Here is a 57,671-nt window from a genome sequence, read left to right as displayed (position 1 = left end):
GGGGCGGCGCGATCGCCGACGCCCTCGACCGGCGCAAGGTCATCCTGCTCAGCGAGCTGGGGCTGGCCTTCACCTCGGCGATGCTCACGGTCAACGCGCTGCTGCCCGACCCGCAGGTGTGGGTGCTGTACGTGGTGGGCGCGCTCTCGACGGCCATCGGCTCGCTGCAGCGGCCCAGCGCGGAGTCGCTGACGCCGCAGGTCGTGCGGCACGACCAGCTCGGCGCCGCCGCCGTCCTGCAGAGCCTGCGCTGGAACGTCGGCGCGATCGTCGCCCCGGCCCTCGGCGGGCTGCTCGTGACCTCGTTCGGCACGGCCACGGCATACGCGGCCGACACCCTGAGCTTCGTCGTGTCGCTGCTGCTGCTGTGGCGGATCGCCGCGCGCCCGCCCGCCGAGGAGGCCGCCCCGGCGTCGCTGCGCTCGCTGGTCGAGGGCGTCCGCTACGCCGTCGGCCGGCGCGACCTCATGGGCACCTATCTCGTGGACATCGCGGCGATGGTGTTCGCCATGTCCACGGCGCTGTTCCCGTTCCTGGCCGACCAGCTCGGCGCGTCGAAGGCGCTCGGCCTGCTCTACTCGGCGGGAGCCGTGGGCGGCCTGGTGGCCACGCTCACCGGCGGCTGGACCTCCCGGGTCCACCGGCAGGGCCTCGGCGTGATCCTCGCGGCGGCCGTGTGGGGCACGGCGGTGGCGCTCGCCGCGGTCGCTCCGAGCGTGTGGCTGGTGTTCGCCTGCCTGGCACTGGCCGGCGCGGCCGACATGATCAGCGGCATCTTCCGGATGACGATCTGGAACCAGACCATCCCGGACGAGCTGCGCGGGCGCCTGGCGGGCATCGAGCTGCTCTCGTACGCCAGCGGCCCGATGCTGGGCAACGCGCGCGCCGGGCTGATGGCCGGCTGGGGCGGGGCCCGGTTCTCGCTCGGGGCGGGCGGGCTGCTGTGCGTGGCGGCGGTGGCGGCCCTCGCCGCGGCGCTGCCGGGGTTTCGGAGGTACGACGCCCGTACGGACGAGCACGCGCTGGCCGAGAAGGCGCGCCGCGAGGAGCGGCAGGTCACCGAGGCCGGCACGGCCTGAGCGGCGTCACCCGCTCTCGCGCCACCCGTCGTACTCCTCCACCAGGGCGTCGACCCGCTCCCATTGCGCTTTGTCCAGCCCTTCGGCCACGACGAGCCACTGCGCGTCCTCGGCGTCGTCCTCCCCGGCCAGGGTCTCGCGCACCACGCGGGGCGTGCCGAGCTCCGGGAACCACTCGCCCAGCGTCTCCGCGACCTCCTCGGCGTCGTCCCGCTCGGCGAACACCAGCAACTCCCTCATGACATGGCATTGTGCCGCAGATTCATCAAACGCCGCGTGTTGCGAGGTTTACTGACCGTGAACACGGTAGCTTGTTACCGTAGGACCATGACGGCAGAAGCGGTGAGCCTGGAGATGGAACGACGTTCCCTACCCGACTGGGCCTTCCCGCCACCGGGAGGCTTCAAGGCCGAGGACCTCGATCACATTCCGGATCTGCCTGCGCACACAGAGTTGATTGATGGAAGCTTGGTCTTCGTGAGCCCCCAAGCTTCCTTCCACATGCTCGTGGTGGATCTCCTCGTCACCGCATTGCGGCGCTGCGCCCCGGACGACGTGCTCGTTCGGCGAGAGATGAGCGTCATCCTCGACGAGGATCTGCGGCCGGAACCGGACGTCTGTGTCATCCGGGCGGACGCTGAGAAGAGCCTGCGCCAGACGTTCTACCGGGGCTCCCAGGTCCTCCTCGCCATAGAGGTCGTATCCCCCGAGTCCCGCAGACGTGACCGGCAGCGTAAGCCCGTGCTCTACGCGGAGGCGGGAATCCCGCACTTCTGGCTGGTGGAGGACCACGACGAGAAGCCCGTCGTCCACGTCTTCGAACTGCAGCCGGCCACGCGCACGTACGCACCGAGCGGTGTCTTCCACGACCGCCTCAAGCTGACCGTCCCGTTCGACATCGACATCGACCTCACCGAGATCGAACGGATCTGACGCGCACGACGAAGGGCCCGGTACCGCAGTACCGGGCCCTTCGCACGTGGATCGTCAGACGCCGCGGAGCTGGGCCCCCACGCGGTCGGCCGCCAGCGCGACCGCCGCGTCACGCGCCGCCGTCGTCTCCTCGACCGTCAGCGTGCGGTCGGCGGCGCGGAAGCGCAGCGTGTACGCCAGCGACTTGTGGCCCTCGCCCACCTGCTCGCCGGTGTAGACGTCGAACAGCCGGATCGACTCCAGCAGCTCGCCCGCCCCGTCGCGCAGCGCCGCGGCCACGTCGGCCTCTGGCGTGAAGTCGGGCACGATGAGCGCGACGTCCTGCGTCGCCACCGGGTAGGCCGACACCCGCGGCGCGTCCACCGGACCCGGCAGGACCGCCTCCAGGCGCGACAGCTCCAGCTCCATGGCCGAGGAGCGCGGCGGCAGGCCGTAGGCCTCGATCACGCGCGGGTGCAGCTCACCGGCGTGGCCGACGAGCGTGTCGCCCACGTAGAGGGCGGCGCAACGGCCCGGGTGCCACGGCTCGTGCTGGTCGGCGACCACCGACAGCTCGATCCCGGCCTCCGCGGCGACGAGCCGCGCGGCCTGCACGGCGTCGGCCCAGCACTCCTGCCGGCCGCGACCCCACCATCCGGACCGGTCGAACTCCCCGGCCAGCACGACCGCGACGCGGCGCGGCTGCTCGGGCAGCGCGGCCTCGATGGCCGCCAGCTCCTCCTCCGCCGGCCGGCGGTCCACGCCGGGCGTCGGGGCGACGGCGGGGGCGTCCTCGCGCGGCCGGTACACCGCGCCGGACTCGAACAGGGCCACATCGGTGAAGCCGCGCCCGACGTTGCGGGCCAGCGTCTTGAGCAGGCCCGGCAGCAGCGTGGTGCGCAGCAGCGGCTCGTCGTCGGCCAGCGGGTTGACCAGCCGGGCCGCCCGGCGGCGGGCGTCGTCGGCGGGCAGCTGGAGGCGGTCGAGGTCGGCCTCGCCGATGAACGGGTAGGCCAGCACCTCGACGTACCCGGCGGCGGCCAGGGCCCGGCCGACGCGCCTGCGCAGCCGCTGCTCCTCGGTCAGCCCGGCCCCGGCCGGGGCCTTGGGCAGGACCGACGGCAGGTGCTCGTAGCCCTCCAGCCGGATGACCTCTTCGGCCAGGTCGTTGGGGTCGGTCAGGTCGGGCCGCCAGGACGGCGGCGTCACCGTGATCATGTCGGGGCCGGTCACGGCCAGCCTGGCCGCCAGCTCGCCGCCGGTGACCACGCCGGTCGGGTCGACGGCGCCCCTGCGCACGGCCGGGTCGTCGCCGTCGGCCACGACGCAGCCGATCTGCTCCAGCCGGCGGACGACGGTCTCCTTGGTGTACGGGACACCGGCGACCGTGCCGGGGTAGCCGGCCGGGATCGCGATGCGGGGCGGCTCGGCCTCGGCCTCCGCGTGCGTGACGCCGCGCCCGGGGGTGCCGCCGCCCAGCTCGGCCAGGAGCTGCACGGCCCGCCACGACGCGGGCAGCGGCAGCTCGCGGTCGACGCCGCGCTCGAAGCGCTTGGACGCCTCCGACACCAGCTTGTGCCGGCGCGACTCGCGGGAGATGCCGGTGGCCGAGAAGTGGGCCGCCTCGATGACGATGTCGGTCGTGGACTCGGAGATCTCGCTGTCGAGACCGCCCATCGTGCCCGCCATCGACAGCGGGCCCGCCTGGTCGGTGATGAGGATGTCGTCGGCGTCGAGGTCGCGGACCACGTGGTCGAGCGTCTCCAGCCGCTCGCCGGGCCGCGCCCTGCGCACGACGATCTCACCGGTCAGCTTGGCCCGGTCGAAGGCGTGCAGCGGCTGGCCGAGCTCCAGCATGACGTAGTTGGTGACGTCGACGGCCAGCGAGACCGGCCGCATGCCGGCGCGCGCCAGGCGCACCCGCATCCACAGCGGGCTCGGCGCGGCCGGGTCGAACCCGGTGATCTCGCGCAGCACGAACCGGTCGCAGGCGGTCGGGTCGCCGATGGAGGCGGGCCAGGCCGTGCCCTCGGCCTCGGGCAGCTCGACGTCGGCGGGGTCGCGGAACGGCACGCCGAAGGCGGTGGCCGCCTCACGGGCCACGCCCCGGATCGACAGCGCGTAGCCGATGTCGGGAGTGATCTCCAGCTCGATGACGTCGTCGCGCAGGCCGAGCAGCTCGACCACGTCGGCGCCGACCGGGGTGTCGGCGGGCAGCACCATGATGCCGCCGTGCTCCTCGCTCAGGCCCAGCTCACGCTCGGAGCAGATCATGCCCTCGGACATGCGGCCGTAGGTCTTGCGGGCGCCGACCTCGAACCCGCCGGGCAGCACGCCGCCCGGCAGCACGACCGGGACCCGGTCGCCGGCGGAGAAGTTGGTGGCGCCGCAGACGATCTCGCGGGGCGTCGCCTCGCCCGTCTCGACCTTGCAGTGCCGGATCGGCTTCTTGAACCCGGTCAGCTCCTCGATCTCCAGGACCTCGCCGACGACGACGTTCTTGACGTCGTGGCCGTAGGAGGCGATGGACTCGAGCTTGAGACCGGCGGCGGTGAGCCGGTCGGCCACCTCGTGCGCGGTGACGGCGGGAAGATCGACATACTCCCGCAGCCAGGAGAGCGGGACCCTCATCAGATCTCCATTCCGAACGGGAGCGTGAAGCGCACGTCTCCCTCGACCATGTCGCGCATGTCCTCGGCGTTGTGGCGGAACATCAGCGTCCGCTCGATGCCCATGCCGAACGCGAATCCCGAGTACCGCGCCGGGTCCACCCCGCAGGAGACCAGCACGCGCGGGTTGACCATGCCGCAGCCGCCCCACTCGATCCAGCCCTCGGACTTGCAGGTGCGGCAGGGCGGGTTGCCGGGCACCGCCGAGGCGCCGCGGCAGACGAAGCACTTGAGGTCCATCTCGGCCGACGGCTCGGTGAAGGGGAAGTAGTTGGGCCGGAACCGGGTCGTGATGCCCTCGCCGAACATGATCTCGGCGAAGCGGTCGAGCGTGCCCTTGAGGTGGGCCATCGTCAGGCCCTCGTCGATCGCCAGCCCCTCGACCTGGTGGAAGACCGGGGTGTGGGTGGCGTCGAGCTCGTCGGTGCGGAACACCTTGCCCGGGGAGATCACGTACACGGGCAGCTCACGCTGGAGCAGCGCGCGGATCTGCACCGGGGAGGTCTGGGTGCGCAGCACCATGCCGGAGTCGGCGGAGCCGACGAAGAAGGTGTCGTGCTCGGAGCGGGCCGGGTGGTCCTGGGCGATGTTGAGGGCGTCGAAGTTGAACCACTCGCCCTCCAGCTCGGGCCCCTCGGCCACCTCGTAGCCCATCGCGACGAAGGTGTCGGCGATGCGCTCCTGCATCGTGGTCAGCGGGTGGCGGGCGCCGCGCGGCTGTCGGTCCCAGGGAAGGGTGACGTCGACGGCCTCCTCGACGAGGACGCGCGCGTCACGCTCGGCCTCCAGCTCGGCCTGGCGGGCGGCCAGGGCCTGGCCGATCGCCTTGCGGGCGGTGCCGACGCGCTTGCCCGCCTCGGCGCGGGCGGCCGGCGGCAGGGCGCCGATCTCGCGGTTGGCCAGGGCGATGGGCGAGCGGTCGCCCGCGTGCGCGAGGCGGGCCTGCTTGAGGTCGTCGAGGCTGCCGGCCGACGCGATGGCGTCGAGGGCCTCCGCCTCCATGCGGGACACCTCGTCGGCATGCAGCGGTGTCACCTCGACGGGGTCGTAGTCAGACAAGAGTGAGCTCCGTATCCAGGGCTTGAGCGGTCAAGAGTCTAACGGTGGAAGCCCACCGGCCGACTCGCGCATTCGGGCGAAGCGCTTCAGGCGAAGTCGGGCGTGCCGGTGGGCACGGTAAATCGGAACTCCGCGCCGCCCTCGGGCGCCCGCTGCACGGTGATCGTGCCGCCGTGCGCCTCGACCAGGCCCTTGACGATGAACAGGCCGAGCCCGGTGCCGCCGCGGCGGCGGCTGTTGCCGCGCCAGAACTGCCGGAAGACGCGCGGAGCCAGCTCGGGCTCGATGCCCTCGCCCTGGTCGCGCACCGACACGGCCACTCCCCATCCGACGGACTCGATGACGATGGTCACGGTGCCCCGGCCGTGGCGCACCGCGTTCTCCACCAGGTTACCGAGAATCTGGTCGATCTTGTCCTGGTCGAGCCACATCTCGGGCAGGTCGTCGCCGACGACGAGGCGGAAGCGGTCCTCGGGCTCGCCCGCCGCCACGCGCCCGGCGACGACGCGGCGCGCCCGCGCGGGCACGTCGACGACCTGGCGGCGCACCTCCAGACGCCCGGACTCGATGCGGGACACGTCGAGCAGCTCGGTGATGAGCCGGGTCACGCGATCGGCGTCGTTGTTGACGGTCTCCAGCATGACGCGCTTCTGCTCGTCGGTGAAGCGGGTCCACTTGGCCAGCAGCGTCGCGGTGAAACCCTTGACGCTGGTCAGCGGCGAGCGCAGCTCGTGGGCGACCGTGGAGACCAGGTCGGCGCGGCTGCGCTCCAGCCGGGCGCGGGCACCGCCGTCCCGTAACGTGATCGTCACCCGCGCGACGTCGCCGCCGCGGGCGGGCTCGCGCACCAGCCGCGCCGCGACGTGCAGCTCCTGCCCGCCCGGCAGGTGCAGCGGGCGCTCGGGCACGCGGGTGCGGGTGCGCAGGCCGCCCTGCGGGTCGAGGGCCTTCCACCACTCGCGGCCGTCGTGGTCGCGGAACGGGAAGACCTCGTCGATGTCCTTGCCCACGGCCCGCGCGGCGGGCACTCCGGTGAGCCGGACGGCGGCCCGGTTGACGGCGAGGACGCGACCGAACCTGTCGGTCACGATGAGGCCGTCGGGGAGGTCGTCGACGGCGATCGAGCACGCGGCGACGATCTCCTGACCGCCGGTGTCCGCTCCGTGCACGACCTCGCCTCCTCCGCCTACAAGGCCGACAATAGCGGGTTTCCCGTCGCCTAGGGGACTCGCCGCGAGGCTGCCTATGGCAGCGGGGTGGCCGGTTCATGCCATCGCCCACGACAGGTCGGCCTTCCGTCCCCGCCCCGTCACGCGAGGGACAGGTGTGGCCTCCCGGGACCAGCTCCCATGATCATCGCTAAGGGCCTCAGGTCGTGCTGAGGGCGGGCCTCAGGGGGCGCACGGGTACGGGCCTCAGGTCGCGCGCTGGGCGCGGGCCTCAGGTCGCGCGCTGGGCGCGGGCCTCAGGTCGCGCGCTGGGCGCGGGCCTCAGGTCGCGCGCTGGGCGCGGGCGGAGGCGTACAGGCAGACGGCGGCGGCGGTCGCCAGGTTGAGGCTCTCGGCCCGCCCGTAGATGGGCACCCGGACCACGTCGTCGGCCTCGGCGAGGATCTCCTCGGGCAGCCCCCACGCCTCGTTGCCGAAGATCCACGCCGTGGGGCCGGACAGGTCCACGTCGTCGAGGGTGTGCTTGCCCGCGCCGTCGGCCGCGAGGACCCGCAGGCCGCGCTCCTTGAGCCGGCGCACGGCGGCGGACACGGGCGCGCCGGTCACGACCGGCAGGTGGAAGAGGCTGCCGGCGCTCGCGCGCACGCACTTGCCGTTGTACGGGTCGACGGAGGCGTCGGTGAGGATCACGGAGTCGGCGCCGGCGGCGTCGGCGGCCCGCATGACGGTGCCGGCGTTGCCGGGGTCGCGCACGTGCGCGAGCATCGCCACCAGCCTGGGCTCCCCGGTCAGCGCCTCCTCCAGCGGCACGTGCACCAGCCGGCAGACCGCCAGCAGCCCCTGCGGGGTGACGGTCTGGGACAGCTCGGCCATGACCTCGCCGCTGGCCCGGTGGATCGGGACGTCCTGCGCGACGGCCTCGGCGACGATCTCGGGGTGGCGCGACTCGGCCTCGGCCGTGGCGAACAGCTCCACCGTCACGCCGTCGAGCCTGAGCGCCTCACGCACCGCCTGGGGGCCCTCGGCCAGGAACTTGCGGTCCTGCTCGCGGAAGGCCCGCTTGGTCAGCCGCCGGGCCGCCTTCACGCGCGGCGACTTGACGTTGGTCAGCTCGGATCCCGCCATGCTCTTCCTGCTCCCCCTGACTGTGCTGCTCGCACTGGCCGCACATACGGCAAAGGGCCCACCGTGAGGTGGGCCCTCGGCTGGAGCCCAAGGTGGGGCTCCCTCACATGTCTCAGCTCGCGGCCGGAGCGTTCACGTTCGCCGGCAGCGCCTTCTTGGCGGCCTCGACGAGCGTGGCGAAAGTCTGGCTGTCGTTGACCGCGAGGTCAGCCAGGATCTTGCGGTCGACCTCGACGCCCGCCAGGCGCAGCCCCTGGATCAGGCGGTTGTAGGTCATGCCGTTCTGACGGGCAGCGGCATTGATGCGCTGGATCCACAGACGACGGAAGTTGCCCTTGCGGTCCTTACGGTCGCGGTAGGCATAGGTCATCGAGTGGAGCATCTGCTCCTTGGCCTTGCGGTACAGCCTGGACCGCTGGCCTCGGTAACCTGCCGCCCGCTCGAGGACGACCTTGCGCTTCTTCTTGGCGTTGAGCGCCCGCTTCACGCGTGCCATGTTTCTTCTCCCCGGGGGTTCGCGCTACTTGGCGAGCAGCTTCTTGATCTTCTTGGAATCGGCGTCGGAAAGGACGACCTCGTTCTTGAGACGGCGCGTCAGCGTGGACGACTTCCACTCGTTGTAGTGCGCGCGGTTGGCACGGCGACGCTTGATCTTGCCCGTGCCGGTGAGCCGGAACCGCTTCTTCGCACCACTGTGCGTCTTCATCTTCGGCATGTCGCCGTCTCTCCTCAATTCGGTCGTGCCGGTGGCCGGGCCGGTGCTGGCCGACCCGGTCGCGGCGTCTTCGTCGTGCTGGTGGCTGCTCGGGGTGCTTGTAAGGCTAACCCCTACCGCGGGTCACGCTTCCTGTTCGGAAGGAACCTCTGCGGAAGCATCGTCGCCACGCTGAGCCTTGGCCGCCGCCTTCTCGGCCTTGGCCTCGGCCTTCTTCTTGTGCGGACCGATCACCATGATCATGTTACGGCCGTCCTGCTTGGGCTGGGACTCCACGAAGCCGAGCTCCTGGACGTCCTCGGCCAGCCGCTGCAGCAGCCGGAAGCCGAGCTCCGGACGGGACTGCTCGCGACCACGGAACATGATCGTCACCTTGACCTTGTCCCCCGCCTTGAGGAACCGCACCACGTGACCCTTCTTGGTCTCGTAGTCGTGCGGGTCGATCTTCGGCCGGAGCTTGATCTCCTTGATGATCGTGTGCGCCTGGTTCTTGCGCGCCTCGCGCGCCTTCATCGCGGACTCGTACTTGAACTTGCCGTAGTCCATGAGCTTGCACACGGGCGGTCGAGCCGTGGCCGCGACCTCGACGAGGTCAAGGTCGGCTTCCTGGGCGAGCTTCAGGGCATCGTGAATGGAGACGATGCCGACCTGCTCGCCGTTCGGGCCCACGAGGCGGACCTCGGGAACTCGGATACGCTCGTTGATGCGGGGCTCAGTGCTGATGGGGCCTCCTAGGTTTGCGATCCCTACGTGCTCGTCGTGCCGGGGAGCTTCCGCGAAACGCGAAAAGCCCCGCACGTCGCGCATGCGGGGCCACTGAGCTCTTCGGCGTCGTGGCCTTCAAGCTCCCCGGAGTAGTCCGGCGTGATCCTTTACCCGGACGCCTCGCGGCGACTCGGGTGGGAGGGAGACCTCCGCTTGCGCGTCCAGCAAGTCATGCCGGACCGATCAGAGAGCTACATTACCACAACCGTGTGGCTAGCTCGAATGTTCCCTCCCGGCAGCCTGCGCCTCCGCTAGAGTCGGCAGCGTGAGCACCCCCTGTCCAGTCTGTCCAGATTGGAGGCAATGATGAGCGTCTGGCAGTTGCAGGAAGCGAAGCAGCGCTTCAGCGAGGTCGTGCGCCGGGCGCACGACGAGGGCCCGCAGATCGTGACCCGTCACGGGGAGGACGTGGCGGTCATCATCGACATGGCGGAGTACCGCCGGCTCAAGGGCGACGAGCCCGACTTCAAGGAGTTCCTGCTCAGCGCGCCGGATCTGAGCGAACTGGATCTCACGCGTTCCAAGGACCTTCCTCGCGAGGTCGACCTCGGGGATGTCTGGTGAGCTACCTGCTCGACACCAACGTCGTCTCCGAGATGACCAAGCGCACCAGGAACCCGAACCTGCAGGCCTGGCTGGACGCGGTCAACGGCCCGACGCTGTACCTGAGCGTCCTCGTCCTCGGCGAGATCCGGAAGGGCGTCGAACTGCTGCGTCGTCGCGACGTGACACAGGCGGGCGCGTACGAATCGTGGCTCGACCGGCTGCAACGGGAGTTCAGAACACGCATCCTCCCGGTGACGCTGGACGTGGCCGAGGAATGGGGACGGATGAACGCCAAGCGCCCCCTTCCCGTCGTCGACGGTCTCATCGCGGCCACGGCCAGCGCGCACGGATGGATTCTCGTCACGCGGAACGTCAAGGACTTCGCCGACCTCGACGTCAAGATGGTCGATCCGTTCGCGTGGTCCGCCTGAGGATCTCGGCCTCGCCGGCCGCGCGCATGGCCTCCACCGGGACGTCCGTGCGGCCGGTCATCAGCTCCACCTGCCGCACCGCCTGGTGCAGCAGCATCGCGAAGCCCCCCACGACCGTGCCGCCCGCCGCGCGCACCGCCGAGGCCGCGCGGGTCGGCCAGGGCGAGTAGACCACGTCGAACAGCGCCGGCACCCCGGCCAGGGCGTCGGCGTAGGCGTCGGCCGCGCCGCCCGGCAGCGTGGAGACGACCAGGTCCACCCCCAGCGCCGCGTCGAGCTTGTCGAACGTCTCCACCGCCAGCGCCACGCCGAGCCGTTCGGCCGCCTCCGTCGTCTCCGTCGCCCGGGCCGGGTCGCGGACGAGCAGCGTGGCGGAGCGCAGGCCGAGGCCGCGCAGCGCCGCGAGCGCCGAGGCGGCCGTGGCGCCGCCGCCGAGCACGGTCGCCGAGCCGGGAGCGGGCACCCCCGCCTCCGCGAGCGCCTGCCGGACGCCGTGAACGTCGGTGTTGTAGCCGTGCGCGCCGCCGTCGCGGAACACCACGGTGTTGGCGCCGCCGACCTCGGTGACCGGTTCGGTCACGGTGTCGAGCAGGGGCAGCACCGCGCGCTTGAGCGGCATCGTGAGCGACAGGCCCGCCCAGGCGTCGCCTCCGTCGGCCCCGTCGGAGGGAGCTCCGCCTGAAGGGGAGCCGCCTGAAGGGACTCCGTCGGCACGGGCTCCGCCGGCGGGGTTCTCGCCGCGCACCGGCCGTAGCCGCCGGAGGGTCTCCGGCAGCGCCGCCTCGTCGCACTCGATCGCCTCGAAGCTCCACCCGGCCAGCCCCATCGCCGCGTACGCGGCCCGGTGCAGGCAGGGCGAGAGCGAGTGCGCGATCGGTGAGCCCATCACCGCGGCCCGCATGATCACCTGCCCCTTCACGCCTTTCCGAACTGCGAGCACCCTATCGCCCCGCGAGGAGGCGCCCCGCGTCCCAGGGCCCCGTCCCCCACGCGCCGGACGGAGCGGCGTACCGCGGGTCTCCGCACACGACGAGACGGCGCACCGTACCCGGCGAGGCGGCGCACCGCGGTCTCCGTACCCGGCGCGGACGCCTCCGGACACGGCGAGGGCCGCCCGCGTGCGTGCGGGCGGCCTTCGTGACGACCGTCCTCCCCCGGCGGCCCCTCGTGCGCGCGGACGGATCCCGCGCCCGAAGGGCCCTGGTCGTTCAGCCGCCGTTGCGGTGGTACTCGTCCAGCAGCTTCTTGAACTCGGCGTCCGTGGTGGCGAACTTGGTGACGTTGCTGTCCGGGTCCGTGGCCACGAAGTACAGCCAGTCGCCCTTCTCCGGGCTGAGCGCCGCCTCGATCGCGTGCTCGCCCGGGTTGGCGATGGGACCCGCCGGCAGCCCTTCGTGCATGTACGTGTTGTACTTCGTGTCGATGCGCGTCTCGGCGAGCGTGGCGGCCGTGCGGTACTTGCCGAGCCCGTACATGACCGTGCTGTCCATCTTGAGCTTCATCGGCGGCTGGTGCTGGAGCCGGTTGTAGATCACCCGGGCGATCTTGGGCATGTCCTCGTACCGGCCGGCCTCGGCCTGGATGATGCTCGCGATCGTGATGATCTCGCCCGGCGTGCGGCCCAGGCTCTTGGCGCCGTTCTCCAGGCCCGTCTTGTCGGCCTCCTGCTCGAAGCGCTCGACCATCTTGCCGAGGATGTCCGCCGGGGTGTCCTTCGGCTGGAACTCGTACGTGGCCGGGAAGATGTAGCCCTCCGGCTTGCCCTTGGCGTACCGGGGCAGGTCCAGCGCGCGGGCGCTGCGGGCCGCGGCGAGGAACTCCTTCTGCGGCTTGCCGGTCTGCTTGGCGAGCTGGGCGAGCGTGTCGGACAGGCGCAGGCCCTCCCTGATCTGCACCCGGACCAGCAGGCGGTTGCCCGAGTCCAGGAGCTTGACCGCGAGGGCGGCGGACATGCCCTTGCGCATCGTGTACGAGCCGGGCTGGAGCGAGGCGCTCTTGCCGGCGGTGGCGATGGCGTTGGTGAACGCCTGGGCGCTGGCCACGACCCCCTGCCGCTCCAGCTCCAGGGCGACGTCGGAGGCGCTCTGGCCCTCCTTGATCTCGATCACCACGTCGCCCTTGCCCTGCCCCGTGTAGTCGTCGGGGACGAGGGCGCCTCTGAGCCACTGGTAGCCGAAGTAGCCGCCGCCGCCGATGATGCCGGCGAGGACGATGAACGCGAGAAGCGGGGCGATGAAGCGGCCGCGGTTGCGGCGCCTGCGCCGCCTCCGGTTGCCGCTTCTGCCGGAACCACGGGACCGGCGCCGGTCACGACCTTCGTCGTCGTCCTCGGCGCCCAGCAGGAAATCCATATCGAGCTCGCTCATAGGTGCGCTGGCCAATCTCCCGGTTCGGCACGCCCGCCGTCAAGCGGCCGGACCGAACGATGGGGGGTCACCGTACGGAACGGGGGGATCCGCCGGTCGTGCGCCGATGCCCCGGGGCCGTGACTCTCCGTAGCCGTGCGGGGCGACGGAAGGAGCGGCGGCGTCCCGGCTCCGTGACTCCGCCCGCGGATCTCGCCGATCCTCCGGGGGGTGAGGGGCGTCGCGGGGAGCATCAGTTCGTCCCGAGGTTTTCGTTCAACTCTTCCCGGTATCTCACGAACTCGCTCTCTTTGTCGGTGAATTTGGTGATTCTATGCGTCGGATTGGTGGTCACGAACCAGTACCAACCTCCCTTGGCCGGGTGGAGCGCCGCGCGCAGCGCCCGCACCCCGGGGTTGGAGATCGGCCCAGGTGGCAGCCCTCTGCGCGTGTACGTGTTGTACGGAGAGCCGACCTTGGTCTCGCCGGGCGACAGGCGGGTCGCCCGCTTCCCCAGCGCGTACAGGGCGGTGGAGTCGATCCGGAGCGGCAGGTCGCGTCCCAGCCGGTTGTAGATCACCCTGGCGATCTTCGGATAGTCCGCGGCGCGGCCCGGCTCGGCCTGCACGATGCTCGCCACCGTGACGGCCTCCAGCGGGGTCAGGTCCATCCGGGCCGCCCGCTCCTCCAGGTCGAGCCGGTCGGCGACGGTCGCGAAGCGCTGCACCATCGCCGCGAGCAGCCCTCTGGCGGTCGTGCCGTTCCCCGCCTCGTACGTGGCGGGGAACAGGAAGCCCTCCAGGCCCCGGGCGTAGTCGGGCAGTCCGACCTGGCGCGAGTCGACCGCCCGCAGGTCGGCCAGCGGCACGCCGGCCTGCTTGGAGATGCGCCGCAGGGCCTCGTCGAGCCGCAGCCCCTCGGGCAGCGTGATCCGCCGCACGGGCTGCGCGCCGGACGCGACGGCTCCGCCGTCCTCGGGCTGCTCGTCCGGGCTCAGGTACGGCTTGAGCAGCCCGTACGCGGCCGCGGCGAGGACCAGCGCGAAGAGCGTGAGGCCGCCGATGACGACGGCGGCCCGGCGCACGCCTTCGCGCCGCCCCACGGGCAGCGGCAGGGTGTCGGCCTCGTCGTCGCCTTCGCCCCCGCGATCCCCCTTGGCGCTGCGGTTCTCTTCGCCGCTGCTCTTCTCGGCCGCTTCGTCGCCTCGCCGCTGGGGCACCTCGCGACTCGGCCTGTCCTCCCCTCGCGCCCGGGTCGTGTCGCGCCCCAGCCCTTCCGCGGCGTCGTGCCCTGGGGCGTGGGCCGCGGCGTGCTCCTCGCTTGGCGTGGAGGAGGGGGTCGGTAGGTGGGGGTCGTCGGCGCGGGGCTCCTCGTCGTGCCCCCGCGCCGCTCCCCCGCTCACCGAGTCGCTCCGCGCCAGCCCGGGCGGGGTCCGCTCAAGGCGCCGGCCCCGGTCGAGCGACAAGGCCCGGTCAAGCGACAGAGCCCGGCCAAGCGACAGAGCTCGGTCGAGCGAAGGGACCAGGCAGCCGATGAGCGGCCCGAGAGGCCAGTGCGGCGCGCCCTGCTCACAGGGCGGCTCGTCAGTTCGACGCGGCCGGCCCCCGTCGTAGGACGACTCGTCAGCTCAGTGCGACCGACCCCCGTCGTAGGGCGACTCATGGGACGAGAGCGACCCGGTCCCGTCAAGGGACAGCTCACCCGATCAGAGGGACCGCCCCCCTTCGCGGAGGGGCTCATCCGATCACAGCGCCCCTCCCCCCTCGAAGGACGGCTCATGAGACCGGGGTGACCGGCCCCCCTCGGAGGGCGGCTCATGAGGCCGGCCCGGCGTCCGCCGTGGACGGCGGATCGACGGGCCTGCCCGGCGGCGCGCCGGTGGCTCTCTCGGAGTCCAGGGCGTCCTGCAGCAGCACCACGGCCGCCGCCTGGTCCACCACGTCGCGCTGCTTCTTGGCGCGCACCCCGCTGGCCCTCAGCCCCTGCTGGGCGGCCACGGTGGTGAGGCGCTCGTCGAACAGCCGGACCGGGGTGGGCGCTAGCCGCCCGGCCAGCGCGACCGCGAACGCGCGGGCCAGCTCGGCGGCCTGCCCCTCGCGGCCGGACAGGGAGGTGGGCAGGCCGACCACGACCTCGATCGCCTCGTGCTCCGCCACGATGACGGCGATGCGGTCGAGGTCGCCCTTGCCGCGCCTGACGGTCTCGACCGGCGTGGCCAGCATGCCCGACGGGTCGCTGCGGGCCACGCCGATCCGGACGGATCCGACGTCCACGCCGATCCGTGAACCGAACCGCATGTCAGCCGAGCTGTCCCTCGATGGCCTGCTCGACCAGTCGCAGGGCGTCGCCGATCGCCTCCGGGCGCGTGCCGCCGCCCTGCGCGACGTCGTCCTTGCCTCCACCGCCACCCCCAAGAGCCTTGGCGGCGACGCCGACCAGTTTCCCGGCCTTGAGCCCTCGCTCGCGTCCCGCCTCGTTGACCGCGGAGACCACCACGGGTCGGTCGGAGGGGACGCCGGCGATCACGACGACCGCAGGCCTGTCGGCCGGGAATCTGCCACGCACATCAAGCGCGAGCTTACGCAAATCATCACCGGTCGTGCCATCAGGCGCGCGGTGTGTCACCACAGAGACGCCCTGCTGGTCACGGGCCTGCCCGGCCAGCTCGCCGGCCACCTGGAGGACCTGGGCGGAACGAACCCGCTCCAGCTCCTTCTCGGCGGTGCGCAGCCGGGTGACGATGCCCTCGATGCGCTCGGGCAGCTCCTCGCGGCGCGCCTTGAGCTGCTCGGTGAGCTGGGCGACCAGCACGCTCTCACGGGCCAGGAAGCGGAAGGCGTCGATGCCGACGAGCGCCTCGACGCGGCGCACGCCCGCGCCGACCGACTGCTCGCCGAGCACCTTGACCAGGCCGAGCTGGCCGGAGCTGTGGACGTGGGTGCCGCCGCACAGCTCGCGCGAGTAGTCGCCGATCTCGACCACGCGGACCTCGTCGCCGTACTTCTCGCCGAACATCGCCAGCGCGCCCATCGCCCGGGCCTCGGCCTGGGAGGTGTAGAAGGCGTTGACCTTGAGGTCGTTGATCAGGACGGCGTTGACCTCGTCCTCGACGTCGCGCAGCACGCTCGGCGGGACGGCGCCGGCCGCGGTGAAGTCGAAGCGGAAGCGGCCCGGGGAGTTCTCGGAGCCGGCCTGGGCCGCCGACTCGCCCAGCGCGTTCTTGAAGCCGCGGTGGACGAGGTGGGTGGCGCTGTGGCTGCGCGAGATCGCGCGGCGCCGCTCGAGGTCGATCTCCGCCTGCGCCTCGTCGCCGGTGCGCAGCTCGCCGGAGCGGACCTTGCCGCGGTGGACGACCAGGCCCGCGAGCGGCGACTGCACGTCGACGATCTCGACCTCGGCGCCGGCCGTGCGGATGACGCCCTGGTCGGCGAGCTGGCCGCCGCCCTCGGCGTAGAACGGGGTGCGGCCGAGCACGACCTCGACGGTCGAGCCGGCGCCCGCCGCCGGGACGGGCACGCCGTCGACGAGGACGCCGACGACGGTGGTCTCGGCCTCGGTCTGGTCGTAGCCCAGGAACTCGACCCGGCCCGCCTTCTCCAGGAGCTGCCCGAAGACGGAGATGTCGGCGTTGCCGGTCTTCTTCGCCGCGGCGTCGGCCTTGGCCCGCTCCCGCTGCTCCTTCATGAGGCGGCGGAAGCCCTCCTCGTCGACCTCGAGACCGTGCTCGGAGGCCATCTCCAGGGTCAGGTCGATCGGGAAGCCGTAGGTGTCGTGAAGCTGGAACGCCTGGTCGCCGGAGATCGTGCTGCCGGACTTGCGCTTGGTCTCCTCGACGGCCACGTCGAAGATCGCGGTGCCGGTGCGCAGCGTGCCGAGGAAGGACGCCTCCTCGGCGTCGATGACCGCGTGGATCTGCGGCGCGTCGGCCTTGAGCTGCTCGTACTGCTGGCCCATGACGTCGATGGCGACCGAGGTGAGGTCGTGCATGTAGCGCTCGTCGCCGGAGCCGAGCAGGCGCAGGTTGCGCACGGTGCGGCGCAGGATGCGGCGCAGGACGTAGCCGCGGCCCTCGTTGGCGGGCATGACGCCGTCGGCCACGAGCATGGTGCCGGTGCGCACGTGGTCGGCGATGACGCGCAGGTTGACGTCGGCGCGCGGGTCGCGGCCGTAGCGGGTCTTGGTCAGCTCGGCCGCGCGGTCGAGGATCTTGTAGGTGGTGTCGATCTCGTAGATGTTGTCGACGCCCTGCAGTATCGCCGCCATGCGCTCCAGGCCCATGCCGGTGTCGATGTTCTTGCTGGGCAGCTCGCCGCTGATGTCGAAGTCGATCTTGCTGCGGACCTGGCTGAGCTGGTACTGCATGAACACGAGGTTCCAGACCTCGAGGTAGCGGTCCTCGTCGGCGACGGGGCCGCCGTCCTTGCCGTACTCGGGACCGCGGTCGTAGTAGATCTCCGAGCAGGGGCCGCCGGGGCCGGGCACGCCCATGTGCCAGTAGTTGTCCTCCAGGCCGCGGCGCTGGATGCGGTCGGCGGGCAGCCCGACCTTGTTGTGCCAGATGTCGAACGCCTCGTCGTCCTCGTGGTAGACGGTCGCCCACAGCCGGCTCTCGGGGAAGCCGAAGCCGCCGTCGGACTCACTGCGGGTGAGCAGCTCCCAGGCGAACGGGATCACCTCGGCCTTGAAGTAGTCGCCGAAGGAGAAGTTGCCGAGCATCTGGAAGAACGTGGCGTGACGGGTGGTCTTGCCGACCTCTTCGATGTCGGGCGTGCGGACGCACTTCTGGGCGGTGGCCAGCCGTGACCCCGGAGGCTTGCGCTGCCCCAGGAAGTACGGCTTGAACGGCACCATACCCGCGTTGACCAGGAGAAGCGTCGGGTCCTCTGCGATCAGGCTGGCCGAGGGCACTATCGTGTGCCCACGCTCCTCGAAGAAGCGCAGGAAGCGGCGCGCGATCTCTGCCGACTCCATGGTGGCCATCCTTTGCGTTAGTCGTGTGTGATCGATCTGCGGCGTCAGTCGCCTTGACCAGCCTGGTCAAGGCCGAACCTGGCGCGCAACTCGGTTTCGCGCTCGGCAGCCTCGCCGAGGGCGTCGGAAGTAAAGTCTCTCACCCGCGCGAGCATGCCCGCCGCGCCGGCGGCCGTGCGGCGGGCCACGTGGTCGGGTTGGAGCGCCTGGAGCCGGCGCATCACCCACAGGGCGATGAACGCGCCCAGGGACAGGTAGAACAGCCGCCGGATCACGGGCGCCGCCCCGCCTGGCCCACGGACCGGCGCCCGGCCTGGCCGGCGGGGCGGGCCCCGCGCGGACGGCGGGCCTCGATCGCCCGGCGGACGCCGTGGACGAGCGAGGACACCTTGATCAGGGGGCCGGTGAAGATGGTCTGCGTCACGGCGCTGAGCTTGGCGGCGTGCCCGCTGACCTGCTTGAGGTCCTGGGCGATGGCCTCGACGGCGACGAGCTGCCGGTTGGTCTCGTTGACCGTGACGCTGACGTCGTCGAGCAGCGGCGCGACGCGGCTGCTGAGGTCGGAGACCGCGCGGGTGGTCTCGGTCAGCAGCCTGGCGAGCCTGACGAGCACCATGGTGAGCACGCACACGAGGACGATCCAGCCCGTGGCCGCGATCAGCCCGGCGACCTCTCCAGCGGTAAGCATCCGGTCATCTCCCTCGTACGCTGCGCCGGAAATGCAAGAACCCTATCGCGTTCGGGGACCCAGGTTACTGGGCACCGCGCGCGCGGCCGGATCCGCCGCACCGTGATCACCCGCGCCGCGGCCGCCGGGCCGCGGTCATCCGCAGGTGCGGACCGGGGTCGGCGGGCGGGGCGAGGAAGCCGTGGTCACGCGCAGGTGCGGACCGCAGGGACGTCGGGGGCGTACTCCCGCCACTGCGCGTCCGTGAGGCCGGTGCCGACGAGGCCGCACAGCCTGCGCTCCCAGGAGGCGGGGTCCACGTCCCAGAGGACGACGGCGCGGTCGTCGCCCGCCGAGGCGAGCGTGCGGCCGTCCGCGCTGAAGGCGAGGATGAGCACCTCGCGTGTGTGGCCTGTCAGGGGTGGGCTCAGCCGGGTCCTGGCGGCGGCGTCCCACAGGACGACCCGCCCGTCGTCGCCGCCGGTGGCGAACGTCCGGCCGTCGGGGCTGACGACGACGGCGTTGACCGGCCCGGCGTGGCCGGCGAGCGGGGCCGTGAGGGGGCGGCGGGCGGCGCCGTCCCAGAAGGTGACGCCGCCGTCGAGGCCGCCGCCGGCCAGCGCCATCGTCGTGCCGCGGGGGCCGGCGGCCATGCCGCCGACGACGGCGGGCCGGTGGACGCGGGCCGAGACGCGGTGACGCGTGTCCCACCAGGTGAGCGTGCCGTCGGCGCCGGCCGACACGAGCGTGCCCCCGGCGCCGTACGCGAGGCCGGTGATCCCGTTCTGCGCGCCCGTCGGCGGCGGGCCGGGGAACGGGCCGGCGACCAGCGCGCGTCGCGGTACGTCCCAGAACGTGACGCCGCCGCGCAGGTCACCGGCCGCCAGGGTACGTCCGTCTGGGGCGAAGGCGAGCCGCGCCGGGACCTGCCGGTCCGGTGCGACCAGGCGGCCGAGGACGGCGTGGCGGGCGGTGTCCCAGAGGGTGATGGCGGCGTCGTACCCGGCGGCGGCGAGCGTGCGGCCGTCCGGGGCGAAGGCGACGGCGGTGCTGACCGTGACGGTGTCGTCGCGCAGCGGCTCCCCGCGCGGGGTCGCCCTGGCCGGGTCCCACAGGATGATCGCGTCGTCGTCGGAGGCGGCGGCGAGGGTACGCCCGTCGGGGCCGAACGCCAGGCCGGTCACGCGTTCGGTGTGGCCGGTGAGCCGCCGGTCGAGGCGCCCTCCGGCGGCCGGGTCCCAGAGCACGACGCGGCCGGCGGCGTCGCCCGTGGCGAAGAGCGTCCCGGCCGGGCCGCCGGAGGTGGCGGCGGAGGCGACCGTGGTGACGGGGCGCGGGCCGGTCGTGAGGCGCGTGGCGCGGGGCTTGGCCGCGGTGAGGTCCCACAGGTCCGCCGCCCCGTTCTCGGAGACGGTGACGAGGGTGCGGCCGTCCGGGCCGAACGCCACGCCGTGGACGGCGTCGCCGACACCTGTCGGCCGGCGCAGGAGGCGGGCGCGGCCGGTGCGCAGGTCCCAGAGGGCGACGGAGCCGTCCATGCTCCCGGACGCGACGATCTCCCCCTCGGTCACGGGCGCGACGGCCGCATGATCGGGTCCGGGCACGGAGCCGCTGCGGGACGCGACGGCCCCGTCCGCCCTCCCGCCCCTCGTGATCCCACCAGTGGCGCCGTCCGCCATCCGGGCGCTCGCGACCCCGCCGGTGACGCGGTCTGCCCTTCCGGCCCTCACGCTTCCACCGGTGACGCGGTCTGCCCTCCCGGCCCTCACGCCCCCGCCGGTGACGCCGTCCCGCATCCGGGCACTCGTGAGCCCGCGGGCGGCGCCGTTCGTGACCCCGGCGCCCGAGGTCGCGCCGGCGGGCCCGGGTGCCGCGCCTGAGCCGCCCGGCGCGAAGGCGACGCCGTAGACCGGGTCCGCGCCGCCGGCGAGCGGCGGGCCGTGGCGGGTGCCCCGGGCGGCGTCCCAGACGATGACCTTGCCGTCGTCGCCGCCGGAGACCAGCAGGCGGCCGTCCCGGTTGAACGCGACGCTCGTCACCTCCGCGGTGTGGCCGGTCAGGGGACGGCCGTGCCGGGCGCGGCGGGCGACGTCCCACAGCAGTACGGCGCGGTCGGTCGCCGAGGCGAGCAGCCGGCCGTCCGGGCTGAAGGCCACGCCGCTGACGGCCTTCGCCGGCGCGGGCAGCGCGGGACCGGTGCGCGCGCGACGGGCCACGTCCCACAGGTACAGCCGGCCGTCGTAGCCGCCCGACGCCAGCAGCCGGCCGTCCGGGGCGAAGGCCAGGCTCTTGACCGTGTCCGTGTGCGCCGGAAGGCTCGCCAGGTGGCCGAGGCCGCGCACGTCCCACAGGTCCAGCCGCCCGTCGTACGTGCCCGTGGCGAGCGTGCGGCCGTCGGGGCTGAAGGCCAGGGCGCTGACCGGGCCGGACAGGACGGGCAGGAACGCGGCCACGCGGCTGCGCCGCAGGACCTGCGTGAGCAGCGCGCTGCGCGCCTCGGCGGTGTCCGCCAGCCGGAACGCGGCCAGGCTGAGCCTCGTCGACAGCACGGGGTCGTCGTCGAGCAGCGGGATCGCCTCGGCGGCCAGGCGGCGGGAGGCGGCCAGCAGCGCCCGCCGTTCGGCCAGCTCGCCCTTGGCCGCGGCCTCCTCCCGGTTGCGCGCCGCCACCACCGCCATCGTGCCCCCCAGCACCGCGAGCACGGTCAGCAGTGCGGCCGCCGCCCGGGTCAGCCGCAGCGTACGGCGGTGCTGGCGGAGGTCCTCGCCGATCAGCTCGTCCTTGTCGATCCCGTGCAGAGGCGCGGCCACGTCGGCCACGCAGCCGTGCAGGCGCGGCTCGCGGGGCGACAGGCCGGTCCGCCCGCGCGCCCACCGCAGGTCCACCCAGAGCGGCTCGCCGCGGAACCAGTCCAGCGACTCGGCCGGCAGCGCGGACGTACGGGACGGGTCGAACCCGCCCAGGTCGTCGTCCCAGGCCAGCTCGCCGCCCGTCAGGACGATCAGGACGGTGGACGGCGACCGGTTGTCCCGCCACCACCGCAGCTCCCGGCGCACCCAGCGGGACGCGGCGGCCTCCGGCGAGGCCAGCAGGACCAGGTGACGGGACGCGGTCAGCGCCCGCTCGATCGACGGCCACAGCTCCGGAGCCGCCGGCAGGCTCGCCTGGTCGCGGAAGACGCGCAGCGCGCGCCGCCGGTACCAGGGTTTGCCCATGGCGCGCAGACCGGCTTCCAGCAGCGGCGCGAGCCGCGCGTCGGCGGTGTGGCTGTAGGAGATGAACGCGTCGTACACCGCCGCCTCGGCCACGTCCCGTCCCCTCCCGCGCTGCCGGTCGCCCAGCGCCGACGGTACGTCTCCTTCGCGCGTCCCGCAGGAGAAACCCGCGCGTCCCGTAGGAGAGGACGGACGTCGCGCGGCAGGGGGCGGGCGTCGCGCAGGCGGGACGCCCGCCCCCTGCCGCGACGGGCCGCGCCTTCCGTTGCGGGAAGCGCGTCGGGCGCGGAGGGCCCGCCTCGGAGCGCTGGAGGTGAGGGTGCCCGGTCGGAACGCCGGCGCAGAGCGGCAGGGGCAGAGCGTCCCGAACCTAGGGCTCCCGGTGGGTGGCCGGTTCCGAGCGTCGCGTGGGGCGTTCCCGCGTACGGTGCGGAGCGTCGGACGGACCCCCGGCTCCCCGGGGCGTCCTCAGGACGGTTCAGGGAGTCCGGGACGGAGCGCGGCATGGACGGCGGAGACGACGGCGTCGCTTCAGGAGGCGGCGCGCGCCCGAGCGCGCCCCGCCGATCCCGTGATCGCGAATCGGCCGAGCGCGCGCCGGGCCCGCGCGCATCGGGTGCGCGCCGATCGACCTCCCGTCAGCCGGGCTCGGGCCGGCCGAGCCCCCGCCGGCCGGGCTCACTCGGGCAGGGCGCCCGTTGGCCGAGCCTCAGTTGGCCGGGTCTCCAGCGGTGGCCGGGACTCCGGTGGGCGACCCCTCGGGGGACGGATCCTCGGGGGACGGATCCTCGGGGGACGGGTCCTCGGGGGACGAGCTCGCGTCGGCGTGGCTCGCGCGGACCGGGTTACGACGCGTTCGTCTCCTACGCGCACGGCCATCACGATCGGCTGGCCGTGGCGCTGCAGCGGCGCGTCGAGCGCTTCGCCAAGCCCTGGTACCGCAGCCGCGCCCTGCGCGTCTTCCTGGACCGGGCCAGCCTGGCCGCCGCCCCCGAGCTGTGGCCGTCGATCGAGCGCGCGCTGGAGGCGTCCGCCTGGTTCATCCTGCTGACCTCGGCGAAGGCCGCGTCCTCGCCCTGGGTGGACCGGGAGGTCGCGTGGTGGCTGGCCCACCGGTCGCCGCGGCGGCTGCTCGTGGTGGCCCTCGACGGCGGGCTCGCCTGGGACCAGGCGCGGGGCGACTGGGCCGCCACGGCCGCGGTGCCGGCGGCGCTGCGCGGCGTGCTCCCCCACGAGCCGCTGTGGGTGGACCTCAGCGGCCTCACGGGCCCCAAAGGCCTCAGCGGCCTCAGCGGTCCCGACACGGCCAAGCCCGACACCACCGAACCGGATACCACTGAGCCCGACACCACCGAACCGGATACCACTGAGCCCGACACCACCGAACCGGATACCACTGAGCCCGACACCACCGAGCCCAACACGACCGAGCCGGACACGACCGGCCCTGCCGTACCGGACGAGCTCGTCATCCCCGACGACCTCGTCGCCGCGGTGGCCGCGCCGCTGCGCGGCCTGCCCAAGGACCTCCTGGTGGGCGAGCACCTGCGCGAGCGCCGCCGGACGATGCGCTGGGTGCGCCTCATGGTCACCGTCCTGACCGTCCTGCTGGTGACGGCCGTGGCGGCGGCGAGGATCGCGGTGGGCGAGCGGAACGAGGCGCGGACGCAGGCGCGGGTGGCCACCTCGCGCCAGCTCGCCGCCGAGGCGGTCGCCGCGCTCCCGTCCGACCTGGACCGCGCCCAGCTCCTCGCCGTCGCGGGCTGGCGGACGGACCGCAACCCGCAGACCCGCTCGGCCCTGTTCCAGGCGGTGACCGCGGCCCCGCACCTGGTGGGCTACCTGCACGCCGGGGCGCGGGTGTCGGCCCTGGCGGCGTCCGGTGACGGCCGCGTCGTGGTCGCGGGCACGGCCGACGGGCGGCTCGTGCGCTGGTGCCACGCCTGCGGGACGCGCGAGGAGGCGAAGGTGCACGAGGAGACGAAGGTGCCCGAGGAGACGAAGGTGCGCGAGGAGGCGAAGGCCGCCGGGCGGCCGGTCTGGGACGTCGCGACCGGCACCGACGGCTCCGTGGCGGCCGCCGCGGACGGCGAGAGCGCGGTGGTCTGGACGCGGGGGCGGCGGGTGACCCTGGAGGCGGGCCGCTGGCCGGTCAGGGCTGCCGTGTCGCCTTCCGGGCGCTTCGTCGCGCTGCTGGAGGAACGGCCCGGCGCGGAACGGTCCGTGCTCGCCGTGCACGACCTCGCGCGGGGGACGACGGAGCGGCGGACGCTCCGCCGCGTCTACGTGCGGGTCGCCTTCACCGGCGAGTCGGCGATCACGATGGTCCACATGCACGGGCTCTGGGAGCGCCGGGCCGTCCCCGGCCTGCGGCGCCTCGCCGGATCCGGCCTCACCGGCACCCCCGCGGGCGGCTACACGCTGGGGGTGGCCGCCGACGGCCGCCACCTCGGGTTCTCCAAGTACGGCGAGGTGACGACCTGGGCGGCCACCGGTCCGTCCGAGCCGGTCATCCGGTCGGCCACGGTGCCGCGCGTCTTCGCGGAGAGCCTGGCGATCAGCGAGGACGGCAGCCGGGCCGCGGTGGCCCAGAGCGGCACGATCCGGGTGGTGCCGCTGGAACCGGGCCTCTCGCCGTCCCCCGTCATCGCCGAGCTCACGGGGAACGCCGACACCGACCGCGTGGTCTTCGCGGGCGGCCCCGACCGGCTGGCCTCGACCTCGGGGAGCGACGTGGTGCTGTGGGACCTGGGGCGGTTCTCCCGCCTCGGCGCGGCCACTAAGGTCCCCTCCCTGGAGGAGGACGCCACCGCGGGCGTCCCGCCGCGGCTGGAGTTCTCCCCGAGCGGGCGCCGGCTCGCGCTCGTCAGCGCCGTCGGCCGCGTCGTGACCACGTTCGACGTGGGTCCGGGCGGGCTGTCGGAGGTGTCGCGGAGCGAAGGGGAGGTCGCGGACGCGCAGAGCGACGTGCCGCTGTGGTTCGGCGAGCGGCTCGCGCGGCTCGGCCCCGACCGCTCCGGTCTGAGGCTGCTGGACGACGGGAGCGGCCGGGTCCTGGCCCGGTGGCGGGTCCCCGCCGCGGAGTCGCAGGTCCCGGAGGTACGCCAGGTGCGGGGCACCACGCGCCTCGTGGGGGTGAACAGCACCGGAGCGGTGAGCACGTACGACACACGGACCGGGCAGGTCCGTCGGCTCCACCAGGTGCCCGGAGTTGTCTGGTGGGGCAACACCGCCATCAGGCCGGACGGCGCGGGCGCGGTGACGGGAGCCCTGAACGGCGAGGGGACGGCCTACGTCGACCTGCTCACGGGAGCGGCGCACGACGTGGGAGGGGGACGGTCCTCGGGAGTCGTGTTCGCCCGGGACGCGCTCGTCATCCAGCGCGAGAGCGGGCCTCTGGAGCTGTGGGACGTCCAGGGCAGGCGGCTGCTGCGGACCCTGCCCGGTGTCGGCAACCCGGCCGGCGCCCTCGCGGTGAGTCCCGACGGCGGCCTGGTGGCGCGCGTCCGCGCCGACGGCGTCGCCCTGCTCACCGCGCTGGGCACCGGGGATCTGGTCGGCACGTTCCCCCTCCCCGTGCCGGAGAACGCGACCAGCCCGACGCCCTGGGACGGCACGGCCATGGCCTTCACCCGCGACGGCCGGCACCTGGTCACCGCCACCTCCGGCGGCCGGCTCGCCCTGTGGCCCGTCGATCCCGCGGACTGGCGGCGCATCGCCTGCCACACGGCCGGGCGCTCCCTGACCCCCGCCGAGTGGAACGGCGTGACGGCCGGCGATCCCCCGCCCGCCTCCTGCGACCGCTGACCACCGGCCGGCCGGTCGGGGGCACCGCGGTCCGGCCCGTCGGGGGCTTCGCGGTCCGGCCCGTCGGGGGCTCGGCGGTTCAGGAGCCCCGGAGGAAGTCGCGGATCTTGGCCCAGCGGTCGGCGACCGGGGCCTCGGCGCCGTGCCGGGTGGGCTCGTAGTAGCGCCGCTGCCGCACCTGCTCGGGCGCGTAGTCCTGCCGGACGAGGCCGTGGTCGAAGTCGTGCGGGTACTTGTAGCCCTCGCCGCTGCCCAGCTTGGCGGCGCCCGGGTAGTGGGCGTCGCGCAGGTGGACGGGCACCTGGCCGATGAGGCCGCGCCGGACGTCGCCGGCCGCCGCGCCGATGGCCTTGACGACGGCGTTGGACTTGGGGGCCAGCGCGCAGTGGATGACGGCGTGGGCGAGGTTGATCTGCGCCTCGGGCAGGCCGATGAGCTGGACGGCCTGGGCCACGGCCACCGCGGTCTGCAGGCAGGTGGGGTCGGCCATGCCGACGTCCTCGGAGGCGAAGATGACGATGCGCCGCGCGATGAAGCGCGGGTCCTCCCCCGCCTCGACCATGCGGGCCAGGTAGTGGAGCGCGGCGTCGGCGTCGGAGCCGCGCATCGACTTGATGAACGCGCTGATCACGTCGTAGTGCTGGTCGCCCTGCCGGTCGTAGCGGACGGCCGCCTTGTCGACGGCCCGCTCGACGACCTCGACGGTGATCTCGTCCTCCAGCAGGGCCGCCGCCTCCAGGTACGTCAGCGAGCGGCGGGCGTCGCCGCCGGCCAGCCGTACGAGGTGGTCGAGCGCCTCGGGGGCCAGCGTGGCGCGGCCGGCGAGCCCGCGCTCGTCGGCGGCGGCCCGCTCCAGCACGGCGCGGATGTCGTCGTCGGTCAGCGACTCCAGCGTGAGCAGCAGCGAGCGCGACAGCAGCGGCGAGATGACGGAGAAGAACGGGTTCTCGGTGGTGGCGCCGATGAAGGTGACCCAGCGGTTCTCGACGGCGGGCAGCAGGGCGTCCTGCTGGGCCTTGTTGAAGCGGTGGACCTCGTCGACGAAGAGCACGGTCTGCCGGCCGGTCATGCCCAGCTCGTTGCGGGCCTGCTCGATGGCGGCGCGGACGTCCTTGACGCCGGCCGAGACGGCGGAGACCTCGACGAAGCGGCGCTTGGTGACGTTGGAGACGACGTAGGCGAGCGTGGTCTTGCCGGTGCCGGGCGGTCCCCACAGGAAGAGCGACATGGGCGCCTCGCTCTCGACGAGGCGGCGCAGCGGGGTGCCGGGGCCGAGCAAGTGACGCTGGCCGATCACCTCGTCGAGGGTCCGCGGCCGCATCCGGACCGCGAGCGGCTGAGGTGTGGCCTGCTCGGCCGCCGAATCGAACAAGCTCTCCACAGCGTGAGATTACAGGGTGCGCCGCCTTCAGCGGTCCACCTCGGGCAGCGGTCCGGAGATCAGGAGCTCCACACGGCTCTGGCTCCGGAGTCTCCCGCGCGGAAGCAGAAGTAGGCGGTCACGGCGGCCAGCACCACGACCAGCGCCGACAGTCCCCGCGTGGCGACAGGGCCGAAGCGGTCGCGGGTGGAACCGCGCGCGGCCGTGGTGGCGTACACGAGCACCAGCGAGCCCAGCGCGAGAGCGCTGACCGACAGCAGCAGCGGCACGGCGAAGGACTCGTGCGTCTCGATCCGCGCCCCCAGCGCGCCCCCCGCCGCGGCGAAGCGGGCCTCACGCAGCCGCTCGCCGCTCTCCTTGGCCGCGAAGACGGCCGCGGGCGCGGCCACGGACAGCAGCACGAGGGCCCAGGCCAGCAGCGGCCGCCGGGCCGGGAGCAGCGCGTACGCGACGACGACCACAGCGAGCAGCGGGGTCAGGACGACGGCGAAATGGATGATCAACGGGTGCGCCGGCAGGCCCAGGATCTGGTCGAACATGGCTCGGGCTCCTTTTCGTCCTTATTTCAACTACACGTGCCGGAGCGCGATATGGTTCCGACCTGCCGCGCAACACTGACCGGTTTTCATCACTTACGTCCATCACATTCAGGTGCCGGTAGCATTCGCGGAGTTGTCAGGTCATGTGTCGGCAAAGTGGAGGACATACCGGTGAGCGGCGAGGACCGCCAGAGCCAGCTGGCGCGGGAGCACAAGGAGCGGCAGGCGGAGCGTGCCGCCGCGCAGTCCGCCAAGGCGCGGCGGAACACCTTCATCGGCGCGGGCGTTGCCGTCGCGGTGGTGGCCGGCGGCATCTTCGCCGCGACCACCCTGGTCAACCGGGGTCCGGCCAAGAACGTCGCGGCCGAGAGCACGCCGTCCGCCTCGGCCAGCCCGTCGGCCGCGCTGCCCACGGCCAAGCCCACCCCCACGCACACCGGCCCGGTCACCTGCACCTACAAGCGTGACACGTCGGACGTTCCGCAGAAGTACGTGGGCATGCCGGGCAAGCGGCCCAACACGAAGCTCAAGACGATGACCCTGGTCACCAACCACGGCAACGTCGTGATCGACCTCGACGCGGGCCTCACGCCGTGCTCGGTCAACTCGATGGCGTTCCTGGCCAAGAAGCACTTCTACGACAACACCAAGTGCCACCGCCTGGTGACGCCGGAGACCTCGGGCCTGTTCCTGCTCCAGTGCGGCGACCCGAAGGCCAAGGCCGACGGCAAGAACCCCACCGACGGCCAGGGCACCGCGGGCTACGTCTTCCAGGACGAGGCCGTCGGAGCCGTCCCGTACACCAAGGGCGTGGTCTTCCTGACCCAGCCGCAGGACGCCGCGGGGCAGAACAGCAGCCAGTTCGCGATCTCGCTGTCGGACGAGAACGCGCAGATCGAGCCGCAGTACTCGGTGCTCGGCATGGTGAGCTCCGGCCTGGACATCATCGAGCGGGTCGCCAAGGACGGCGTCATCGTCAACACCCAGGACATCACCGGTGACGGCGGCTCCACCGCGCCGAAGAACCCGGTCATCATCAAGCAGGTCATCGTGAAGTGACCCACCGCGTCACCACGTCGACGGCCGCCTCACCGGACATCACCGGGAGGCGGCCGTCGCCGTCTCCCGGCGCGCAAGCGAAGCGCCCCGCCTCCCTGAAGGAGGCGGGGCGCTCTCAGGACGCCTGTGCGGGCCTGTGACTACGCCTCGGCCTTGGGCTGGGCGTCGACACCTGCCTCCTTGCGCTGGGCGGTCGTGATGGGCGTGGGAGCCCCGGTGAGCGGGTCGAAGCCGGACGCCGTCTTCGGGAAGGCGATGACGTCACGGATCGACTCGCCGCCCGACAGCAGCATGCAGATGCGGTCCCAGCCGTAGGCGATGCCGCCGTGCGGCGGCGGGCCGTACTTGAACGCCTCCAGCAGGAAGCCGAACTTGCTCTCGGCCTCCTCCTTGGAGATGCCGAGCACGTCGAAGACGCGCTGCTGCATCTCGGCGCGGTGGATACGGATGGAGCCGCCACCGATCTCCATGCCGTTGCAGACCATGTCGTAGGCGTAGGCCAGGGCCTCGGCCGGGTGGTCCTGGAAGTTGTCGGCCCACTCCGGCTTGGGGCCGGTGAACGGGTGGTGGACGGCCGTCCAGCCGCCCTCGCCGTCCTCCTCGAACATGGGCGCGTCGACCACCCACAGGAACGACCACTGCGACTCGTCGATCAGCCCGCAGCGGCGGCCGATCTCCAGCCGGGCGGCGCCCAGCAGGTCGCGCGAGGCGTTGCGGGCGCCCGCCGCGAAGAAGATCGCGTCGCCCGGCTCGGCCTTGACCCCGGCGGCCAGGCCGGACAGCTCGCCCTCCGACAGGTTCTTGGCGACGGGGCCGCCGAGGGTGCCGTCGGGCTGCACGAGCACGTAGGCCAGGCCCTTGGCGCCGCGCGAGCGGGCCCACTCCTGCCAGCCGTCGAGCTCCTTGCGGGTCTGGGAGGCGCCGCCGGGCATGACGACCGCGCCGACGTACTCGGCCTGGAAGACCCGGAACGTGGTGTCGGAGAAGTAGTCGGTCATGTCGACGAGCTCCTGGCCGAAGCGCAGGTCGGGCTTGTCGGAGCCGTAGCGGGCCATCGCGTCGGCGTAGGTCATCCGCGGCAGCGGCATCGGGATCTCGTAGCCGAGCACCTCGCGCCACAGGCGGCCGATCAGCTTCTCGCCGACCGCGATGACGTCCTCCTGGTCGACGAAGGACATCTCGACGTCGATCTGGGTGAACTCGGGCTGCCGGTCGGCGCGCAGGTCCTCGTCGCGGTAGCACTTGGCGAGCTGGTAGTAGCGCTCCAGGCCGCCGACCTGGAGGAGCTGCTTGAACAACTGCGGCGACTGCGGCAGGGCGTACCAGTTGCCGGGCTGGAGGCGGACCGGCACGAGGAAGTCGCGCGCGCCCTCCGGGGTGGAGCGGGTCAGCGTCGGCGTCTCGACGTAGACGAAGCCGAGCTCGTGCATCACCTCGTTGGCCAGGTAGGTGGCCTTGGAGCGGGTGCGCATCGCCTGGGCGACCTGCTGGCGGCGGATGTCGAGGTAGCGGTACTTGAGGCGGGCCTCCTCGGAGACGCCGACGTTGCCCTCGATGGGGAACGGCAGCGGCGCCGACTCGCTCAGCACCTCGACCTCCTCGGCCACCACCTCGATGGCGCCGGTGGGCAGGTCGGGGTTCTCGTTGCCCTCCGGGCGCACGCGCACCTGGCCGACGACCTTCACGCAGTACTCGGCGCGCAGGTCGTGGGCGTGGTCCTCCTCGCGGAAGACCACCTGCGCCGAGCCGGAGGCGTCGCGCAGGTCGATGAAGACCACACCGCCGTGGTCACGGCGCCGGGCCACCCATCCCGCGAGCGTCACCTGCTGCCCGGCGTGCTCCTCACGGAGCGACCCGGCCGTATGCGTGCGAATCACTGCACTTTCCCTTTCAGAACGTCGACGACCTGGGCCAGCGGCACCTCGGTCTGCTCAGCGGTGGTCAGGTCCTTCAGTTGGACGGCCTCGGCCGCCAGGTCGCGCTCGCCCAGGATCAGCGCGAAGCGGGCGCCGGAGCGGTCGGCCCCCTTCATCGCTCCCTTGAGCCCCTTGCCGCCGAAGGCCATGTCGGCGGCGACGCCGGCCGCCCGCAGCTCGCTCAGGAGCTTGAACATGGCCCGCGCCGCCTCCTCGCCCAGCGCCACACCGTACACCTCGCAGCGGGGCGGGGTCGCCGGCGCTACGCCCTCGCGCTCCAGCGCGATGACGGTGCGGTCGAGCCCGAGCCCGAAGCCGATGCCGGGCAGCGGCGGCCCGCCGATCGCCTCCGACAGCCCGTCGTAGCGCCCGCCGCCGCCGATGCCGGACTGCGCGCCGAGCAGCGGGTGGTCGAACTCGAAGGTGGTGCGGGTGTAGTAGTCGAGCCCGCGCACGAGCCTCGGGGTGTCCTCCCACGGGATGCCGAGGTCGGCCAGGAGCTGCTTGACGCGGTCGTGGTAGGCCTTGCAGTCGGCGCAGAGGTGGTCGCCGATGAGGGGCGCGTCTTCGAGCTGCGCGCGGACCTCGGGGCGCCGGTCGTCGAGGACCCGCAGCGGGTTGATCTCGATGCGCGCCCGGGTCGCCTCGTCGAGGTCGAGCCCGCGCAGGAACTCCTGCAGCCGGGCCCGGTAGATCGGCCGGCACTCCTTGCAGCCCAGCGAGTTGAGCAGCAGCCGCACCTGGGTGAGGCCGATCGAGGAGTACCACTGCCAGGCCAGCGCGATGGTCTCGGCGTCGACGGCCGGGTCCTCGCTGCCGATCGCCTCCAGGTCGAGCTGGTAGAACTGCCGGTAGCGGCCCTCCTGGGGCGCCTCGGCGCGGAACACCGGCCCGTCGGTCCACACCTTCACCGGGAGCTGGCCGCGGTGCAGGCCGTACTCCAGGACCGCGCGCAGCACGCCGGCGGTGAACTCCGGGCGCAGCGTCAGCGACCGGCCGCCGCGGTCGGTGAAGGTGTACATCTCCTTGCTGACGACGTCGGTGGACTCGCCGACGCCACGGGCGAAGAGCTGGGTGTCCTCGAAGACCGCGGTCTCCATGCGCGCGTAGCCGGCGCGCCTGGCCGTCTCCGCGAACGCCGCGCGGATCGCGGAGAACGTCGCCACCTGCGGCGGCACGTACTCCTTGACACCTTTGGGTGCTTGGAAGTTCATCAGATCCCTCGTGTGGGACCGGCGTGCGGCGCGGCCTCCTTGAGATAAGGATTGGTGGCGCGCTCGTGGCCGATCGTGGTCTGTGGTCCGTGGCCCGGCAGGACGACCGTATCGTCAGGCAGCGTCAGGCACTTGGTGGCCAGGCTGCGCAGGATCGTCGGGTAGTCGCCGCCCGGCAGGTCGGTGCGGCCGATGGAGCCGGCGAACAGCAGGTCGCCCGCGAACATGATCGCGTCGTCGGGCAGCCGGAAGCTCACCGACCCCCTGGTATGGCCTGGCGTGTGGTCCACCGTGAACTCCAGCCCCGCCAGCGGGAGCGTGGCGCCGTCGGACAGCTCGCGCACGTCGTCGGGCTCGCTCAGCGTGATGCCGCCGAAGAACTGGGAGCCGGGCCCCGACCAGCCCGCGGCGGGGTCGGACAGCAGGTGGCGGTCGTCGGGGTGGATCCAGGCCGGCACGTCGCGCGCGCCGCACACCGGCGCCACCGACCAGACGTGGTCGATGTGACCGTGGGTGAGCAGGACGGCCACCGGCTTGAGCCGGTGCTCGCGCAGCAGCTCGTCGACCCCGTCCACGGCGTCCTGACCAGGGTCGACGATCACGCACTCCTCGCCCGCGGCGGGCGCGATGACGTAACAATTGGTCTGGAAGGCCCCTGCGGGGAAGCCTGCGATGAGCATCTGCCTCAGGTGATCTCGTCAAAAAAGCCAATGGGAATGTAACCGAAGGGTACCGGTGCGGGTCGCCGGGCTGCGAATCATTGCCCGTTGGCCGATACGATTCGCCCACCTCAGTTGATTGACTATGGGAGGCAAAGCGGTGGCCACGGGGAAGGACCGGCAGAAGCAGCTGGCGCGCGAGCACCACGAGCGCCAGTTGCAGCGCCGCATCGAGCGCGAGCAGAAGGCCAAGCGCACCGCGATCATCGGCTCCACGGTCGGGGTCGTGGTCGTGGTGGGCGGCATCGTGGCCGCGGTCGCGCTGCTGGGCGGCGACCCCGCCAAGGAGGCGGCGGCCTCGCCCACCGCCTCGGCGCAGGAGACCTCCGCGCCCCAGGACACCGCCTCGGCCTCGCCGGCCGCGCAGGCCAAGCCGTACGATCCGAAGACCGGCACGTGCGGCTACGTGGCCGACACCGCGGGCGGCAACGTCAAGAACGTCGGCATGCCGCCGGCGAAGGTGTCGCTCAAGCCCGCCACGAAGCTGATGACGCTGAAGACCAGCCTGGGCGACATCGAGGTCACCCTCGACAACGCCAAGGCGCCCTGCACCGTCAACTCCCTGGCGTTCCTGGCCAAGAAGAACTACTACGACGGCAGCAAGTGCCACCGCCTCGGCAGCGACAAGTTCCCGATGCTGCAGTGCGGCGACCCGACGGCCAAGGCCGACGGCAAGAGCGGCGGCGACGGCACCGGCGGCCCCGGCTACGTGATGGCCGAGGAGAACCTCCAGGGCGCCGCGTACAAGCGCGGCGTCATGGCGATGGCCAAGACCCAGGCGCCGGGAAGCACGGGCAGCCAGTTCTTCCTGGTCTACGGCGATATCGGACTTACCCCGGATTACACGCCGGTGGGTACGATCACGAAGGGGCTCGACATCCTGGACAAGGTCAACAAGGCGGGCGTCATCGGTGACGCCGGGGACGGCACGGGAGCACCCAAGGAAACCGTCGAAATCAAAGACGTGACAATAGCTGGCAAGAGCTGACGTAATACAACAAGGGACGTCATGTCCCGAAGGGTCTGATGGAAAGTGCGGGAGGACACGGTGAGCACCGACCCGTGGGGCCGGGTAGACGACGACGGCACCGTCTACGTGCGTACGGCTGAGGGAGAGCGCGCCGTCGGCTCCTGGCAGGCCGGTGAACCCGAGGAAGCGCTGGCGTACTTCCATCGCAAGTACGACGAGCTGGCCGGCCAGGTTCAGCTGCTGGAGCAGCGGGTCAAGGGCACCGACCTGGCGCCGGCCCAGGCCGAGGCCAGCATCGTCAAGCTGCGCGAGGCCGTGGCCGAGGCGCACGCGGTGGGCGACCTCGGCGCGCTGACCGCCCGGCTCGACGGCCTGTCCGAGCTGGTCGCGCACCGCCGCGAGGAGGTCAAGGCGGCCCGCGAGCACGCCCGAGCCGAGGCCAGGGCGGTCAAGGAGCGCATCGTCGCCGAGGCCGAGCGCATCGCCGACGAGACGACCCACTGGAAGACCGGCGGCGAGCGGCTGCGCCAGCTCGTCGAGGAGTGGAAGGCCGCCGACCGCATCGACCGGGTCACCGAGGCGGCCCTGTGGAAGCGGCTGTCGGCCGCCCGCACCGCGTTCGCCAAGCGCCGCAAGCAGTACTTCGCGGGCCTCGACGAGCAGCGGGAGGGCGTGCGCGCCGCCAAGGAGCGCATCGTCGTCGAGGCCGAGGCCATCGCCGGCTCGACCGACTGGGGCGGCACGGCCGCGGCGTACCGCGACCTGATGCAGCAGTGGAAGAGCGCCGGCCGGGCCTCGCGCGAGGTGGAGGACGAGCTGTGGGCCCGCTTCAAGGGCGCCCAGGACCAGTTCTTCCAGGCGCGTTCGGCGGTGTTCGCCGAGCGCGACGCCTCGCTCGCGGCCAACGCCGAGGTCAAGGAGCAGCTGCTGGCCGAGGCCGAGAAGATCCTGCCGGTCACCGACGTGCGCGCCGCGCGGGCCGCGCTGCGCCACCTGGTGGAGCGGTGGGAGGCCGCCGGCCCGGTGCCGCGCGACCAGCGCGACCGCCTGGAGGGCGGGCTGCGCAAGGTGGACGACGCCGTCCGCCGGGCCGAGGAGGCCGAGTGGAAGCGCTCCAACCCCGAGGCGCGCGCCCGCGCCCAGAGCACCGTCGACCAGCTCCGCACCTCGATCGAGCAGCTGGAGAAGCGCCTGGCCAAGGCGCGTGACGCGGGCCGGGCCAAGGACGTCAAGGAGGCCGAGGAGGCCCTGACGGCCCGCCGCTCGTGGCTGGAGGAGGCCGAGCGCACCCTGGCCGAGTTCAGCTGACCGACCGCGGACCCGCGCGGGAGTTCAGCTGACCGACCGCGGACCCGCGCGGGCGACGGGGGTCGTCCGCGTGGGCAGGGCGGGTCGTCCGCGTGGGCGGGGCGGTCAGCTCCCGGCGCCGCTGACGCGGTAGACGTCGAAGACGCCCTGGATGTTGCGCACGGCCTTGAGCACGTGGCCCAGGTGCTTGGGGTCGCCCATCTCGAAGGTGAACTTGCTGACCGCGACCCGGTCGCGCGAGGTGGTGACCGAGGCGCTCAGGATGTTGACGTGCTGGTCGGACAGCGTGCGCGTGACGTCGGATAGCAGGCGCGGCCGGTCGAGGGCCTCGACCTGGATGGCGACCAGGAACACCGAGTCGTCGCCGGGCGACCAGCTCACCTCGACCAGGCGGTCCGGCTGCTCCTTGAGCTGCTGGACGTTCGTGCAGTCGGCCCGGTGGACCGAGACGCCGTGGCCGCGGGTGACGAAGCCGACGATCTCGTCGCCGGGCACCGGCGTGCAGCATTTCGACAGGCGCACCCACACGTCGGCGTCGCCCGCGACGACCACGCCCGCGCCGCCTCCGCCCCTGGGGCGGCCGCGCAGCCGCGTCGGCAGCGATGTCTCGGCGATGTCCTCCTCGGCGCTCTCGACGCCGCCGATGGACGTCACGAGCTTCTGCACGACCGTCTGGGCGGCCACGTGGCCCTCGCCGACGGCCGCGTACAGGGCCGACACGTCGGGGTAGCGCAGGTCGCGAGCCAGCGCCAGCAGCGCCTCGCCGGACATCAGCCGCTGCAGCGGCAGCCCCTGCTTGCGCATGGCGCGGCCGATGGCCTCCTTGCCCGCCTCGATCGCGGTCTCGCGGCGCTCCTTGGAGAACCACTGCCGGATCTTGTTGCGGGCCCGGCCCGACTTGACGAACTTCAGCCAGTCGCGCGACGGCCCCGCGTCGGGCGACTTGGAGGTGAAGATCTCGACGGTGTCGCCGTTGCCCAGGCGCGACTCCAGCGGCACCAGGCGGCCGTTGACGCGGGCGCCGATGCAACGGTGGCCGACCTCGGTGTGGACGGCGTAGGCGAAGTCGACCGGCGTCGCGCCCTCGGGCAGCGCGATGACCTGCCCCTTGGGGGTGAACACGTAGACCTCGGAGACCGACAGGTCGAAGCGGAGCGACTCCAGGAACTCGCCCGGGTCGGAGGTCTCCTTCTGCCAGTCGAGGAGCTGGCGCAGCCAGGCCATGTCGCTGCCCGGCTTGACCTTGCCCTGGGGGCCGGGGGCGCCGACCTCCTCCTTGTACTTCCAGTGGGCGGCCACGCCGTACTCGGCCCGGTGGTGCATGGCGTGGGTGCGGATCTGCAGCTCCACCGGCTTGCCCTCGGGGCCGATCACCGTGGTGTGCAGCGACTGGTACATGTTGAACTTCGGCATCGCGATGTAGTCCTTGAACCGGCCGGGCACCGGGTTCCATCGCGCGTGGATCGTTCCGAGGGCCGCATAGCAGTCGCGTACGCTGTCGACGAGGACCCGGATGCCGACCAGGTCGTAGATGTCGTCGAAGGCGACGTCGCGGGCGATCATCTTCTGGTAGACGGAGTAGTAGTGCTTGGGCCGGCCCTTGACCACCGCGCGGATCTTCGCGTCGCGCAGGTCGCCGGAGACCTTCTCGATGACCTCCTGCAGGAACAGGTCGCGGCGCGGGGCCCGCTCCGACACCATGCGCGCGATCTCGTCGTAGCGCTTGGGGTAGAGCATCGCGAACGCGAGGTCCTCCAGCTCCCACTTGATCGTGTTCATGCCCAGGCGGTGGGCGAGCGGGGCGAAGATCTCCAGCGTCTCGCGGGACTTCTGGTGGCGCTTGTGCTCGGGCAGGTAGCGCATGGTGCGCATGTTGTGCAGCCGGTCGGCCAGCTTGATGATCAGCACGCGGATGTCGCGGGACATGGCGACGACCATCTTGCGCACGGTCTCGGCCTGCGCCGCGTCGCCGAACTTGACCTTGTCCAGCTTGGTCACGCCGTCGACGAGCGAGCCGATCGTGTCGCCGAAGTCGGCGCGCAGCTCGTCGAGGCCGTAGGAGGTGTCCTCGACGGTGTCGTGCAGCAGGGCCGCGCACAGCGTCTCGTCGTCGGTGCCGAGCTCGGCCAGGATCGTCGCGACGGCCAGCGGGTGCGTGATGTAGGGGTCGCCCGACTTGCGCTTCTGGTCGCGGTGGTGGTGGGCGGCGACCTCGTAGGCGCGCTCGATCAGGCGCAGGTCGGCCTTGGGATGGGTGGCACGGACCGTGCGGAACAGCGGCTCCAGCACCGGGTTCATGGCCCCACCCCCAAAGCGGCGCCGACGCGTCGCAGGAGCGCCGCCGGCAGGTTCGGCACTTCCTGCGTCGGTTACGTCGGGCACGACCACATCACGGGGCACACAGACTCCTCATGTTCGAGTCCAGGTCCCCCAGTGTATCCAGGCGTGAAACCTGGCCTCCCGCGGGTCCGGCTCAGACGATCACCAGGGAGCGCAGGTCCACTCCCTTGAGGCGCTCGCGCCCCTTGAGGAAGGCCAGCTCCATGAGCATGGCGACGCCGACGACCTCCGCCCCGGCCCTGCGCACGAGCTCCACGGTCGCCTCCGCCGTGCCGCCGGTGGCGAGCACGTCGTCGACGATGAGCACCCGGTCGCCCTGGTTGAAGGCGTCGCGGTGGACCTCGATGGTCGCGGAGCCGTACTCCAGATCGTAGGACTCCTCGAGCGTTTCGGAGGGGAGTTTGCCCTTTTTCCGTACGGGCACGAATCCGGCCCCGGCCCGGTAGGCGACGGGAGCGGCCAGGATGAAGCCCCGCGCCTCGATGCCGACGATCTTGTCGGCGGGGTGCCACCCGGCCACCTCGTCCACCACGGCCGCGAAGGCCGCGTGGTCGGCGAGCAGCGGGCTGATGTCCTTGAACAGCACGCCGGGCTTGGGGTAGTCGGGCACGTCCCTGATCCGGTCGAGGATCAGCGCGCTGAGGTCGGTCATGTCGGGACTCCTTCAGGAGGTCTCGTGTCGCTGACGGGCGTCACGGGGCGGGGCGGACGTGCGGCGGGGTGACCGGCGGGCGTCGTGGGGCGGGGCGGACGTGCGGCGGGGTGACCGGCGGGAATCGTGGGGCGGGGCGGACGTGCGGCGGGGCGGACGTGCGGCGGGGCGGGACGGCGTGGTGCCGGCCCGCCCCGCGTGTCATGCTCAGCCCTTGGCGACGGCCGCGTTCTCGGAGCCCTTGGGCCCCTTGCCGGACTTCTTGCCGCCACCGCCGCTCGCGGCGGCGACGCGCCGGGCGATGGCCTGGTACTTCGGCTCGCGCTCCTTCAGCGTCACCAGCAGCGGCGTGGCGACGCACAACGAGGAGTACGTACCGACGATCATGCCGACGAACAGGGCCAGCGACAGGTCCTTCAGCGTGCCCGCGCCGAGCAGCGTGGTGCCGATGAACAGGATCGCCGCCACCGGCAGGATGGCGACCAGCGAGGTGTTCAGGGACCGGATCAGCGTGTGGCTGAGGGCGTTGTTGGCCGCCATCGAGTACGTCTGCTTGGACGTCGTGCCCAGCTTGGCCGTGACCTCCTTGATCATGTCGAACACCACGACCGCGTCGTAGAGCGAGTAACCGAGGATGGTCAGGAAGCCCAGCAGGGTGGCCGGGGTGACCTCGAAGCCGGACCAGGCGTAGATGCCCGCGGTGATGACGAGGTCGTGGACGAGCGCGACGATGGCGGCCAGCGCCATCTTCGGCTCGAACGCCATCGACAGGTACAGGATGATCGCCAGCATGAAGACGCCCAGGCCGATCCAGGCCTTGTGGGAGACCTCACCGCCCCAGGAGGCGCCGATCGACTGCACGTCGATCTGCTCCTTGACGTCGTACTTCTGCTTGATGATCTGCTGCAGCTTGGCCGTGGTGGCCTCGGAGAGGTCCTCGCTGGTGATGCGGTAGCGCTGGTTGGTCGTCTGGACGATCGCCTGGTGCACGCCCTCGTCGCGGAACGTGGTGCGGACGTCCTCGACGGTCGTGGCCACGGCCGGCTTGAACGAGATGACCGAGCCGCCCTTGAACTCCACGCCCAGGTTGAGCCCGTTGATCAGCAGACCGGCGATGGAGATGATCAGCAGGAAGCCGGACAGGCTGTACCAGAGCTTCCAGCGGCCGACGAAGTCGATGTCGATCTCGCCGCGGTAGAGGCGACGCCCCAGTCCCATGTCAGGCCTCCTGCGGGGTGGTCGTACGGCCGGCGGAGCCGGAGTGGTCGGCGCTCATGCGCTCGGAGTCGAGGCCGGACAGCGGATGTCCCTTGGCGAAGAACTTCAGCCTGGCGAGCATCGCGATGAACGGCTTCGTGAACAGGAACACGACCACGATGTCGATGAGCGTGGTCAGGCCCATGGCGAACGCGAAGCCGGCCACGCCGCCGACCGCCAGCGCGTAGAGCACAACCGCGGCGATGAACATGACCGCGTCGGCGATCAGGATCGTGCGCCGGGCGCGCACCCAGGCCACCTCGACGGCGGCGCGCAGGGTGCGCCGCCCCTCCTTCATCTCGTCGCGGATGCGTTCGAAGTAGACGATGAAGGAGTCGGCGGTGATGCCGATCGAGACCACCAGGCCGATGATGTGCGGCAGCGAGAGCCGGAAGTTGGCGTTGTGGCCGAGCACGACCACGGCCGTGTAGGTGAGGATCGTGGCGACCACGAGGCTCAGCACCGCGACGATGCCGAGGCCGCGGTAGTAGAGCAGGCTGTAGACGACCACGAGGGCCAGGCCGATGATGCCGGCGATCAGGCCGCCCTGGAGCTGGTCCTGTCCGAGGGTCGAGGAGACCGTCTCGGCCGAGCTGCGGTTGAACTTCAGCGGGAGCGCGCCGTACTTGAGCTGCTCGGCCAGGTCGGTGGCGCTCTTCTGGTCGAAGCCGCCGGTGATCTCGGCTCGGCCGCCGGGGATGGCGCTGATGATGTTGGGGGCGGTGATGACGACGCCGTCGAGGACGACCGCGACCTTGTTGCGGGGCTCCGGCGCGCTGACGGCCTGGCCGGTGAGCGTGGCCCACGTGCTCGCGCCCTTGGACTTGAAGTCGAGCTGGACGAGCCACTCGGTGGTGCCCTGGCGCACGCCCGCGCTGGCGGTGTCGATGTCGGTGCCGACGACCTTGGCCTTGTCGAGGACGTACTTGTAGCTGCCGTCGCTCTCACAGGCCGCGTACTGCTTGTTGGCGTCGTCCTGGACGCCTTGGCCGCGCTTCTTCGGGTCGGTGCAGTCGAGGGCCTGGAACTGCTTGAGCACCGCCGGGTCGATGCCGGTGGTGTCGATGTTGGGATTGGCCGGCTGCTGGGTGCTGCTCGGCGTGGCCGCCGGGGTCGGGGTGGCCTTCGCGTCCTGGCCCTTGTGCCGCTGCTGCCGCTGGTCGGACTGCGCGCCGCGGGTGGTCTCCGGCTTGGCGGCCTGGCCCGTGGCGGTGGGCGTGGGCGCGGTCAGGGCCGAGGACAGCGCCTTGCCCGTCGGCGACACGGACGGGCCCGGCGTGCCCGCGGAACGGGTGGAGGACGGCTGGGGCTTGGCCGACGACGAGCTCTTCGGCGACGCCGAGCCGGACGGGGTGGCGCCCGGCGTCGGCGCCTGGGTGGGGAGGTCCTGCGGGAGCTGCGTGGCCTCCATGGCGAGCACCTGGCGGAAGCGCAGCTCCGCGGTGGTCGAGACCAGCCCGATCGCCTCGTCTCGCCCGACGCCCGGGATCGAGATGATGATGTTGTCGCCGGACTTGGCGACCTCCGCGTCGGAGATGCCGTTGCCGTTGACCCGGTCGCGGATGATGTTGACCGCGCGGTCGAGGATCTCCTCGGGCGGCGAGGCACCGTTCTGGGTCACCGGTGTCAGCGTCAACGTCGTGCCGCCCGCGAGGTCGAGTCCGAGCTTCGGCGTGAACGCCTTCTGCAGGAACATCGTCCCGCCCAGGGCGAGAATGAGCGCCAGGAGCAGCAGGAGCGTCCGCCCCGGCTTGCTGTGGCTGCTGGTCGGTCGGGCCACTGGTCGTCAGTTCTTTCGGATAGAGGTTTGTCGCAGAAGCCTAATCAGGACTTGCTGGTGTCCTGGCCGTCGTTGCGCTCGGTGGCGGTGCCGGTCGTGCCGTCCTTGTCCGTCTCGACGGCGTCGGACACGTCGTCCGCCTGGGGTTCGTCGGCCACCGGCTCGCCAGGGGTGACGACACGCCCGATCGCGGCCTTCACCCACCGGGTCTCGATCCCGGGAGCCACCTCGAGGACCACGTCCTCATTCTCCACCGCGACCACGGTGCCGAACAGGCCCGTCGTCGTCATCACGCGCGCCCCGGGGGTCAGGCTGTTCTGCATCTGAGCCGCTTCCTGCTGACGCTTGCGCTGCGGACGAATCAGCAGGAAGTAGAACACCACCACCAGAAGAATCAGCGGCAGGATACTCGTGAGTTGACCCGTGTTCATATGGGGCGACCTTCCATCTTCGTACAAGAAGTTGACACCGGCGTCGCGCCGGAAATTCCGGGCTGTGCCTCCGGGGCCGCGCCGCTCAGCCCGTCAGCCTACACAGCCAGCCAAACCACGGAGTGTAGGCCGTTGTTGCGAAACGCGGCAACGAGGCAGCGTTTCGCCGCGCGGGGAAGTTCCCCATTCGAAACGGTTGCAACCGTTCTGTAATCAGGCGAAATGTGCCGCTCCGAAGGCGTCCGGGGGCGGGGTCATTCCCAGATGATGCCAGGCCGAGGCGGTCGCGACCCGGCCGCGCGGGGTCCTGGCCAGCAGTCCCTGCCGGACGAGGAACGGCTCGGCGACCACCTCGACGGTCTCGGGCTCCTCCCCCACGGCCACGGCCAGCGTGGACAGGCCCACCGGTCCGCCGCCGAACTTGCGCAGCAGCACGCCGAGCACCGCCCGGTCGAGCCGGTCGAGCCCTTCGGCGTCGACCTCGTACAGGTCGAGCGCGGCGGAGGCGACGTCGCGGTCGATGACGCCGTCGGCGCGCACGTCGGCGAAGTCACGGACCCGGCGCAGCAGCCGGTTGGCGATGCGGGGCGTGCCGCGCGAGCGACGGGCGATCTCGTGCGCGCCCTCCGGCGGCAGGGTCACGCCGAGCAGCCGCGACGAGCGGTCCAGCACCTGCTCCAGCTCGTCCACCTCGTAGAAGTCCATGTGCGCGGTGAAGCCGAAGCGGTCGCGCAGCGGCGCGGGCAGCAGGCCGGCGCGGGTGGTGGCGCCGACGAGCGTGAACGGCGCGATGTCGAGCGGGATGGCGGTCGCGCCGGGCCCCTTGCCGACCACGATGTCGACCCGGAAGTCCTCCATGGCGAGGTAGAGCATCTCCTCGGCGGGCCGGGCCATCCGGTGGATCTCGTCGATGAACAGCACCTCGCCCTCGGCCAGCGTCGACAGGATGGCCGCCAGGTCACCGGCCCGCTCCAGGGCGGGGCCCGAGGTGATGCGGAGCGGGGCGCTCAGCTCGGCCGCGATGATCATAGCCAGTGTCGTCTTGCCGAGTCCGGGCGATCCGCTCATCAGCACGTGGTCGGGCGGCCGGCTGCGGCGCAGGGCGCTCTCCAGGACGAGGGAGAGCTGCTCGCGCACGCGGCCCTGGCCGATGAACTCGCCCAGCCGCTTGGGGCGCAGGGCCGCCTCGATCTGCAGCTCGTCGCCTTCGGCGTCGGGCGACACGAGGTCCCGCTCCAGGCTCACTTCCGCGTCCCCCTCACGCTCTGCCCCCTCACGCTCTGCCCCTCCGCTCCGCGCCGTGCCGGGTGCGCGGGTCCTGCGAGAGTACGGCACACGCGGGCTTCCCGTCCGGGCGGGAAGCCGCGCGGCGGGTAGGCGGGTGGGAGGGTGCCTGGCGGGAGGGCGGGTGGGCCTGGCGGGAGGGCGGCTGGGAGGGTGCCTGGTGGGCGGCCGGGCGGGCCCGGTGACCCGTCGGCGAGGTGGGCGGTCGTGGGGTCATCGGACGCTCAGGGCGCGCAGTGCGGACTTGAGCAGCGCGGCGACCTGCGGCTCGCGGCCCTCGGCGGTGTCGGCCTCGGCCTGCGGCTCGACGGCGAGGACGGCCTCGTCGGCGTCCTTGGCGGAGTAGCCGAGGCCCACGAGACCGGAGTGGACCTGCTCGCGCCAGAGCGGAGCGGGACGGTCGCCGTTGAGCGCGGCGTCGAGGGCCGCGTCGGGCGTGCCGAGGCGGTCCTTGAGCTCCAGCACGATGCGCTGGGCCCCTTTCTGCCCGATGCCGGGGACCTTGGTGAGGGCCTTGAGGTCGGCGGCGGCGACGGCGACGCGCAGCGCGTCGGGGGTGTGGACGGCGAGCATGGCCAGGGCCAGCTTGGGCCCGACGCCGCTGGCCGTCTGGAGCAGCTCGAACACGGCCCGCTCGTCCTCGGTGGCGAACCCGAACAGGGTGAGGGACTCCTCGCGCACCACCAGCGAGGTGGCGAGGCGGGTCTCCTCGCCGACCCTGAGCCGGGCGAGGGTGCCGGGCGTGCAGTGGGTGAGGACGCCGACGCCGCCGACCTCGATCACGGCGCCGTGGGGCGTGACGGCGGCGACCCGGCCGGCCACTGATGCGATCACGGTGTCACGTCCTTCTCCGGAGTCTTCGCCGGGGCCTTGCCCTGCGCCTTGCCCTGCGCCTTGTCGGCGGCCCTGCCCGGGTCGCCCTGCTGGTGCGTCGCGGGCGCGCCGGAGGGGGCTCCGGCGGCGGGTGTCCCGGCGGCCATGGTGGCACGGCCGGGGGTGCCCGCGCGGGCCACTATGGCACGCCCCGCGGCGTCCGCGCCGGTGCCGGGGGCGCCGGCCCCGTCGGCGGAGGTCCCGGTCCCGCTCGCGGGGGTCTCAGTCGTGCGGACGGGAGTCACAGCGGAACGGGCCTCGGAGGTGCGGGCTTCAGTGGTGCGGACCCCGGAGGTACGGGCCTCACTGGTGCGGGCCTCGGGGGTGCTGGCCTCAGGGGTGCTGGCCTCGGGAGTGCGGGCCTCGGGGGTGCTGGCGGGGCTGATGCGGGCTCCGAGGGTGCGCGCTCCGACGGTGCGGGCCCCGGCCGTACGGGCTCCGGTGGTGCGGGACGAGGCGGCGGGACGGGCGGCGCCGGCCATCGCCTGGGCCAGGCGGTGCTGGGCGCCGCCGCGCCACACGTGGCAGATGGCCAGGGCGAGGGCGTCGGCGGCGTCGGCCGGCTTGGGCATCTCCTTGAGCCGCAGCAGCCGGGTGACCATGGCGCCGATCTGCTTCTTGTCGGCGGTGCCGCTGCCGGTGATCGCGGCCTTGACCTCGGACGGCGTGTGCAGGGTGACGGGCAGGCCGCGCCTGGCGGCGCAGAGCACGGCGATGCCGGCGGCCTGGGCGGTGCCCATGACGGTGCGGACGTTGTGCTGGCTGAAGACTCGCTCGACCGCCACGGCGTCGGGACGCACCTCGTCGAGCCACTGCTCGATGCCGGCCTCGATGCCGACCAGGCGCGCGCCCAGCTCCTCGTCGGCCCCGGTGCGCACCACCCCGACGGCCAGCAGGCTCAGCGGCGCGCCGGGACGGCCCTCGACCGCCCCGACGCCGCACCGGGTCAGCCCCGGGTCGACGCCCATCACTCGCACCCTCGCGCCTCCGCCCGTACGCCTCGGGGCTCACCGCTCCCCGCCGAACACGTGTTCGGCAGGAGACTCTACCCCGGCCGGCGTGCCCACGCACCGGGAAACGCGCGGACGTCGGGAAACGCCCGCGTGCCCCGGGCGGGGGGCACCTGTGTGCGGCGGGGCCACGTGTGCGTGTCCCACCGGCGTGCTCAGACGTCCCGCACCCCTGCGGGCCACCATGGGCCGCCCCCGGCTCCGGAAGCCGTCACGAGCCATCTCATGGCCCGGTGGGCGGGTCTGAGGCGCGAGTCCACCGCCGCAGAGAGAGCCCGCGGATAGAGCCGCGGACAGAACGGAAGGCCGCCACCCCGGGAAGGGCGAAAGGCCGCCCCCGCGCACAGGACGGAAGGTCGCCGCCGGGCGTAGGACAGGAAGCCGCCGCCAGGCTCAGGACGGAGGCCGCCGCCGCGAGTAGGCCGGGGGGCCGCCGCCGGGCGCAGGCGGGAGCCCGCCGCCGTGAGTGGGCCGGGAGGCTCTGTCAGAAGTAGTCCAGCATGTACGGCCGGGCCGCGAAGGCCGCGTCCAGGGCCTCGTCGCAGGAGTCGTCCCCCGACAGCAGGCCGCTGCGGCGCAGCGTGACCGTCGGGACCCCCGCGTAGAGCGCGGACAGCCCGTTGATCCCCAGCCGGGGCCCGGCGAAGGAGCCCGCGCCGGCCGGGAGCGCCGTGGCCGTGCCCTTGCCGTCCGCGACCGTGAGCCGCCACCGCCCCGTGTTGCCGGCGCGTACGGTGTCCTCGACCTCGACGGTGGCGTCCAGCGCCGCCCCGGGCGGGAAGCCCCTGCGCTCCACCGCCGCCTCCACGTCGACGACCCGGAACATCCAGCGCACCGCCGTGAGCCGCTCCTCCGAGCGTTCGCGCAGCAGCCACAGGACCGGGTCGTCCGGGGCGACCACGGCCAGGACGGTCTTGGTGACGGAGGAGGCGGAGCCGACCAGCGACCACAGGGCCCGGGCGGTCTCCGGCGAGCCGGCGACGAGGTTGTCGACGCGCATGCGGTCGCCGTCCCAGCGGTAGACGGCGTAGCCGTCGGGGGCCAGGTAGAGGAAGTCGTCCTCCTGGGACAGCCAGTGGGCCCAGGTGCGCTCGTCCCAGGAGATCGGGCCGGAGGAACGGGCCGCGCCGTGCAGGCGGTGCAGCAGCGCGACGACCTCCGCCGCGTCACCGGCGCCCATGCGGCGCACCGGCACGTCGCCGGACGGCCGGATCTCGCGCAACGCCTCGGTGGGGATGGTGACCAGGTGCCGGGCGCCGGCGTGCTCGTACCCGGTGGCGCGGTAGACGGGGGTGGTGGCCGGGTAGAGCGCGGAGACCGCGTCGCCCAGGCCGGCGGCCCGCTCGACGACGGCGCGCATGAGCCGCGTGCCGACGCCCTTCCCTCGGTACTCGGGGTTGACGGTGACGCCGGCCACGCCCGCCAGGGGCTGCGGCCGGCCGTGCCACCACTGGGTGAACGCCCGCACCCGGGCCGCGCCGGCCAGCCGGGAGCCCTCGAACACGCCCAGGTAGCGGCCCTCGTTCAGGGCGGGGAGGACGAGGGCGCGCCAGCTCTCGCGCTCGGCCGGAGGTACCGGCCCGAACGAGCGTCGGCGGACGTCCAACAGGTCGTCGTAGTCGTCGGTGGTCAGGTCGCGAATCTCCACAAGGTGACAACCTACGCAGCCGGGGCGGGGTTGCGCGCGCCGGCCCCCGGCGCCCCGGCGCGCAGCGCCAGCCGGTGGAGGTAGAGGAGCTGGGCGGCCCCCGCCGCGAGCAGGGCGATCAGGATCACCGGCAGCGGCGTGGACAGGCCGGCGGAGGGCCAGCCGCCGTACTGGCGGAGCTGGAGGAACTGGGTGGCCGGCGCGGTGGTCAGGCCGGGGTCGTGGACGACGAGGAGCGGCCAGAGGAGGTCCTGGCCGTTGAGCAGGGTGACGACGAGCGCGAGGATGCCCGCCATGGGCAGGGAGGGCCTGACGACTCCGCCGACGAAGTCGCCTCCGGACCGCTCGGCCAGGCCCTTGCACAGCAGCGTGAGCAGGAACAGGCAGGGGACGCTGACCAGCACGGGCGGCACGAGGGCGACGAAGGTGTCGATCAGCCCCAGGTTGCGCATGTCGGTCCAGCCGGCCACGCCGAGCGGCCCGACCCCGACGAACAGCCAGGGCGCGAACAGCAGGAGCAGCCACTCGCTGCGGCGGCCGAGCGGCCGCAGCCCGCCGATGCCCAGCGCGCCCAGGTAGGCGACGCCCACCGAGACCAGGGCGCCGACGACGGCGGGAACCCACGTGTTGACGTGGGTGGCCAGGCCGGCGGGCCCGGAGGAGGGCCGGGTGAGAGCCGCGAGCCACGGCCAGGTGAGGACGAGGGCGGCGGCGGCGTAGGCGACCAGGGCGGCGATGCCCGCGGCCCGCCCGGCGACCGAGACTCCCCGCCCGCCGCTCTCCGGCGCGCCGCTTCCCGGCGTGCCCATGGTGCCCGGGTGCGCCTCGTACGGCACCGGCTGCTCCGTGCCCGGGACGGGCATCGCCGCCCCGTACGCCACGCCACCCCCGGCGCCGCCCGGCCCGAACCCGTGCCCGCCCGCCGCCGGGACGGCCTGGCGCGGGGCGGTGTCCTCCGCCGGCTCGTACGGCTCCCCGGAGACGCTCTCGCCCCCCGGGGCGACCCAGAGCCGCACCCCGGCCGCCACCACGACGACCGCGGCCACGAGGCCGAGCACGCCCAGGATGAGCCCCGTCAGCGTGGCCACCGCCGCGCCCATGCCCGGCCGCCCCTGGACGAACGCCTGGGTGTACTGCATGCCCGCCAGCGTCTGCGCGCCCCCGGGACGCGTGCCGCCCGTCAGGAGCGCGGACAGCGTGAACGTCTGGAGGCCGGCCGCGAGTGTGGCGAGCGCCACGACGACGCCCACGGCGATCATGCTGCGGGTCACGGCGCCGCCGCGCAGCGCCGGCAGGAACGCCATCACCGCGAGCGCGCACACGACGCCGAACGTGGCCGCGGCGACGATCAGCCGCAGGCCGGAGGGCGCCGTGGCCGGGTCGCGGAGCATGGTGGCGAGGGTGACCGGGCCGGACGCGCCGGGCCTGAGCCCGTACAGCCAGGAGACGGCGACGGCCGTCGGCGAGAAGACCACGGGCGCCAGCGACAGCACGACCAGGCCCGCGCGCCGCGGCCAGGTGCCGGCCCGGTCGAGCGCGAACGCCAGCAGCGGCCCGGCGATCAGCGCGACCAGCAGCGGCATGAGCACCAGCGACAGGCTGAACCCCAGCGCCGTCCAGATCTCCCCCGCGCCGGTGAGCTGGACGTAGTTGTCCAGGCCCACGAACTTACGGGGCGTGAGCGAACCGCCCGACTCCAGGCTGAGCCGGATCGTCTGGACGGTGGGCAGGAGCAGCGAGATCAGCATCCCGAGCCCGGCCGGCATGAGGAGCACCCAGCCGAGCGCGGACGACGGGGGTCGGGGAAGGCTGTCGGAGGTCACGTCCCACGACCCTACGCCGATCGTGGAGCGCCCCGCACGCACCGGGGCCGCGGGAGCGTCTCCTGGCGGCATGCCGCAGGCCGCCCCCACAGAGGAGGCGGCCCGGGAGGAGGGGAGCCGGGAGGCTCAGGCCTCCAGCTTCTCCATGACCTCGTCGGAGACGTCGAAGTTGGCGAAGACGTTCTGCACGTCGTCGCTGTCCTCCAGCGCGTCGATGAGGCGGAACACCTTGCGGGCGCCGTCCTCGTCGAGCGGCACCGTCATGGTCGGCATGAAGTTGGAGTCGGCCGAGTCGTAGTCGATGCCGGCCTCCTGGAGCGCCTTGCGCACCGGGACGAGGTCGCCGGCCTCGGAGACGACCTCGAAGGAGTCGCCGAGGTCGTTGACCTCCTCGGCGCCCGCGTCGAGGACGGCCATGAGGACGGTGTCCTCGTCGAGGCCGTTCTTGGGGACGATGACGACGCCCTTGCGGTTGAACATGTAGGACACCGAGCCGGGGTCGGCCAGCGAGCCGCCGTTGCGGGTCAGCGCGACGCGGACCTCGGAGGCGGCGCGGTTGCGGTTGTCGGTGAGGCACTCGATGAGCACCGCGACGCCGCCGGGCGCGTAGCCCTCGTACATGATGGTCTGCCAGTCGGCGCCACCGGCTTCGAGGCCGCCGCCGCGCTTGCGGGCCCGCTCGATGTTGTCGTTGGGCACGGAGTTCTTCTTCGCCTTGAAGATGGCGTCGAAGAGGGTGGGGTTGGCGTCGGGGTCAGGGCCACCGGTCCGGGCCGCCACCTCGATGTTCTTGATGAGCTTCGCGAACAGCTTGCCGCGCTTGGCGTCGAGCGCGGCCTTCTTGTGCTTCGTCGTCGCCCATTTGGAGTGGCCGGACATTACCTAGAGCTCCCTCACCATGTCTACGAAGTATCGGTGCACCCGCGTGTCCCCCGTGAGCTCCGGGTGGAACGAGGTCGCGAGCAACGGCCCTTGACGGACCGCGACGATCCTATCCCCAGGCTGGGCCCTGCCCAGCACGTCGACGTCCGGGCCGACCGATTCGACCCACGGAGCGCGGATGAACACCGCGTGCACGTCCTCCCCCGCGAAGTCGAGGTCGGCCTCGAAGGAGTCGACCTGACGGCCGAAGGCGTTGCGCCGGACGACCATGTCGATGCCGCCGATGGTCTGCTGGCCGGCGATGCCGTCCTCGATGCGGTCGGCCAGCATGATCATGCCCGCGCAGGAACCGTAGGCGGGCATGCCGGCCTTGACCCGCATGCGCAGGGGTTCGAGCAGCTCGAAGATCTCGGCGAGCTTCCACATCGTGGTGGACTCGCCGCCCGGGACGACGAGGCCGTCGACGGCCTCCAGCTCGGCGGGCCTGCGTACGGCGACGGCTCGCGCGCCGGCCTCGGTGAGCATGCGCAGGTGCTCGCGGACGTCGCCCTGGAGGGCGAGCACGCCGACGGTGGGCTGGCGGCTCGCGGGCGCGTCGGCAGGCTCGCTGGCGGGCGTGCTGTCGGGCACGGTGACGGGCACGGTCGTCCTTCCGTCGGGGTGCGGGTCCGGTTCATTCAACACCACGGCGGGGTGGTGTCTTCCGCCGGGATGCCCAGGGACCCGGGGGATGGGATCAGGCGGGCGCCGCGTCGCGGACGCCGTGGTCGAGGTCCACGCGGGCCAGCGGGCGCAGGTGGTGGCGGCGCGTGTACAGCACGGCCATGCCGATCGCGCAGCAGACGGCGCCGGCGGCGTAGGGCACGGCGACGCCGATCTCCTCGCCCAGCTTGGTGGCGACGAACGGGGCCAGCGCGCCGCCCATCCAGCGGACGAAGTTGTAGCCGGCGGAGGCGACCGGCCGGGGCGCGTCGGAGACCTCCATGGCCGACTCGGTGAAGACGGTGTTGTTGAGGCCGATGGGGATTCCGGACAGGATCGTGCAGACGACGACGCCGACGCGGGCGCCCGTTCCGGCCGACACGGCGATGCCGATCTGGAGCACGGCGAGCAGGCCGAGGGCCAGGTGGAGCACGTTCACCGAGCCGATGCGGCGCTGCAGCGGCGGCGCGCCGAAGACCGAGGCGAGGGCCACGCAGACGCCCCAGCCGAAGAAGACGGCGCCGATGCCGTACGGCGACATGCCGAGGATGAACGGGGTGAAGGCCAGCACGGTGAAGAACGCGAAGTTGTAGAACAGCGCGGTGAAGGCCGTGGTGGACAGGCCGCCGTGGGCCAGGGCGCGGATGGGGGCGCTCAGCCTGGTCCTGACCGCGGGCGTGGGCGTGGCGCGCAGCAGCGTGGCGATGAGCACGAAGCCGGCGGCCATGAGGGTGGCGGTGCCGAAGAAGGGGGCGCGCCAGTTCCAGTCGCCGAGCAGCGCGCCGACGAGGGGGCCGGCGGAGATGCCGAGGCCGAGGGCGGCCTCGTACAGGATGATGGCCGACTCGGCGCCGCCGCTGGCCGCGCCGACGATGACGGCGAGGGCGGTGGCGACGAACAGGGCGTTGCCGAGACCCCAGCCGGCGCGGAAGCCGACGAGCTCGGCGACGCTGCCGGAGGTCCCGGCGAGCGCGGCGAAGACGACCACGAGCGCCAGACCGGCGAGCAGGGTGCGCTTGCCGCCGATGCGGCTGGACACCCAGCCGGTGACGAGCATGGCCACGGCGGTCACCAGGAAGTAGCTGGTGAACAGCAGCGACACCTCGCTGGGGGTGGCCTTCAGGCCCAGGGCGATGGACGGGAGGATCGGGTCGACGAGGCCGATGCCCATGAAGGCCACGACCGCGGCGAACGCGGTGGCCCAGACGGACGTCGGCTGGCGCAGGATTCCGCCACCGGATGACATGGTGCTCCTTCTCCGGATCGTGCGGGTGTAACGGGATTCGCGGGTGTAACCGATGGGTGCGCGGTCAGGTGCGGCCGAGCTTGGCCAGCACGGGCAGGGCGGCGGCGAGCGTCTCGCGCTCCCGCTCCGTGAGGGCTTCGAGGTCCTGGCCCAGGCGGGCGATCCTGGCCCGCCGTACGGCGAGCAGGCGGGCGCGGCCCTCCCCGGTGAGCTCGACGGTCCTGACGCGGGCGTCGGCGGGGTCGGCGCCGCGGGCGACCAGTCCGGCGTCCTCCAGCCGGTTGATCTGCACGGTCATGGTGGGGAGCTGGACGGCGTGCTCCTCGGCCAGCTCGGTCATCCGCCGGGGCCCCTGTTCGAGGGAGCCGAGCACGGCGTACTGCTGGCTGGTGACGGGCTGGCCCGCGGTGGTGCGCCTCAGCAGGAGGACCAGGTGGCGCAGGACGGCGGAGACGCCCTCGGCGAGCACGCCCGGGTCCGCCTCGCCGGGGTCGGGAGCGCTGGGGTCGGTCATACTTAGCCCAACTAACTTAGCTGAGCTAATATTCCGGGTGAAGCCGAGGCCGGCCCGGTGAAGCCGGGCCGGCGTACGCGAGAGCGGCGCCCACGTGACGTGGACGCCGCTCGGCGGAAGGCCGTCATCGGCCGGGAGGTGCAGGTCAGGGACGCTCGGTCTCCAGACGGACCGTCTCCTCGATCGACGGGGCGCCGAGGGTGCGCGCCGCCGGGTCGAGCGGCCGCAGGTACGTCTGCTGGACGCCGGGCACGCGGTCCTCGACCACGAACGTGGCCTTGGTGTGGACCTCGGCCCCCGGCGTGCGGACCTGCGGCACGACCCGGAAGTCGGCCGTGATCGCGTCGCGCTCGATCTTCGTCAGGACGTAGCCGCGCTGGTTGTTGTAGAACTTCAGGTGCGGGTTGATCTTGAGGAACGGCTGGGAGGCGGGGTCGGAGTCGGCCCCGTCGCCGCCGGTGGTGATCGAGGTGGCGACCAGCTCGGAGCCGACCGTGGGCCCGGTGGGGTCGTCGTAGTTCAGCTTGAGGTCGCTGGCCCAGTGGGCGTGGACGTCGCCGGTGAGGACGACCGGGTTGCGGACCCCGGCGTCCATCCAGCCCTGGGTGATGCGCTGGCGGGAGGCGACGTAGCCGTCCCAGGCGTCCATGCTGGTGATCTTGGCCGGGCCGGCGTTGTTGTCGCGCTGGGCGAAGAAGACCTGCTGGCCGAGGATGTCCCAGTGGGCGCGGGAGTTGTGGAACCCGTCGATCAGCCACGCCTCCTGCTCGGCGCCGGTGATCGACCGGTTGGGGTCCACGGCCGCCGGGCAGTCGCGGTAGCCGTCGCCGCAGCCCTGGTCGTCGCGGTACTGACGGGTGTCGAGCATGTGGAAGGTGGCCATCCGGCCCCAGCGGATCCGCCGGTAGAGCTGCATGTCGATGCCTCGCGGGATCGAGGTGCGGCGCAGCGGCATGTTCTCGTAGTAGGCGCGGAAGGCGGCCTCGCGGCGGGCCAGGAAGTTCGGCTGCGGCACCTCGGGCTTCTCGGGCACCTCGTCGGCCCAGTTGTTGTCCAGCTCGTGGTCGTCCCACACGACCAGCCACGGCGCGGCGGCGTGCGCGGCCTGCAGGTCGGGGTCGGCCTTGTACTGGGCGTGGCGCTGGCGGTAGTTGGCCAGCGTCTCGGTCTCGGGGCCCTCGTGGTCGCGGACGTTGCCGCCCGGGATCGTGTAGGTGTCGCGGGCGTACTCGTACTGGTAGTCGCCCAGGTGCAGCACCAGGTCGGGGTGCTCCTCGGCCAGGCGCCGGTACGAGGTGAACAGGCCGTGCTCGTACTGGGCGCAGGAGACGAACGCCATGGCCAGGCCGCCGCCGTAGGCGAGGGGGTGCGGCGCGGTCCGGGCGCGGCCGACGGGCGAGACGTACGGGCCGACGCGGAAGCGGTACCAGTAGTCGCGGTCGGAGCTCAGGTGGTCGACCTCGACGTGGACGCTGTGCCCCCACTCGGGCGCGGCCACGGCGACGCCCGCGCGCACGACCCGGCGGGCGTTCTCGTCGGCGTAGATCTGCCACTGCACGGGGAACGGGCGCTGCGGCATGCCGCCGAGGCCGTCCTCGGCCAGCGGCTCCTGGGCCAGGCGGGTCCACAGCACGAAACCGGAGTGGTCCGGGTCACCCGAGGCGACGCCCAGCGTGAACGGGTCGGTCCGCAGGCCGCGCGAGGCGAGGGACTGGGCGGTCTCGGCGGCGGGGTCGGGAGAGGGGGTGGGGTCCGCGTGCGCGGCTCCCGCGGGGAGCGCCGCGGCGGCGCCCGCCGCTAACCCGGTGACGAGGAAGTGCCGCCGGTTGAGCTGGGACATGCGTGGCTCCTGGGACGATCAAGGGTGGAGGACGTCCGTAGCCTGACGGAGTCCCATGACGTTCCGGTGAACACCACACAACACGAAAAAGGCGACATCCTTCGCGGATATCGCCTAATCGGGAAATTTCCATCAGGGAGGCCGGCGCCCGCCGGACAAGATCATGCCCTAGCGGCACGCCACGCCCCGAGCCGACGCGCCGATGATCGGCCCGCGCCCCGCTCCGCCATCGGGCGGGCGGGGCGCGCACGCATCGCACCCCGCCGACGCGCCCCCGCGGGGCGGGCAGGACGGCGACCGCCCGCGCCCCGGCGGCCCCGTGCGGGGCGCCGCGAGGCGCGGGCGGTCTCCGGCAGGACTACCAGCCGCGCTCGGCCAGGCGGTGCGGCTGCGGGATCTCGTCGACGTTGATGCCGACCATGGCCTCGCCCAGGCCGCGCGAGACCTTGGCGACGACGTCGGGGTCGTCGTGGAAGGTCGTGGCCTTGACGATGGCCGCGGCCCGCTTGGCCGGGTCGCCGGACTTGAAGATGCCGGAGCCGACGAACACGCCCTCGGCGCCGAGCTGCATCATCATCGCGGCGTCGGCCGGGGTGGCGATGCCGCCCGCGGTGAACAGCACGACCGGCAGCTTGCCGGCCCGGGCCACCTCGGCGACCAGCTCGTACGGCGCCTGCAGCTCCTTGGCCGCGACGTACAGCTCGTCCTCGGGCAGGGAGGTCAGGCGCTTGATCTCACCGCGGATCGTGCGCATGTGGGTGACGGCGTTGGAGACGTCGCCGGTGCCGGCCTCACCCTTGGAGCGGATCATGGCCGCGCCCTCGGTGATGCGGCGCAGCGCCTCGCCGAGGTTGGTCGCCCCGCACACGAACGGCACGGTGAACTGCCACTTGTCGATGTGGTTGGCGTAGTCGGCCGGGGTCAGCACCTCGGACTCGTCGATGTAGTCGACGCCCAGCGACTGGAGCACCTGGGCCTCGACGAAGTGGCCGATGCGGGCCTTGGCCATGACGGGGATCGACACCGCGGAGATGATGCCGTCGATCATGTCGGGGTCGCTCATCCGGGACACGCCACCCTGCGCGCGGATGTCGGCCGGCACGCGCTCCAGGGCCATCACGGCGACCGCGCCGGCGTCCTCGGCGATCTTCGCCTGCTCGGGGGTGACGACGTCCATGATGACGCCGCCCTTGAGCATCTCGGCCATGCCGCGCTTGACACGGGCCGTTCCGGTGACGGGGCCGGTGGCCGGCCCGGGGGTGGACGGAGCTTCGGGCGTGCTGCTGGACACGGTCTTCCTCACGAACTCTGCTGTCGAGCCGGCCGCGCCCGTCGTCCCGTCATCGGGGGTCGGGGCCGGCTGCCTCTCCTGTGCCTACGGTCAGTTGTCAAACCCATGGTAGGTCCTGAGGGGCCCTCCACCCGACACACCACCATGTCATGATTTATCCCGCTATTTGTACGTCACGGCGTGACGGGCTTGCGGCTGGCCAGCGCGATCCACACCTGGCCCGGGGCGAAGTTCATCGGCTCGCCGCTCTCGGTGGTGAACGTCGTGCCCTCCTCCTCGGACTTGCGTTCCCAGCGCGCCTTGTACGCCTTGCCGTCGCGCAGCACGACCGCCGACCCCTTGCCCACGGAGTGGACGAGCGGCGTGTAGCTCTGGTTCTTGTCGTGGAACTGCGAGCGCTCGGTCTTGGTGTACTGCACCACCACCGTGGGCGCGCTCTGCTGGCCGCCCTCGGCCGCCATGTCCTTCTTGCCGTCCTGCCAGATCAGCCACTGCTTCTTCTCCTCCGACCAGGCGAAGGTGAAGCGCGCGCCGGGCCAGCGGACCGTGTACGACTTCTTGTCCACGCCGCCCTCGGCGGGGGCGTCGCCGAAGGCGAGGCCGATGTCCTTGGCCTTGCTCGCCTTGGGCGCCTTGGCGAGCAGCTCCTTGGTGTTGGCGAACAGGTTGTAGGGGGCGATGCGGCCCGGCTGGCGGAAGTACGCCCCGGGGGCGCGGCTGTCGGAGACGTCCCACAGCGACGCCTGCGCGATGAACGGCAGCATCTTGGTCTGCGCGCCGGAGTAGGCGAAGGCCGGCTTGCCGAACTGCGGCACGATGTGCAGGTCGGAGATGCGCGCGCTGCGGACCGGGCCGACCTTGGGCGGCAGCTTCGAGGAGAAGATCGCCATGAGCCGGGTCAGGCCGGCCTCGACCTGCTCGACGTAGACGATGTCAGCGCTCTTGAGGCCGAGCTGCGGCTTGCCGGCCGCGGTGTTCTCGATCTTCACCGCGAGCACCGGCTTGAGCCCGGTGGCCGGCTTGCCGGTGAACGGATGGAGGTCCGGCTCGTCCGTCGGCTCGGCGGAGGCCGGCGCGGAGGTGGCCGCCTGGGGGACCTTGCCGGGGGCGGGCTCGTCCGACGAGCACGCCGCCAGCGGCGGCACGACCGCTGCTCCTGCCAGCGTGACGGCGATCAACCGGGATAGGCGCACCTGTACGACTCCTCCGCTTCGGCCCGGAAAATGGAAGAAGCTTACCGGCCGAGCCAAATCGGGGTCATTCAGTTGCCATGGCCGCCGGAGGATCGTCGTCGATCTCGAAGAACGACGGGAACTCGGTGTGCCCGGCCAGGCGCAGGGTCCGGGCCAGCCAGCGGCGCTGCGCCGTACGGGTGACGCCCACGGCGTTGTTGTAGAAGCGGCGCGAGTAGACGACCTTGGCCACGGCCGCGTCGAGCTCCTCCAGCAGGTCTGGGCCGCCCGGCGCCTCCGACAGCTTCTCGCGGAAGCGCTCCTGGTCCACGGCGGCGCGCAGCGCGCCCGACAGGTCGCTCTCGGCGTGCTCGCGTTCCTCGGGCCCGGCGATGCGGGCCTCGTGGGCCGCGGCGGCCAGCACGAGCGAGGTGGCCGGGTCGAGCAGCCGCGAGCCGGCCAGCTCCAGCACGACCGCCCGGCGGCGCATGAGGGCGGCGTCCAGCGCCTCGCGGGCCAGCTCCAGCCGGATGTGCAGCCGGTCCAGGCGGCCCGCCCGCCAGGAGACGTACACGGCGGTGAGCACCACCACGATGCCCGCGATCAGCACGATCAGGGTGGACGTCACAGGTCTTCCTCCACGCGGCCCGCCCCCGCGGTCGTCACCGTCTCGTACACGCGGACCACGTCGCGCGCCACCGTCGACCAGTCGTACTTCTGGACCGCGACCAGCGCCTCCTCGGCCAGCTTGGCCCGCCGCTCGGGCGCGTCGAACAGCGCCGCCGCCTCGCGCGCCAGCGAGGACGGGTCGCCGTTGGCGAACAGCGCCCCCGCCTGCCCCTCCCCCAGCACCTTGCGGAACGCCGGGATGTCGCTGGCCAGCACGGTCGCCCCGGACGCCATCGCCTCGGCCAGCACGATGCCGAAGCTCTCGCCGCGCGTGTTGGGCGCGCAGAAGACGTCGACCGAGTGGTAGGCGCGGATCTTGTCGGCCTCGCTGACCATGCCGAGCACGGTCACCCGGTCGTGCAGGTCGCGCGGCACCCGCTCGTAGACGTCCTTGGCGTCGCCGGGCCCGGCGATCAGCAGCTTCAGGCCGGGCCGGGCCGGGCCCAGCTCGGCGAAGGCGTCGAGCAGGATGGGCAGGCCCTTGCGCTCCTCGTCCATGCGGCCGAGGAAGCCGATCGTGGACCCGTCGGGCCCCCAGCCGTCCAGCGGCTCGGCCGAGGTGTAGCGCGCCACCGTCACCCCGTTGGGGATGAGCACGGTGTCGCCGCCGAACTGCTCGACCAGGCTCTTGCGCGCCGCGTCGGACACGGCGATGCGCCCGCTCAGCTTCTCCAGCGCGCTGCGCAGCAGCGGCTCGGCCACGGCGATGGCCCGCGAGCGGGTGAACGAGGCGTGGAAGGTCGCCACGATCGGCCCCTTGGCCGCCCAGCACGCCAGCACGCCGAGGCTCGGGATCAGCGGCTCGTGGATGTGCAGCACGTCGAACTCGCCCGTGCGCACCCAGCGGCGCACCCGCGCCGCCGACAGGAAGCCGAACGACATGCGCGCCACCGACCCGTTGTACGGCACGGGCACCGCGCGTCCGGCCCCCACCACGTACGGCGGCAGCTCGTCGTCGTCGGCGGCCGGCGCGATGACCGAGACCTCGTGGCCCTGGGCGATGAGCGCCTGCGCCAGGTCGTCGATGTGCTGCTTGACCCCGCCCGGCATGTCCCAGGAGTAGGGACACACGATGCCGACTCTCATCGCGGGAGGTCCTCCAGCCACAGCCGCTGCAGCATGTGCCAGTCCTCGGGGTGGGCGGTGATGCCCTTCTCGAAGACGTGGGCGAGGCTCTGCGCCATCGCCGCCACCTTCTCCTGGCGGGTGCCCTCGGCCGGCACCGGGATCTCCTCGTGGATGTCGATGCCCCAGTCGTCGCCGTGGAAGTAGACGGTCGCCGGCAGCAGGGCCGCGCCGGTCTGGACCGACAGCAGCGGCGGCCCGGCGGGCACCTTGGTGCGGGCGCCGAAGAAGTCGACCTCCACGCCGCTCTTGGTCAGGTCGCGCTCGGCCGGCAGGCAGACGACGCCGCCCCGCCGTACGCGGATGGCGAGGCTCGCGAAGTTGTGGCCGTCGCCGCCCGTGAGCGGCAGCACCTCCATGCCGAGCCCCTCGCGGAAGGCGACGTAGCGGCGGAACAGCGACTCGGGCCGCAGCCGCTCGGCGACCGTGGCGAACGGGTGGCCCACGCCGACCAGCCAGGCGCCCGCCTGGTCCCAGTTGCCCATGTGCGGCAGCGCCAGCACGACGCCGCGCCCGGCGGCCACGGTGTCGAAGATGTGCTCGGCCCCGGT

The 57,671-nt window shown here is 72.7% G+C and carries 48 protein-coding genes and 1 pseudogene (2 of these 49 cut by a window edge); 8 read left to right on the top strand and 41 right to left on the bottom strand.

The window, feature by feature from the left end; genetic code table 11:
* Positions 1-1,079 carry the 3' portion of an MFS transporter gene (locus tag HTZ77_RS38785; RefSeq protein ID WP_328809027.1) on the top strand. Its footprint begins 229 nt before the window's first position, so only the last 1,079 of its 1,308 coding nucleotides appear in the window; its start codon lies beyond the left edge, outside the window; it ends in the stop codon at positions 1,077-1,079.
* Positions 1,080-1,085: 6 nt separating this feature from the next.
* Here HTZ77_RS38785 and HTZ77_RS38780 read toward each other — a convergent pair whose 3' ends face one another.
* Positions 1,086-1,319: a hypothetical protein gene (locus tag HTZ77_RS38780; RefSeq protein WP_175594734.1), complete on the bottom strand. Its 234-nt coding sequence runs from the start codon at positions 1,317-1,319 to the stop codon at positions 1,086-1,088.
* Positions 1,320-1,406: 87 nt separating this feature from the next.
* Between HTZ77_RS38780 and HTZ77_RS38775 the strand changes: the two genes are divergently transcribed.
* On the top strand, positions 1,407-2,012 hold the full coding sequence (locus tag HTZ77_RS38775; RefSeq protein WP_407940635.1) for a Uma2 family endonuclease: 606 nt from the start codon (positions 1,407-1,409) through the stop codon (positions 2,010-2,012).
* 54 nt (positions 2,013-2,066) lie between these two features.
* On the opposite strand, the gene HTZ77_RS38770 is transcribed toward HTZ77_RS38775, so the two are convergent.
* The 7 genes from HTZ77_RS38770 to infC form a co-directional block, all read right to left on the bottom strand.
* Positions 2,067-4,622: a phenylalanine--tRNA ligase subunit beta gene (locus tag HTZ77_RS38770; protein ID WP_175594733.1), complete on the bottom strand. Its 2,556-nt coding sequence runs from the start codon at positions 4,620-4,622 to the stop codon at positions 2,067-2,069.
* Positions 4,622-5,662: a phenylalanine--tRNA ligase subunit alpha gene (pheS, locus tag HTZ77_RS38765; protein WP_235995797.1), complete on the bottom strand. Its 1,041-nt coding sequence runs from the start codon at positions 5,660-5,662 to the stop codon at positions 4,622-4,624. The genes HTZ77_RS38770 and pheS overlap by 1 nt, the downstream gene beginning before the upstream one ends.
* A gap of 143 nt (positions 5,663-5,805) precedes the next feature.
* The gene (locus HTZ77_RS38760; protein WP_328809026.1) at positions 5,806-6,888 is read right to left on the bottom strand and encodes a sensor histidine kinase; all 1,083 of its coding nucleotides are present in this window, start codon (positions 6,886-6,888) and stop codon (positions 5,806-5,808) included.
* A gap of 321 nt (positions 6,889-7,209) precedes the next feature.
* Positions 7,210-8,013 carry a TrmH family RNA methyltransferase gene (locus tag HTZ77_RS38755; protein WP_175594731.1) on the bottom strand — a complete coding sequence of 268 codons (804 nt, stop codon included), beginning with the start codon at positions 8,011-8,013 and terminating at the stop codon, positions 7,210-7,212.
* 112 nt (positions 8,014-8,125) lie between these two features.
* The gene (gene rplT, locus HTZ77_RS38750; RefSeq protein ID WP_175594730.1) at positions 8,126-8,509 is read right to left on the bottom strand and encodes a 50S ribosomal protein L20; all 384 of its coding nucleotides are present in this window, start codon (positions 8,507-8,509) and stop codon (positions 8,126-8,128) included.
* A 24-nt stretch (positions 8,510-8,533) separates the two neighbouring features.
* Positions 8,534-8,728, bottom strand: a complete 195-nt coding sequence (gene rpmI, locus HTZ77_RS38745; protein WP_043622108.1) for a 50S ribosomal protein L35 — start codon at positions 8,726-8,728, stop codon at positions 8,534-8,536.
* 123 nt (positions 8,729-8,851) lie between these two features.
* Positions 8,852-9,535, bottom strand: a complete 684-nt coding sequence (gene infC / locus HTZ77_RS38740; RefSeq protein WP_328809025.1) for a translation initiation factor IF-3 — start codon at positions 9,533-9,535, stop codon at positions 8,852-8,854.
* A gap of 264 nt (positions 9,536-9,799) precedes the next feature.
* Between infC and HTZ77_RS38735 the strand changes: the two genes are divergently transcribed.
* A complete protein-coding gene (locus HTZ77_RS38735) occupies positions 9,800-10,057 on the top strand; it encodes a type II toxin-antitoxin system Phd/YefM family antitoxin (RefSeq protein ID WP_175594729.1) in 258 nt (85 codons plus the stop codon).
* On the top strand, positions 10,054-10,470 hold the full coding sequence (locus HTZ77_RS38730) for a type II toxin-antitoxin system VapC family toxin (protein WP_175594728.1): 417 nt from the start codon (positions 10,054-10,056) through the stop codon (positions 10,468-10,470). The genes HTZ77_RS38735 and HTZ77_RS38730 overlap by 4 nt, the downstream gene beginning before the upstream one ends.
* Here the strand turns inward: HTZ77_RS38730 and HTZ77_RS38725 are convergent.
* The 8 genes from HTZ77_RS38725 to HTZ77_RS38690 form a co-directional block, all read right to left on the bottom strand.
* Entirely contained in the window at positions 10,436-11,371 is a 936-nt protein-coding gene (locus HTZ77_RS38725; RefSeq protein ID WP_175594766.1) for a shikimate dehydrogenase family protein, read from the bottom strand. The two genes, HTZ77_RS38730 and HTZ77_RS38725, sit on opposite strands and share 35 nt — an antisense overlap.
* A gap of 307 nt (positions 11,372-11,678) precedes the next feature.
* A complete protein-coding gene (gene mltG, locus HTZ77_RS38720; RefSeq protein ID WP_175594727.1) occupies positions 11,679-12,836 on the bottom strand; it encodes an endolytic transglycosylase MltG in 1,158 nt (385 codons plus the stop codon).
* Positions 12,837-13,068: 232 nt separating this feature from the next.
* Positions 13,069-14,217 carry an endolytic transglycosylase MltG gene (mltG, locus tag HTZ77_RS38715; RefSeq protein ID WP_328809024.1) on the bottom strand — a complete coding sequence of 383 codons (1,149 nt, stop codon included), beginning with the start codon at positions 14,215-14,217 and terminating at the stop codon, positions 13,069-13,071.
* A gap of 412 nt (positions 14,218-14,629) precedes the next feature.
* On the bottom strand, positions 14,630-15,112 hold the full coding sequence (gene ruvX / locus HTZ77_RS38710; protein ID WP_175594726.1) for a Holliday junction resolvase RuvX: 483 nt from the start codon (positions 15,110-15,112) through the stop codon (positions 14,630-14,632).
* 1 nt (position 15,113) lies between these two features.
* On the bottom strand, positions 15,114-17,786 hold the full coding sequence (alaS, locus tag HTZ77_RS38705; RefSeq protein ID WP_175594725.1) for an alanine--tRNA ligase: 2,673 nt from the start codon (positions 17,784-17,786) through the stop codon (positions 15,114-15,116).
* Between the two features lie 44 nt (positions 17,787-17,830).
* Positions 17,831-18,061, bottom strand: a complete 231-nt coding sequence (locus HTZ77_RS38700; protein ID WP_175594724.1) for a hypothetical protein — start codon at positions 18,059-18,061, stop codon at positions 17,831-17,833.
* A complete protein-coding gene (locus HTZ77_RS38695; protein WP_175594723.1) occupies positions 18,058-18,474 on the bottom strand; it encodes a DUF948 domain-containing protein in 417 nt (138 codons plus the stop codon). The genes HTZ77_RS38700 and HTZ77_RS38695 overlap by 4 nt, the downstream gene beginning before the upstream one ends.
* A gap of 185 nt (positions 18,475-18,659) precedes the next feature.
* Positions 18,660-21,761: a TIR domain-containing protein gene (locus tag HTZ77_RS38690; RefSeq protein WP_175594722.1), complete on the bottom strand. Its 3,102-nt coding sequence runs from the start codon at positions 21,759-21,761 to the stop codon at positions 18,660-18,662.
* A gap of 801 nt (positions 21,762-22,562) precedes the next feature.
* On the opposite strand from HTZ77_RS38690, the gene HTZ77_RS38685 reads away from it, so the two are divergent.
* The gene (locus HTZ77_RS38685; protein WP_328809023.1) at positions 22,563-25,475 is read left to right on the top strand and encodes a toll/interleukin-1 receptor domain-containing protein; all 2,913 of its coding nucleotides are present in this window, start codon (positions 22,563-22,565) and stop codon (positions 25,473-25,475) included.
* Between the two features lie 79 nt (positions 25,476-25,554).
* Here the strand turns inward: HTZ77_RS38685 and HTZ77_RS38680 are convergent, their stop codons facing one another.
* Positions 25,555-26,856: a replication-associated recombination protein A gene (locus HTZ77_RS38680; RefSeq protein WP_175594720.1), complete on the bottom strand. Its 1,302-nt coding sequence runs from the start codon at positions 26,854-26,856 to the stop codon at positions 25,555-25,557.
* Between the two features lie 59 nt (positions 26,857-26,915).
* Positions 26,916-27,395 (bottom strand): DUF2231 domain-containing protein, encoded by a 480-nt coding sequence (locus tag HTZ77_RS38675; protein WP_175594719.1) that lies wholly within the window; start codon positions 27,393-27,395, stop codon positions 26,916-26,918.
* Positions 27,396-27,566: 171 nt separating this feature from the next.
* Here HTZ77_RS38675 and HTZ77_RS38670 point away from each other — a divergent pair, with 171 nt between their 5' ends.
* Positions 27,567-28,454: a peptidylprolyl isomerase gene (locus HTZ77_RS38670; protein WP_175594718.1), complete on the top strand. Its 888-nt coding sequence runs from the start codon at positions 27,567-27,569 to the stop codon at positions 28,452-28,454.
* 140 nt (positions 28,455-28,594) lie between these two features.
* On the opposite strand, the gene aspS is transcribed toward HTZ77_RS38670, so the two are convergent.
* The 3 genes from aspS to HTZ77_RS38655 are packed head-to-tail and all read right to left on the bottom strand — an operon-like array spanning position 28,595 to position 32,264.
* Complete coding sequence (aspS, locus tag HTZ77_RS38665; protein WP_175594717.1) at positions 28,595-30,331, bottom strand: aspartate--tRNA ligase; 1,737 nt, start codon at positions 30,329-30,331, stop codon at positions 28,595-28,597.
* A complete protein-coding gene (gene hisS, locus HTZ77_RS38660) occupies positions 30,328-31,584 on the bottom strand; it encodes a histidine--tRNA ligase (RefSeq protein WP_175594716.1) in 1,257 nt (418 codons plus the stop codon). The genes aspS and hisS overlap by 4 nt, the downstream gene beginning before the upstream one ends.
* Positions 31,584-32,264, bottom strand: a complete 681-nt coding sequence (locus tag HTZ77_RS38655; protein WP_175594715.1) for an MBL fold metallo-hydrolase — start codon at positions 32,262-32,264, stop codon at positions 31,584-31,586. The genes hisS and HTZ77_RS38655 overlap by 1 nt, the downstream gene beginning before the upstream one ends.
* 139 nt (positions 32,265-32,403) lie before the next feature.
* On the opposite strand from HTZ77_RS38655, the gene HTZ77_RS38650 reads away from it, so the two are divergent.
* Both HTZ77_RS38650 and HTZ77_RS38645 read left to right on the top strand, forming a co-directional pair.
* The gene (locus tag HTZ77_RS38650) at positions 32,404-33,291 is read left to right on the top strand and encodes a peptidylprolyl isomerase (protein WP_328809022.1); all 888 of its coding nucleotides are present in this window, start codon (positions 32,404-32,406) and stop codon (positions 33,289-33,291) included.
* 60 nt (positions 33,292-33,351) lie between these two features.
* Positions 33,352-34,581: a DUF349 domain-containing protein gene (locus HTZ77_RS38645; RefSeq protein WP_175594713.1), complete on the top strand. Its 1,230-nt coding sequence runs from the start codon at positions 33,352-33,354 to the stop codon at positions 34,579-34,581.
* Between the two features lie 105 nt (positions 34,582-34,686).
* On the opposite strand, the gene HTZ77_RS38640 is transcribed toward HTZ77_RS38645, so the two are convergent.
* The 20 genes and pseudogenes from HTZ77_RS38640 to HTZ77_RS38545 all read right to left on the bottom strand — a co-directional run.
* Entirely contained in the window at positions 34,687-36,879 is a 2,193-nt protein-coding gene (locus HTZ77_RS38640) for a RelA/SpoT family protein (RefSeq protein ID WP_175594712.1), read from the bottom strand.
* A 175-nt stretch (positions 36,880-37,054) separates the two neighbouring features.
* Positions 37,055-37,573 carry an adenine phosphoribosyltransferase gene (locus tag HTZ77_RS38635; protein WP_175594711.1) on the bottom strand — a complete coding sequence of 173 codons (519 nt, stop codon included), beginning with the start codon at positions 37,571-37,573 and terminating at the stop codon, positions 37,055-37,057.
* A gap of 207 nt (positions 37,574-37,780) precedes the next feature.
* Entirely contained in the window at positions 37,781-38,791 is a 1,011-nt protein-coding gene (secF, locus tag HTZ77_RS38630) for a protein translocase subunit SecF (RefSeq protein ID WP_175594710.1), read from the bottom strand.
* A gap of 1 nt (position 38,792) precedes the next feature.
* Positions 38,793-40,610, bottom strand: coding sequence for a protein translocase subunit SecD (gene secD / locus HTZ77_RS38625; RefSeq protein ID WP_328809021.1), 1,818 nt, complete (start codon positions 40,608-40,610; stop codon positions 38,793-38,795).
* Between the two features lie 44 nt (positions 40,611-40,654).
* Complete coding sequence (yajC, locus tag HTZ77_RS38620) at positions 40,655-41,041, bottom strand: preprotein translocase subunit YajC (RefSeq protein ID WP_175594709.1); 387 nt, start codon at positions 41,039-41,041, stop codon at positions 40,655-40,657.
* A gap of 213 nt (positions 41,042-41,254) precedes the next feature.
* Complete coding sequence (gene ruvB, locus HTZ77_RS38615) at positions 41,255-42,286, bottom strand: Holliday junction branch migration DNA helicase RuvB (RefSeq protein ID WP_175594708.1); 1,032 nt, start codon at positions 42,284-42,286, stop codon at positions 41,255-41,257.
* 252 nt (positions 42,287-42,538) lie between these two features.
* Positions 42,539-43,159, bottom strand: a complete 621-nt coding sequence (gene ruvA, locus HTZ77_RS38610; RefSeq protein WP_175594707.1) for a Holliday junction branch migration protein RuvA — start codon at positions 43,157-43,159, stop codon at positions 42,539-42,541.
* A 485-nt stretch (positions 43,160-43,644) separates the two neighbouring features.
* Positions 43,645-44,175: pseudogene (gene ruvC / locus HTZ77_RS38605) on the bottom strand (crossover junction endodeoxyribonuclease RuvC); the annotation flags it as partial.
* 517 nt (positions 44,176-44,692) lie between these two features.
* On the bottom strand, positions 44,693-45,856 hold the full coding sequence (locus HTZ77_RS38600) for a GNAT family N-acetyltransferase (protein ID WP_328809020.1): 1,164 nt from the start codon (positions 45,854-45,856) through the stop codon (positions 44,693-44,695).
* A gap of 11 nt (positions 45,857-45,867) precedes the next feature.
* A complete protein-coding gene (locus HTZ77_RS38595; protein ID WP_175594706.1) occupies positions 45,868-47,679 on the bottom strand; it encodes a carbohydrate ABC transporter permease in 1,812 nt (603 codons plus the stop codon).
* Between the two features lie 126 nt (positions 47,680-47,805).
* Positions 47,806-48,558, bottom strand: coding sequence for a YebC/PmpR family DNA-binding transcriptional regulator (locus tag HTZ77_RS38590; RefSeq protein WP_175594705.1), 753 nt, complete (start codon positions 48,556-48,558; stop codon positions 47,806-47,808).
* Positions 48,559-48,561: 3 nt separating this feature from the next.
* Entirely contained in the window at positions 48,562-49,125 is a 564-nt protein-coding gene (gene pdxT / locus HTZ77_RS38585; RefSeq protein ID WP_328809029.1) for a pyridoxal 5'-phosphate synthase glutaminase subunit PdxT, read from the bottom strand.
* A 172-nt stretch (positions 49,126-49,297) separates the two neighbouring features.
* Positions 49,298-50,509 (bottom strand): MFS transporter, encoded by a 1,212-nt coding sequence (locus HTZ77_RS38580; RefSeq protein ID WP_175594704.1) that lies wholly within the window; start codon positions 50,507-50,509, stop codon positions 49,298-49,300.
* A 64-nt stretch (positions 50,510-50,573) separates the two neighbouring features.
* Positions 50,574-51,023 carry a MarR family winged helix-turn-helix transcriptional regulator gene (locus HTZ77_RS38575; RefSeq protein WP_175594703.1) on the bottom strand — a complete coding sequence of 150 codons (450 nt, stop codon included), beginning with the start codon at positions 51,021-51,023 and terminating at the stop codon, positions 50,574-50,576.
* Positions 51,024-51,168: 145 nt separating this feature from the next.
* Positions 51,169-52,863 (bottom strand): alkaline phosphatase D family protein, encoded by a 1,695-nt coding sequence (locus HTZ77_RS38570; protein ID WP_175594702.1) that lies wholly within the window; start codon positions 52,861-52,863, stop codon positions 51,169-51,171.
* A gap of 358 nt (positions 52,864-53,221) precedes the next feature.
* Positions 53,222-54,154: a pyridoxal 5'-phosphate synthase lyase subunit PdxS gene (gene pdxS, locus HTZ77_RS38565; RefSeq protein WP_328809028.1), complete on the bottom strand. Its 933-nt coding sequence runs from the start codon at positions 54,152-54,154 to the stop codon at positions 53,222-53,224.
* Between the two features lie 173 nt (positions 54,155-54,327).
* Entirely contained in the window at positions 54,328-55,347 is a 1,020-nt protein-coding gene (locus HTZ77_RS38560) for a DUF3048 domain-containing protein (RefSeq protein WP_328809019.1), read from the bottom strand.
* A gap of 64 nt (positions 55,348-55,411) precedes the next feature.
* A complete protein-coding gene (locus tag HTZ77_RS38555; protein WP_175594700.1) occupies positions 55,412-55,954 on the bottom strand; it encodes a hypothetical protein in 543 nt (180 codons plus the stop codon).
* Positions 55,951-57,081 carry a glycosyltransferase family 4 protein gene (locus HTZ77_RS38550; protein WP_175594699.1) on the bottom strand — a complete coding sequence of 377 codons (1,131 nt, stop codon included), beginning with the start codon at positions 57,079-57,081 and terminating at the stop codon, positions 55,951-55,953. Before HTZ77_RS38550 ends, HTZ77_RS38555 begins: the two co-directional genes overlap by 4 nt.
* Positions 57,078-57,671 carry the 3' portion of a phosphatidylinositol mannoside acyltransferase gene (locus tag HTZ77_RS38545; RefSeq protein ID WP_175594698.1) on the bottom strand. 315 nt of this gene lie beyond the right edge of the window, so the window shows 594 of its 909 coding nt (coding positions 316-909); its start codon lies beyond the right edge, outside the window — the gene reads right to left on this strand; its stop codon occupies positions 57,078-57,080. The genes HTZ77_RS38550 and HTZ77_RS38545 overlap by 4 nt, the downstream gene beginning before the upstream one ends.

It is taken from the genome of Nonomuraea montanisoli, from assembly GCF_013363975.1.
Taxonomy (GTDB): Bacteria; Actinomycetota; Actinomycetes; order Streptosporangiales; family Streptosporangiaceae; genus Nonomuraea; species Nonomuraea montanisoli.
This window is presented reverse-complemented; position numbering and strand designations above follow the sequence as displayed.

Bases quoted from the DNA above. Each gene is read 5' to 3' on its own strand.
- HTZ77_RS38590 (WP_175594705.1), bottom strand. From the start codon at position 48,558: ATGTCCGGCCACTCCAAATGGGCGACGACGAAGCACAAGAAGGCCGCG.
- HTZ77_RS38775 (WP_407940635.1), top strand. From the start codon at position 1,407: ATGACGGCAGAAGCGGTGAGCCTGGAGATGGAACGACGTTCCCTACCC.
- HTZ77_RS38780 (WP_175594734.1), bottom strand. From the start codon at position 1,319: ATGAGGGAGTTGCTGGTGTTCGCCGAGCGGGACGACGCCGAGGAGGTC.
- HTZ77_RS38575 (WP_175594703.1), bottom strand. From the start codon at position 51,023: ATGACCGACCCCAGCGCTCCCGACCCCGGCGAGGCGGACCCGGGCGTG.
- secF (WP_175594710.1), bottom strand. From the start codon at position 38,791: ATGGGACTGGGGCGTCGCCTCTACCGCGGCGAGATCGACATCGACTTC.
- hisS (WP_175594716.1), bottom strand. From the start codon at position 31,584: ATGAACTTCCAAGCACCCAAAGGTGTCAAGGAGTACGTGCCGCCGCAG.
- rpmI (WP_043622108.1), bottom strand. From the start codon at position 8,728: ATGCCGAAGATGAAGACGCACAGTGGTGCGAAGAAGCGGTTCCGGCTC.
- pheS (WP_235995797.1), bottom strand. From the start codon at position 5,662: ATGGAGGCGGAGGCCCTCGACGCCATCGCGTCGGCCGGCAGCCTCGAC.
- HTZ77_RS38695 (WP_175594723.1), bottom strand. From the start codon at position 18,474: ATGCTTACCGCTGGAGAGGTCGCCGGGCTGATCGCGGCCACGGGCTGG.
- HTZ77_RS38580 (WP_175594704.1), bottom strand. From the start codon at position 50,509: ATGTCATCCGGTGGCGGAATCCTGCGCCAGCCGACGTCCGTCTGGGCC.
- HTZ77_RS38550 (WP_175594699.1), bottom strand. From the start codon at position 57,081: ATGAGAGTCGGCATCGTGTGTCCCTACTCCTGGGACATGCCGGGCGGG.
- infC (WP_328809025.1), bottom strand. From the start codon at position 9,535: ATGCGCGACGTGCGGGGCTTTTCGCGTTTCGCGGAAGCTCCCCGGCAC.
- HTZ77_RS38655 (WP_175594715.1), bottom strand. From the start codon at position 32,264: ATGCTCATCGCAGGCTTCCCCGCAGGGGCCTTCCAGACCAATTGTTAC.
- HTZ77_RS38735 (WP_175594729.1), top strand. From the start codon at position 9,800: ATGAGCGTCTGGCAGTTGCAGGAAGCGAAGCAGCGCTTCAGCGAGGTC.
- HTZ77_RS38770 (WP_175594733.1), bottom strand. From the start codon at position 4,622: ATGAGGGTCCCGCTCTCCTGGCTGCGGGAGTATGTCGATCTTCCCGCC.
- alaS (WP_175594725.1), bottom strand. From the start codon at position 17,786: ATGGAGTCGGCAGAGATCGCGCGCCGCTTCCTGCGCTTCTTCGAGGAG.
- ruvX (WP_175594726.1), bottom strand. From the start codon at position 15,112: ATGCGGTTCGGTTCACGGATCGGCGTGGACGTCGGATCCGTCCGGATC.
- HTZ77_RS38635 (WP_175594711.1), bottom strand. From the start codon at position 37,573: ATGACCGACCTCAGCGCGCTGATCCTCGACCGGATCAGGGACGTGCCC.
- HTZ77_RS38640 (WP_175594712.1), bottom strand. From the start codon at position 36,879: ATGAACCCGGTGCTGGAGCCGCTGTTCCGCACGGTCCGTGCCACCCAT.
- yajC (WP_175594709.1), bottom strand. From the start codon at position 41,041: ATGAACACGGGTCAACTCACGAGTATCCTGCCGCTGATTCTTCTGGTG.
- HTZ77_RS38755 (WP_175594731.1), bottom strand. From the start codon at position 8,013: ATGGCGGGATCCGAGCTGACCAACGTCAAGTCGCCGCGCGTGAAGGCG.
- HTZ77_RS38570 (WP_175594702.1), bottom strand. From the start codon at position 52,863: ATGTCCCAGCTCAACCGGCGGCACTTCCTCGTCACCGGGTTAGCGGCG.
- rplT (WP_175594730.1), bottom strand. From the start codon at position 8,509: ATGGCACGCGTGAAGCGGGCGCTCAACGCCAAGAAGAAGCGCAAGGTC.
- HTZ77_RS38675 (WP_175594719.1), bottom strand. From the start codon at position 27,395: ATGTTCGACCAGATCCTGGGCCTGCCGGCGCACCCGTTGATCATCCAT.
- HTZ77_RS38725 (WP_175594766.1), bottom strand. From the start codon at position 11,371: ATGCGGGCCGCGGTGATGGGCTCACCGATCGCGCACTCGCTCTCGCCC.
- mltG (WP_175594727.1), bottom strand. From the start codon at position 12,836: ATGAGCGAGCTCGATATGGATTTCCTGCTGGGCGCCGAGGACGACGAC.